This is a genomic window from Aquipseudomonas alcaligenes, assembly GCF_003205495.1.
Lineage (GTDB): Bacteria > Pseudomonadota > Gammaproteobacteria > Pseudomonadales > Pseudomonadaceae > Aquipseudomonas > Aquipseudomonas alcaligenes_B.
In genome coordinates this window covers 54502-107740 of record NZ_QJRX01000006.1, presented here as the reverse complement: position 1 = coordinate 107740, position 53239 = coordinate 54502, and the positions used below count along the sequence as shown (strand labels likewise).

The following is a 53239-nucleotide window of genomic DNA, read 5'->3' as shown; positions in this document are numbered from 1 at the left end:
CCGTGTAGCCCTGGGCGTTGTCCAGTTCGGTGTGCAGGCGGGCGATGGCGGCGCCGTCGTGGGCCGCCTCGGCCCTGGCCAGCTCGGCCTGGATCGCGCGCAGCTGCACGTCGCCATCGAGCACGTAGTCCACCGCCAGGCGCTCGAGGTTGTCCACCTCCTGGCGCATATGGGCGATGCGCCAGTCGGCCGGCAGCTGGCAGTCGCCGGCGTCGGGACCGAGCTCGCCGCGCAGCAGGGCGAACAGGCTGGATTTGCCGGCGCCATTGGCACCGATCAGGCCGACCTTCTGGCCGGCGTGCAGGGTCAGTTCGGCGCCTTCGAGCAGGCGCTGCGGACCACGCTGTAGAGTGAGGTTCTGGAGTCGGATCATAATGGCGGCGCAGTCTACCAGCTTCGCCCTGCCCTCGCCCGGAGCGCCGCATGCCCACCGACCTGTGGAATTTCGCCCTCGCCTGCTATGCCCGCCCCGGCGTGGAAGCGCTGTGCCTGCGCCTGCAGGAAGGCGGCGCGGATGTCTGCCTGCTGCTCTGTGCCCTGTGGCTGGAGCGGCGGCGGGTGGCCTGCGACGGGCAGCGCCTCGATCAGCTGCGCGCCATCGCCGAGCCCTGGCAGCGCCAAGTGGTGCAGCCCTTGCGCGAACTGCGCCGCGGCCTGCAGACGCCGGCGCAGAGCGACCCGCAGCTGGCGCGCCGGCGTGAACAGATCAAGGCGCTGGAGCTGGAGGCCGAGCAGGAACTGCTCAGGCGGCTGGAGGGCGCGAGCCAGAAATGGCAGGCCACGGACGATGCCGTGGCCTGGCTGGAGCAGCTGGTGGACGACCGCGACGCGCGCGAGCTGCTGCGCGCCGCGGCCAACCAGACTTAGGCGGAGGGTGCGGCGCTGCCGTTGCCGGTGCCCGGAGCAGCGGCCGGGGCCGCAGTCGGCGCGGCAGCGCTGGCCGGCGCTGCCGGCTTGGGCGCAGGCTTGGCCACCGGTTTGGCAGCAACCGGCTTCTTCGCCGCCGGCTTGGCTGCGGGTTTCGCCGCCGGCTTCGCGGCAGGCTTGGCCACAGCTTTGACAGCCGGCTTGGCCGCAGCTTTGACCGCCGGTTTCGCGGCAGGCTTCGCAGCAGCCTTGGTCGCGGGTTTGGCAGCGGGCTTGGCCGGCGCCTTGGCAGCGGCAGGCTTGGCCACAGCTTTAGCGGCGGGCTTGGCAGCCGGTTTCGCGGCTGCTTTGGCGGCCGGCTTGCTGGCGGGTTTGGCCGCCACCTTGGCCGCGGGTTTTGCGGCAGGCTTGGCCGCCGGCTTGGCGGTACTGGCGGCCTTCTTCACCGCCGGCTTGGCGGCAGCCTTGGCAGCAGGTTTTGCCGCAGGCTTGGCGGCCGGTTTCGCCGCGACCTTGGCAGCCGGCTTGGCGGCGGCCTTGCTGGCGGGTTTGGCGGCAGGCTTCTTCGCGGCCGGCTTGGCCGCGGGCTTGACCGCACTGCGGCTGTCCAGGGCCTTGGCCGCGGCCTCGCGCACCTTGCCTACGCCCTGGGCCAGCTTCAGGCTCTCCTGGGCATCACGCTTGAGTTGCGCGATATAGCCGCGGGTCTCGGCCTGGCGGGTCTTGAGTCCCTCCAGCAGCTCCTCCAGTTCGGCGACCGCGGCCTTGGCTTTTTCCTGGGCCTTGGCCTTGCCGGCCTTGGCCGCCTCCTGCAGTTTGGCACGGGTGTCATGCAGCTTTTCCTGAGCCTTGCCGCGCTGCTTTTCCAGCTTGGTCAGCAGCTGTTCGGCATCCACCAGCGCTTGCGAGCAGGCCTTCTCCAGATGTTCGAGCAGGCTGTGGGAAAGTTGCTGAAGCAGGTGCAGAGGGGTGCTGACGGACTTCTTATTGTTGGTCGGCATGACGTGCCTCCTAACGGACGTTGGTGCACCCCATACTAGACGCCCGACTCGCCGGTCGCTAGCACCCGCGCCAGCAGCAGGCATAATCGCCGGCAAATTCCGTGGAGAACTCCCCATGTTGCGTCACGCGCTGCTGTTGCTGTGCCTGTTTCCGCCCCTGCTGCCGGCGGCGCCGCAGGACGAGGATCTGGCCTACAGCCTGGGAGTACGGCTGGGTGAACGCTTGCGTACCGAGGTGCCCGATCTGCCCATCGACGAGCTCGTCGCCGGCCTGCGCCAAGCCTATCTCGACCAGCCGCTGCGCCTGCCGGAGCAGCGCATCGACACCCTGCTGGAGAACCACGAGGCGAGCATCGCCAACCTCCGCCAGGAACAGGCACGGCAGGCCGAGGGACGCTTCCTGGCCAGGGAGAAGGCCGTCTTCGGTGTGCGCGAACTGGCCGGAGGCGTGCTGGTGCGCGAGCTGCGCGGCGGAACCGGCGCCAGACCCGAGGCGAACAGCCGGGTGCGGGTGAACTACCGTGGTGAGCTGGCGGACGGCCGCCTGTTCGACCAGAGCGAGGGGCCGCAGTGGTTCCGTCTCGGCGCGCTGATTCCCGGCTGGCAGACCGCCCTGCGGCAGATGCCGACCGGCGCGCGCTGGCGCGTGGTGATTCCGTCCGCCCAGGCTTATGGCGAGGAAGGGGCCGGCGACCTGATTCCGCCAGATGCACCTCTGGTGTTCGAGGTCGAGCTGCTGGAAGTGGCCGACTGAGCGCCCAGCAAAAAGCCGCCCCTGGGGCGGCTTTTCATTGCGCCATCCACCTCAGAGCGGGGTCGCGGTGGCCTGCTGCTGATGGGCGTTGTGCAGCACCTCGATCAGGCAGTCTTCCAGTTCGAAGCGCTCGTGCAGCAGCTGACCGAGTCGCTTCAGCTCGGCGCTGAGCGAGGCGGTGTCACGGCAGTCGCCGTTGTCGCAGCGGTCGTTGAAGGCCAGGGCCACCTCGGTGATGGCCTCGATGCGCGGGTAGATCTGCTTGGCCAGTTCCAGGCCGCGCTGGTCACCGAAGGCCTTGGCCTCGACGGTGAGCTGCTCGTAGACCTCGAAGTGCCCGGCCGACACGTAGTCCACCAGGATTTCGCAGAAGCGCTGGATATCGGCGGCATTGGCCGCCGGGGCCTGCGGCTTGTCGCACAGCGCACCGAAGGCGCCGACCAGCTCATGACGCTCCTGCAGCCAGCGGTCGATCAGCTGGTGTACTCCGCCCCAGCGTTCCTGGGCGTTCTGGCAGCTCTCGAGCATGATGTCCTCACTTCCCTACTGGTGAATGCTGAATACGCCAGCCCCGAGACATTTTATTGTCAGCTCGCGAATTCCCGGGGAACGCCTCGCCGGTTTTATGGCGAGACGTAGGGCCAGAGTATGCCCACTCGACGCGGGCATCAAGTCACCCCGTGCGGGAAATCTGGCACCTCTCATGGCGCGGGCTTGTAGAAGCTCAGGGTCACCTGCCCCAGCTCGACGCCCCACTTGCTCATGCGCGCCCGGTTGAGCATGACACGCTGGTCCATGAGGAACATCCAGTCGTCGAAGTCGACCAGGTACTCCTCGCCGTCCACCTTCAGGCGCAACTGGTAGCGCCAGTGCAGGGCGTTGCCAGCCACCTCGCCGACGGCCTCGCCGACCACGTCGGCGGCCGTGCCGCGCCAGCTGCCGTCGGCCTGGCGACGCAGGGTCCAGACCCGCCGTTCGGTAGTGCCATCGCTGTAGGTGAAGCGTTCGTCGAGGGTCCCGACATCGCCCTGCCAGGTGCCGGTCATGGCCACATGGAAACGCTTGACCACCTCGCCGGAGCGGTTCTGGAACATGCCCCAGGCTTCCAGTTCGCCATTCAGGTAGTCGGACAGTTCGAGGCGCGGCTGTTCGCTGGCGTACTGGCGGATATCCGGGCCGCTGCAGGCGGTGAGCCCGAGCAGCAGCAGGCAGAGCAGGACGAGACGCATGGCATTCCTCCGCGGCACGATCATGAGCGCAGAACTATCGCGCGCGATCGCGGCGACGGCAAACCGGGGGCGTTACAGGCTGTTGCGCCGCAGCAGCTGGAACAGGGCGAACAGGATCATGCCGATGAAAGCCAGCAGGCTCCACTCCGGCACGCTGAGGCCGAACAGGGTCCAGCTCACCTCGGCGCAGTCGGCGGTGCCATGGAACACCAGGCGCACGATCTCCTGCAGCGGCAGGGCCTCCATCATGAATTCCAGGCTCGGCAGGCAGGCCTCCAGCTGGTCGGCCGGCACGCTCTGCAGCCACACCTGGCGCGCCGCAGTGCCGGCGCCGCCGGCGGCAAACAGCAGCGCCAGCCCGGCATAGATGCGCTGGCCGAGACGCTGCGGGCCATGGATGGCGGCGACCAGGCAGACCAGGGCGAAGAGGATCACGAAGACCCGCTGCACGATGCACATCGGGCAGGGGTTGAGGCCGACCGCATGCTCCAAGTAGAGCGCCCCGCCCATCAGGGCCAGGCAGCCGAGGAAGGCCAGCAGGAACAGCGAACGCGGATTGGCCAGCGCCATGGGAACTCCGATGCAGGGCGGGAAAGGCGCCTACGGTAGAGGAAAGCCGAACGGCCTTTCAAGGCACAGGCGGACGCCCCGTCAGCGACAGGGCGCCGCACGTCAGGCCGAGGGTTGCGGCAGCTCGGGCAGGGAGCGCCCCTGCAGGGCCAGCGTTTCCTGCAGCAGCTGGTTGCTGCGCGCGACGTCGCCCTGGCTGGCCAGCAGGCGCGCCAGTTCGGCGCAGGTCTCGGCGCTGCGGGAAAACTCCAGGCTGATCTCGAAATACTCGCGGGCCTTGCCCCACAGGCCGTTGATCAGGCACAGGCGGCCCAGGCTGAGCAGCAGCAGCGGGTCCTGCGGCTGCTGCTTGAGCAACGCTTCGGCAGTCTGCAGCTGGCGCGCCGGATCGCGCCCGCGCAACTGGCCGTAGAGGCGCACCAGGCGGCCGTCATAGCCCTGTTTGAGAGCCTTGCGCAGCACCTCCTCGGCCTCTTCCTGGGCGCCCAGGGCGCGCAGCTGGCCGGCGTAGGCCAGCAGCAGCTCGGGATCCTGGCGCTGCGCTGCGGAGAGCTGCTGCCAGGCGCCGGTGAGCGGCTGCAGGGCCGCCTCGCCCTGGTCCAGGCCCTGCTCGCCGGCGGCCTGCAGGCGGGCGATCCATACCCGGCGCTCCAGCTCGACCAGCGCCTCCCCCTGCAGCACCTTGCCCTTGCGCAGCTCCGGCAGCAACTCCAGCAGCGCCGCCCAGTCGCCCCGCTCGACCAGGGTGCGCTGCAGCTGCTCGAGCACCTGGTGATGCTGTGGGTGACGCTCGCGCATGGCCTGCAGGGTGTTCAGCGCGCCGTCCAGGTCACCCTGCTCGCGCTGCAGCTCGGCATGGGTCAGGGCGATCGCCAGCTCGGCCTGGGGCTGGCGGCGCAGGGCCTGCTCGAGCAGGGCCTCGCTCTGCTCCATGCGCCCCAGCTTGTGGGCGGCACGGGCGGCGCCCAGGTAGTACATCAACGGCTGGCGCTCACCTTCGGCGGCGAGGGAGAGATGGCGCACGGCGCGCTCCCAGCGCCCCTCGATCAGGTCCAGCAGGCCCTTGTCGGCGGCCAGCTGCTGGCGCCGCCCACGCTGGCGGCGCGACCAGGGATTGAGCAGGCCGCCGGACACCAGGCCCAGCCGGATCAGCCCGCGCAGGCCGCGCAGCAGCAGCCAGGCCAGCAGCAGCAGGAGCAGGAAGACCCACAGGCTGGACTCGTAGCGCAGGCCCTTCCAGGCGATCAGCACGTAGCCGCTGTGTTCGGCGATGGCCAGGCCCAGCGCGGTGGCGCCGGCCACCACCAGCAGCAGGAGCAGGACGGCGCGGATCATTGGCCGTCCTCCTCGACCGCCTCGGGCAGCAGCTCGGCGGCCTCGCGGCGCTTGAGGTAGGCCTGCAGGGTGTTCAGCGCATCGTCCAGCGGGGGCACGCCGGCCACCACCGACTGCCCGGCCAGCTCGTCGACGCGCTTGCGCAGGGCCTGCACGGCCTGGTTGTCGCGGTCGAAGTAGGTATCCAGCACCTCGGCAGCGGCGGCCAGGGCCTGGCGGTAGACTTCCGGCTCGCCATTCAGCGCGCCCCACTGAGCCTGCTCGAGGGCCAGCGCCAGGGTCAGGCGCACCTGCGCCAGGCTCTGCCCGGCCAACTGCGGGCGCACGTCCTGGTCGGCGTGCAGGTCGAGGCGCACATAGCGCGACAGCTGCTCCCACAGCGCCTGCCAGCGGCTGCTGTCGCTGACCGTGACGCTGCTCGGCACCTCGGCCGGGACAATGTACTCGGGGGCCAGCAGCTGCAGCCCGGCCACCTGCTCGCGCAGGGCGGCCAGCTGCAGGAACAGGCCGCTGCGGTCGACCTGCGGCAGGCTGCGCAGCGCCTCCAGCACCTTGATCAGTTCGCCACGGGCAGCGAAGGCCTGCGGGTCGTTCTGCGCCCGCAGGATGTCATCGGCGCCCTGCACCAGGGCGATGGCGCTGTCCACGTCCTGCAGCGCGGATAGGCGCAGCATGGCCAGGCGCAGCAGGTGCTCGGCCTCGGCCAGGCGCCAGTCCTCGCGACTCTTGCCGAGCAGCCCGGAGAGGCTCTGCGCCAGACGCTGCTGCTCACCCTGCAGGCTCACCAGCAGGTCGCGCTGGGTGGCCAGCTCGTCCGCCGTGGGCAGGCCGGCCAGGCGCTTGGCAACATGCTCCTCGCTGGCCTGGAGACGCGCCTGGGCCGCCTCGCCGACCTGCTTGAACTGCGCCAGCTGCGCCGCCGCTTGGCCCTGCTGCTGGTACAGCTGCCAGGCGCTCCAGGCGCCGACACCGAGGCCGGCCAGGCCGACCAGCAGCGCCAGCCAGGCCGGACCACGCCCCTTGGCCTTGGCCACGGGCGGTTGCTCGGCGGCGGGTTGCGGGGTCGGTTCGCTGATCTGCGGGGCTGTTTCGCTCACGAGTCCTTTTCCTTCGAGTCAGTGGGCCGGTGCCGGATGGGCGCGCAGGGCCGCCAGAACGGCCGCGGCACTGGCGCCGCGACAATCGATGACCTGCTGGGCGCCGGCCGCGCGGGCCAGTTCGGCCACCCGCGGGCTAGGCACCAGCAAGGGTAGCCGAGCCAGCTCCGTCCAGGCAGCGGCGGCCTGCTGGCGCAGGTTGTCCAGGCCCTGGGCGCTGCTCACCAGCAGGGCGTTGAGGCGCTCCGCCTCGACCAGCCGCTGCAGCGTGCCGACCGGGTAGCGCGGGCACAGGCGCCGGTAGAGTTGCAGATAGTCCACCGCCACGCCGCGCGCACGCAGGGTCTCGGCGATCAGCTCGCGGCCGCCCTCGCCACGCATCAGCAGCACCCGCGGGTTGGCCACGCGCAGAGCCTGGTCGAGCTCGGGCAGGGCCAGCAGGGCCTCGCTGTCGTCGCCCTGGCTCGGGCAGCAGGCGCCCAGGCCATGCGGTCGCAGGTAATCATCGAGTAGCTGCGCGGTGGCGGCACCGACGCTGAACCAGCGCGGCCCCGCCGGCGGCTGCGACCAGTGCCGCTCGAGCAGGGCCAGGCCCAGGCGCGCGGCCGGCTTGCTCACCACTATGACCGCGCAGTAGCGCTGCAGGCCGAGGATGGTGGCGCGCTGCTCGGGCGTCTCGGCCAGCGCCTCGGTCTCCAGCAGTGGCAGGCTGCAACTGAACACCCCGGCCTCGGCCAGGGTGGCGGCCAGGGCCGCGCACTCGGCGGCCGGGCGGGTCAGCAGCAGGCGCCAGCCCGTCACTCGGGGGCGGCCTCGCCGTAGACCGCCTTGAGAATGGCCTCGGCGCCCTGCGCCAGCAGCTGTTCGGCCACCTGCACGCCGAGCGCCTCGGCGTCGCTGCCGCGGCCCTCGGCGCGCAGCAGCAGGCCGCCGTCGGGCTGGCCGACCAGGCCGCGCAGCCACAGCTGCTCGCCTTCGCGCAGGGCATAGCAGGCGATCGGCACCTGGCAGCCGCCGTTCAGGCGCTTGTTCAGCGCGCGCTCGGCGGTGACCCGGGCGGCCGTCTCGGCGTGGTGCAGGGGCGCCAGCAGGGCATGGATCTCGGCATCGGCGCTGCGGCACTCGATGCCCACGGCGCCCTGGCCGCCGGCCGGCAGGCTGTCGTCGACGCTGATCGAGGCGCGGATGCGCGCCTCGAAGCCGAGGCGGATCAGGCCGGCGGCGGCGAGGATGATGGCGTCGTATTCGCCGGCGTCCAGCTTGGCCAGGCGGGTATTCACGTTACCGCGCAGGAAGTGGATCTTCAGGTCCGGCCGGCGCGCCAGCAGCTGGGCCTGGCGGCGCAGGCTGGAGGTGCCGACCACGCTGCCGGGCGGCAGCGCGTCGAGGCTGTCGTAGGTGTTGGAGACGAAGGCGTCGCGCGGGTCTTCGCGCTCGCAGATGCAGAACAGGCCGAGGCCCGCAGGGAAGTCCATCGGCACGTCCTTCATGGAGTGCACGGCGATGTCGGCCTCGTTTTCCAGCAGGGCGGTCTCCAGTTCCTTAACGAACAGGCCCTTGCCGCCGATCTTCGCCAGCGGCGCGTCGAGCAGCTTGTCGCCGCGACTGACCATGGGCACCAGGCTGACCTTGAGCCCGGGATGGGCCTGCTCCAGGCGGGCTTTGACGTACTCGGCCTGCCACAGGGCCAGGGCGCTCTTACGGGTGGCGATGCGGATTTCGCGGGACATGGGCAATTCCAGAAAACGGACTGCCGGGGATGATAACAGGATGGTCGGCGCACGCCCGCAGGCATGATCGCCGCAGGCTGCACCAGGACGTGCTACAGGCTGTGCATCAGCTTGCGCACACCGGCCACGTGGCGACGGCTGACGGTCAGGGCATCCGCCCCCAGGCCCTTGAGATAGAGCTGGAAGTGCCCCAGTGGCGTGCGCTGCAGGCGCTCGATGCGCTCGCGGGCGACCAGGGCATTGCGGTGGATGCGCACGAAACGCTCGCCGAACTCGTCCTCCAGCGCCTTCAAAGGCTCGTCCAGCAGCACCTCGCCGCCTTCGTGGCGCAGGGTCACGTACTTGTGGTCGGCGATGAAGAAGATCACCTGCTCCAGCGGAATCAGCTCGATACCCTTGCGGGTGCGCGCGCTGATATGGCTGCGTGGGCCGGCGCCGTTGCCGCCGGCAGCCGGACGGGTCAGCGCGGCGAGCTGCACGCGGTTGGGCCGCTCGGCCTTCTTCAGGGCGGCGGCCAGGGCCTCCGGGCGCACGGGCTTGACCAGGTAGCCGACGGCGCTGACGTCGAAGGCCTCCAGGGCGAACTCGTCGTGGGCGGTGCAGAAGATCACCGCTGGCGGCGCCTCGCGCTCGCACAGCCGGGCCGCCACCTGCAGGCCGTCGAGGCCGGGCATGCGGATATCCAGCAGGACCACGTCCGGCCGCAGGCTGTCGATCAGCGCCAGCGCTTCTTCGCCATTGCTGGCCGAGGGCTCGAGGACACGATAACCCTCGAGTTCGCCAACCATGCGGGTCAGGCGCTCGCGGGCAAGGGGTTCGTCATCGACGATCAGCACATTCATATTGCTCGGGCTTCCTGCATGAGTCTCGAACAAGGATAGCGTAGACAGGTGAAGTGGCGCCCGTCACGGCGATCCACGCTGAGACTGGCACCGGGGCCGAAAAGTGCCGCCAGGCGCGCGTCGATATTCACCAGGGCCTGGTGGGTCCCGCGCGACGGTTGCTGCTCGGCGACTGCCTGGAAGGGGTTGCTCACGCAGAGCTGGAACACCCCGTCCCGGTAGTCCGCCTCAATCCGTACCAGGCCGCCCTCGATGCGCGGCTGGATGCCGTAGATCAGGGCATTCTCCAGCAGCGGCTGCAAGGTCAGCTGGGGGATCGGCAGATCCGCCGGCACATTCTCCACCTGCCAATCCAACTGTAGCCGGTTGCCGAGCCGATAGTGCTCGATCGACAGATAACGCTTGGCCAGCTCCAGCTCCTCGCCCCAGGACACCAGGGTGCCAGGCCGGGCCAGGCTGGCGCGGAACAGGTCGGAGAGGTCGAGCACCGCCTGCTCGGCCTTGTGCGGGTCGACCGCCACCAGGCTGGCGATGCTGTTCAGGCTGTTGAACAGGAAGTGCGGGCGGATGCGCGCCTGCAGCGACTCGATGCGTGCCTTGAGCTCGGCCTGCTGCTGGCGGCGCCACTGGCTCTGCAGGTAGAAGTAGCGCAGCAGCAGGCCGGACATGATCAGGCTGATCAGCGCATGGCGCAGGTACAGGTTGACCTCGCCGTCGCGCGGCAGCATCCCGCCCAGCTCGTAGAAGTCGGCCACCGCCGTGCAGGCCAGGGTCAGGCCCACCACCAGGGCGCAGCACAGGCTGCCGGCCAGCGCCGCGCGCAGCCGCGCCAGCAGCGGGCGCAGGCGGCACAGCAGGGCGGCGGAGAGCAGCACTATCCACTGCACGAACAGCGAGGTCAGCGCCAGGCGCACCCAGTTGAAGCCCGGCAGCATCGGCTCGGCCAGCACCAGCACCAGCACCAGCAGCTCGGCCAGCAGCACCATGCTGAGCAGGGCCTCGGGCTCGCACAGTTCCGGGAGGAAGAAATCGTCGTCCGGGGCCAGGGTGCGCCCCTTGTTGAACCAGTGGATTTTCATCCGCGCAGTTTCCTCGCGTGCGCCCCCGGGCGGCAAGCCAGAGCGTTCCAGCCGGGCCAAAAGAGGGCCCCAGCTGCCGACGACCGTGGAAAACTGTGACGCGCCCTGCAGATCGGCGCGGCCTCGGTTTTCCCGGCAAGGCTGTTATTATCGGCACACTTTGTCCGATCCGCAGGCCCGCGCCTGCCCTGCCACGAGTCCAGCCATGAGCAGCGATAAAACCAACCAGTCCTGGGGCGGCCGCTTCAGCGAGCCCGTCGACGCCTTCGTCGCCCGCTTCACCGCCTCCGTCGACTTCGACAAGCGCCTGTATCGCCACGACATCATGGGCTCGATCGCCCATGCGACCATGCTGGCCAGGGTCGGCGTGCTCACGGCAGACGAGCGCGACGCCATCGAGGCGGGCCTCAAGCAGATCCAGGCCGAGATCGAGGCCGGCCAGTTCGACTGGCGCGTCGACCTGGAAGACGTACACATGAATATCGAAGCGCGCCTGACCGACCGCATCGGCGTCACCGGCAAGAAACTGCACACCGGCCGCTCGCGCAACGACCAGGTGGCCACCGACATCCGCCTGTGGCTGCGCGACGAGATCGACCTGATCCTCGCCGAGATCACCCGCCTGCAGCAGGGCCTGCTCGGCCTGGCCGAGGCCGAAGCCGACACCATCATGCCCGGCTTCACCCACCTGCAGACCGCCCAGCCGGTGACCTTCGGCCACCACCTGCTGGCCTGGTTCGAGATGCTCAGCCGCGATTACGAGCGCCTGATCGACTGCCGCAAGCGGGTCAACCGCATGCCGCTGGGCTCGGCCGCGCTGGCCGGCACCACCTACCCGATCGCCCGCGAGATCACCGCCGAACTGCTGGGTTTCGACGCCGTTGGCGGCAACTCGCTGGACGGCGTGTCGGATCGCGACTTCGCCATCGAATTCTGCGCCGCCGCATCCCTGGCGATGATGCACCTGTCGCGCTTCTCCGAAGAGCTGGTGCTGTGGACCAGCGCGCAGTTCCAGTTCATCGACCTGCCGGACCGTTTCTGCACCGGCTCCTCGATCATGCCGCAGAAGAAGAACCCCGACGTGCCCGAGCTGGTGCGCGGCAAGAGCGGCCGCGTGTTCGGCGCCCTGACCGGCCTGCTGACCCTGATGAAGGGCCAGCCGCTGGCCTACAACAAGGATAACCAGGAGGACAAGGAGCCGCTGTTCGACGCCGCCGACACCCTGCGCGACTCGCTGCGTGCCTTCGCCGACATGGTCCCGGCGATCAAGCCCAAGCGCGAGATCATGCGCGAGGCGGCCCGCCGCGGCTTCTCCACCGCCACCGACCTGGCCGACTACCTGGTACGCAAAGGCCTGCCCTTCCGCGACTGCCACGAGATCGTCGGGCACGCGGTGAAGTACGGCGTGCAGAGCGGCAAGGACCTGGCCGAGATGAGCCTGGACGAACTGCGCCAGTTCAGCGACCAGATCGGCGACGACGTGTTCGCCGTGCTGACCCTGGAAGGCTCGGTCAACGCCCGTGACCATATCGGCGGTACCGCGCCGAACCAGGTACGCGCCGCCGTGGCCCGCGGCAAGGAACTGCTGGCGACGCGCTGATCGCTCGCCAAGGGAAAAGGACTTCCCATGCTTGAGCTGTTTCTACGTGGCCTGCTGTTCCTCGGCGAGGCCACTCTGGAGCTGATCTTCAGCTACTTCTTCTACAGCGCCGGCTGGCTGCTGTTGCGCCTGCTGACGCTGGGGCGCTATCCGCGCCTGCCACTGCGCCAGATCGATCCGGAGAGCCCACGCGGCAACTGGATCGCGGCCTTCGGCGTCCTCTGCCTGGTTGCCCTGCCGCTGACTGCACTGGTCCTCCACTACGGCTAAACACTTCGAGAGCCTTCACATGAGCCTGCATATCCGCACCGCCACGGCCGATGATGCCGAACTGATCCTGCGCTTCATCACCGACCTGGCCATCTACGAGAAGGCCGAGCACGAGGTGCAGACCGACGTCGCCGGCATTCGCGACAGCCTGTTCGGCGAGGGCTCGACCACCCATGCGCTGATCTGCGAGCAGGATGGCGTGGCGATCGGCTTCGCCGTGTATTTCTTCAGCTACTCGACCTGGCTGGGCAAGCACGGCATCTACCTGGAAGATCTCTACGTCGCGCCGGAATACCGCAAGCTCGGCGCCGGCAAGGCGCTGCTGCAGCATCTGGCGCAACTGGCCGTGGCCAAAGGCTGCGGACGCCTGGAGTGGGCGGTGCTGGACTGGAACACACCGGCCATCGAGTTCTACGAATCCTTCGGCGCCCGCCCCAAGGACGACTGGATTTCCTACCGCCTGACCGGCCAGGCCCTGCTCGACTTCGCCGCCGGCTGAGTACCGTCCGGCGCCCTGCGCTTGGGGCGCCCCAGCGACTCACGTATCGTGCCCAAACGCCCCGCCCCACCAAGGCCGCCCCATGCGCGCATTCCTGGCTCTGCTCCCGCTTTTCCTGGCCACGCTCGCCAATGCCTCGCCCCTGGCCATTCCAGCCAATGCCAGCTGGCACCTGCAACTCAACGGCCCCCTGCAGACGCCCAACCGCCAGGTCTACGACATCGACCTGTACGAAACCTCCAGGCAGACCATCACCAACCTCAAGGGTCAGGGCCGTATCGTCATCTGCTACTTCAGCGCCGGCACCTGGGAAGACTGGCGTAGCGACGCCAAGCTCTATCCCAAGGCCGCCATCGGCAAGCCGCTGCCGGAGTGGCCCGGCGAGCGCTGGCTGGACTATCGCCGCAGCGATGTGCGCACGCTACTGGCCAAGCGCCTTGACCTGGCCCGCAGCAAGGGCTGCGATGGCGTCGACCCGGACAATGTGGACGGCTACAGCAACGACAGCGGCCTCAAGCTGACCCGCGCCCAGCAGATCGACTTCAACCGCTGGCTGGCCAGCGAAGCGCACAGGCGCAACCTCAGCGTCGGCCTGAAGAACGCCGTCGAGCTGCTGCCGCAACTGGCGGCGTACTTCGACTTCGCGGTCAACGAGAGCTGCTACCAGTACGAGGAATGCGGTGGCTACATGCCCATGCGCCGCCAGGGCAAGCCAATCTTCATCGCCGACTACCGCGCCTACAACGCCAAACTGTGCAGCCGCGCCAAGACCTCGGGCTTCCGCCTGCAGTTCTTCAAGCTCGACCTCAAAGGCACCGGCAAGCCCTGTCCCTGAGACTCAGGGTTTGCTGCGCAAATGCGCTATGAACTCGGCCATGCCGGCCTCCTTCTGCGCGGCGATCAGCTGCACATGGGGGTTGTCCTGCAGCTTCTGCAGCAGCGCGCGGGCGGCGGGGAAGTCCTGCAGCAGGTCGAAGCCCAGCACCTTCTGCGCCACCACCGCGGCCAGGTCGATGCTGTAGAGGAAATACAGGTCGGCCAGGCTGAACTGCTCGCCAGCCACATAGGGGGCGAAGCGGCCGTGGCGCTTGAGCGCGGCGATGCCGGCCTGCAGTTCGGCCCGCGCCTTGTCCTTGATCGCCGCCTCCACCGGCGTGCGGAAGAACGCCTCGGCGTAGCAGCTGCGCGCCGGCAGCTCGATGTACAGCTCGATCTCCCGGGCCAGGGCGCGCACCTGGGCGCGGGCGAACGGCTCGGCCGGCAGCAGCGGGCGCCCCTGGCCGAGGTCCTCCAGGTAGTCGAGGATGGCCCCGGTCTCGCTGAGGTAGCCGTGCTCGGTCTGCAGCACCGGCACCTTGCCGCGCGGGCTGATGGCCAGGAACTGCGGCTCCTGGCTGGCGTATGCCTTGACCGTGTCGAAGGCCAGGCCCTTTTCCAGCAGGGCCAGGTGCACCATGTTGTAGTAGTTGCTGACGGCGAATCCGTGAAGTCTGAACATGGGTCGGTACCAGGCAGGGAAAACCCAGTTATAGCCTGCCGGCAGCCGCGGTGAAGCTCCATCAGGCGGCTGAATGCCCCGGCCGCGGCCTGGCCGTGGCACACTGCAGGCCTGCCACCGAGGAGCCGCCATGAGCGAACACGACGACCAGGACGAAGAAGCCTTCGCCGAACAGACCCTGATCCAGGCCATCGAGAACCAGCTGGAGGCGGACAACCCGCCGGCGGCCAAGGCGGTCTACAACAAGCTGACCCTGGTCGGCTACGAACGCGAGGAGATCCTCGAGCTGATGGCCCTGGTCCTGGCCCACGAGATCGACGCCATGCTGCGCGACGACCGCCCCTTCGACGCCGCCTGGTACGAACAGGCCCTGCGCGCCCTGCCGGAGCTGCCGGAGCAGCACTGAGAGCCGGCTACACTGAACAACAGCCTCCCCCCGCCGCGCCCCGCGCGGCGCCACACAACAACAATGCGGAGTCGTCATGGCCTATACCCCCGAGCTGATCGCCGAACTGGAAATCCTCGCCCTATACAACCTGGACAATCACCAGGAGGGGCTCAAGGTACACAACAACGCCTCGTCCCGTGCCCAGGCCGCCATCACCCGCCTGCACGAGAAGGGCCTGGTGACCCAGGCCGATGGCGGCTACCTGACCAGCCTGGGGCTGGACGCCGCCGAGCACGCCCAGGCGCTGCTGACCATCCTCCGCACCGCCCCGGCAAGGGCCTGAACCACCGGGGGCGGCGCGGCCCCCGGAGTTTCCCCTGCAGCCGCGGCCGCTGGCCGCCGATACACTGGCAGGAATGGCTGCCAGGCGCCCCCGGCGCTGGTAGTCTTGCTGCCACCACCGCTACGAGCAGTACATGACGCGCACCCAGGAAATCCGTCCGGACATCAACGACGGCATCGACCGCAAGGTCCTGGCGCAGCTGCGCGCGCGCTTCCTCAAGGTCAACGCCGGACGCCTGGGGCGCGCCACCCAGGCACTGTCGACGCGCCAGCAACTGGTGCTCAAGCTGCTGCCGCTGCTGTTCCATGTGAACCATCCGCTGCTGCCCGGCTACGTCTCGGCCAGCACCCCGGCCGGGCTGTCCGGCTTCGAGCCGGACGACGAACTGCTCGCCGAGGCCCAGCGCCTGACCCGCTCCTTCGCCTACAAGGCGCGCCGCGGCAGCGCCGGCGGCAAGGCGCCGACACCCATCCACGGCCTGTTCCTGATGGGCAGCCTGGGCACCGTAGCGCAGGACGAGCAGAGCGACATGGACCTGTGGGTGTGCCACGACCCGGAACTGCCCGAGCGCGCGCTCGCCGAGCTGCGCCGCAAGTGCGACCACCTGGAGGCCTGGGCCGCCACCCAGGGCGCCGAGGTGCACTGCTTCCTGATCGACCCGGCGCGCTTCACCTCCGGCGACCGCGAGGCGCAGCTGACCTCCGACGACTGCGGTACCACCCAGCACTACCTGCTGCTCGACGAGTTCTACCGCACCGCCATCTGGCTCGGCGGACGCACGCCGCTGTGGTGGCTGGTGCCGGTGTACGAGGAAGCCAACTACCGCGGCTACACCCATGCCCTGCTGAGCAAGCGCTTCGTGCGCGCCGAGGAGGTACTGGACCTCGGCCACCTGGCGCGCATCCCGCCCGGCGAGTTCATCGGCGCCGGCATGTGGCAGCTGTTCAAGGGCATCGACTCGCCCTACAAGTCGGTGCTCAAGCTGCTGCTCACCGAGGTCTACGCCAGCGAGCACCCGCGGGTGGAATGCCTGAGCCTGCGCTTCAAGCAGGCGGTGTATGCCAATCGCCTGGAGCTGGATGAGCTCGACCCCTACATCGTGGTGTACCGCCGCCTGGAGGAATACCTCACCGAGCGCGGCGAGCTGGAACGCCTGGAGCTGATCCGCCGTTGCCTCTACCTCAAGGTCGGCAAGAAGCTCAGCGTGCCGCCGCGGCAGCGCGCCAAGAGCTGGCAGCGCCTGCTGTTCGAGCGCCTCACCGCGGAGTGGCGGTGGAGCCCGCGCGAGCTGGCCCTGCTCGACAGCCGCAGCCAGTGGAAGGTGCGCCAGGTCAGCGCCGAGCGTCGCGCCCTGGTCAATGAGCTGACCTACAGCTACCGCTTCCTCTCGCAGTTCGCACGCAGCGAGCAGACCGCCATGCCGCTCAACAGCCGCGACCTCGGCGTGCTCGGCCGGCGCCTGTACGCCGCCTTCGAGCGCAAGGCCGGCAAGATCGAGTTCATCAACCCCGGCATCGCCCCGGACCTGGCCGAGGACACCCTGACCCTGGTGCAGAGCCCCAGCCCGGAGGCCGCTGACGAGGTGCAGTGGGCGCTCTACCACGGCAGCCTGAATGGCCAGGAGTGGCCCGACTTCGCCCCGCTCAAGCGCGCCCGCCAGCTGATCGAGCTGCTCGCCTGGTGCCACCGCAACGGCGTGATCGACCCCAGCACGCGCCTGTCGCTGCATCCCGGTAGCAGCGACCTGACCGAGTTCGAGCTGTCCAGCCTGCTCGCCAGCCTGCAGCAGACGGTACCGCTGCCGCTGCCGGCGGTGGACGAGGACGCCCTGCTGCACGCCGCCGAGCCGGCCGAAGTGCTGCTGCTTGTCAACGTCGGCGTCGACCCGCTCAAGGCGCACAGCCAGCTCAACGTCCACCTGACCACCGGGCGCACCGACTCGCTGGGCTATTCCGGGGTGCGCGAGAACCTGGTGCTGACCCTCGACCAGGTCAGCCTGAACAGCTGGAACGAGCTGATGGTGGCCCGCTACGACGGCCCGCACGCCCTGCTCGACTGCCTGCGCGACTATCTCAACGCCCTGCCGGCCAGCGGGCGCCGGCCGCGCCTGCAGGTGCGCTGCTTCTGCCGCAACCGTGCGCAGGCCATCGCCCAGCGCGTCGAGGAGCTGTTCCGCGACACCCTGGCCAGCCTCACCGGCGCCGCCGGCAGCCGCTTCCTGCTGCAGGTGCAGCAGCACTACCACGTGCTGGAACTACAACCGGGCCAGGTCAGCCACGCCACCCTGGCCGACCTGCCCAGCCTGGTCGAGCACCTGGGCGAGGAGCAGTCGGCCTACAGCCCGCTGCACCTGGATCGCTTCGCCCTGGAAGGCGAGGACCTGGCACTGATCCTGCCGCTGGGCCGCCCCGAATGCATCCAAGTGTTCTACCGCATCGACGGCGCCCAGGCCGAGCTGACCGTGCTCGACGAGTACAACGCGCTGTGGCGCCAGCGCCTGCCGTTCCGCGACGAGCAGAGCCTGCTGACCCCGCTGCAGCGCTTCCTGCAGTCGGTGCTGTACCGCCGCAACGCCCTGCTGCCGCTGGACAGCCCGCTGCCGCCGGCGGCCCTGGAACTGCTCTACTACGAGGTGCTGCCGGCGCCGCCGCAGCGCGCCCGGAACCTGGAGCGGCGCGCGCCGCCGCAGGCACCGGTGGCCCACTCCTTCTACGACGTGCAGGCGATCATCGAGCCGGCGGAGGGCGGGCGGGTACACGTCACCCTGTACTGCAACCACCGCGAGTTTTCCGAACTGGAGTACGGCGCCGAGCTGTTCGCCGCCGTGGCCCGGCATATCCTGGCCCAGCGCCGCGGCGCGGAACGCTACCCCTGCTACATCACCGACCTCGATCTGTCGCGCATCCTCGGCGAGGGCCAGGCGCAGACCATCCACTACCTGCGCTACAAGGCCGAGCTGGAAACGGCGCTGAACCGGGCCCTGCAGAACGCCTGAGGGCCAGGCGCCGGCTCAGCCGCGCATCGGCGCCTGCGGGTTGTTCAGCGCATAGAGGTAGCAGTCGCTCATGCTGTGGTTGGCGGCGATCCCGGCGTAGCTGGCGGTGAAGGTCACGGCCAGGCCCAGGTGCTGATACAGCAGATCGGCGCTCACCGCCGGCGGCACCTGGGGCACCAGGTCGCTGTCGTTGACCAGGCGGAAGGTCGGCACCCCCAGGGCGTTGTAGGCGGCGGCGAAGTCCGGCGCGGCCAGGCGCGGGCTGGCGAAGTTGTAGTGCTGCAGGGCCTGGTCCGGCCAGCGCTCGCGCAGGTCGAGCAGCGCCAGGCTGGACAGCGCGCTGCCCAGGCTGTGCCCGCAGACCCACAGCGGTCCGCTCGGCTGCAGGCTGTCCAGCGCCGCCAGGGCCAGATCGCGCAACGAACCATAGAGCTTGAGGAAACCGGCATGCACCTGGCCCTGGCCAATGCCCCAGGGCCAGGGCGCCTGCGCCAGATCGAGGTCGTCCAGCCAGTCCTGGGCCGACTCGGTGCCGCGCAGCACCAGGTAGGTCTCGCCCTGGTCGTTGGCGGCGGCGAAGCCGAAGGGCTCCGACTCGTTGAGAAAGCGCAGCTCGCTGAGGATGCTCCAGATCGGCGCGGAGAAGCGCCAGCCACGCAGCTGCGGCGGGCTCCAGTGAAAATCCTGGGGCCGGTGCGGCCGCCCCTGGGCCTGCCACTGGCCGTACTGGGCATAGGCCTGTACTAGCAGATTGGCGCATGTCAGGGCGCGGTCGAGGGAGAAACCCTGGGGGAAGTACAGGGGCAGGCTGGACATGGCGGCCTCCTTGCCGGGGATGGGTCAAAACACTCTAGCCCAGTGACCGGGCACTGCCGCTGGAGTTCCACCGCGGCCGCACAACCATCAATTCCCCTGATAGTTGATACGAAGCAGGACCATTATTCAATCGAATCATCCTGAGTAAAGCTGGCGCCACTCCAGCAACTTCTCGGGAACGGCACCATGAGCAGACTCATTCCCCCGCACGCAGACAGCGGCGCCCTCGCCGGCCTCGGCCTGCTGGTCATCGCCGGAAGTCTGGTCCTGGCCCTGGGCCTGGGCAGCAGCGCCGCCCTGCTGGAAGCGCAGGCCACGCCGGACCCGGTGCAGACCCTGCGCAACCTGCTCGCCGCCATCCGGGTGGGGGGCTGAACATGCAGCTGTCGGCTCCCAGGGCGCTGCTGCTCTCCCTGCTGCTGGCGCTGCTCAACGGGCCGGCGCTGCTCGGCCAGGGCCAGGTCAGCGGTGGCGGCATCGCCCGCACCATCGAATGCAACCAGAACATGGCGCGCAGCCTGGAGCTGTACGAGATGCGCCGGTACAGCGACGCGCCGCCATGCCGCAAGCGCGCGCCGCTGCCCGGGCGCTTCCGGCTGGCGTAGCGGCTCAGCGCTGGTAGGCGCCGGCGGCCTCGGGCTGGTACTCGACGGCCAGCAGGGTGAGCTTGAGCGGCTTGCCGGCCGGGCCCGGCCAGTCGATCTGCTGGCCGACGGAGAGACCGAGCAGGGCACAGCCGACCGGGGCGAGGATCGATACCTTGCCCTCGCCGCCGGCATCCTCGGGGAACACCAGGGTCAGGTGGTAGTCCTTGCCGCTGCCTTCCTCACGACAGTGCACCCGCGAATTCATGGTCACCACCCCGGCCGGCACCTCGTCGTGGCCCACCACCTGGGCGCGCGCCAGCTCCCTCTCCAGCGCCTCGGCGGTCGGGCCGAAGTCCTCCAGGCTGTCGAGCAGACGCTCCAGGCGCTGCAGGTCAAGACGGGTGATGGTGATGGCGGGGGTGCTGCTCATGGTGGCGGGGACTCTCCTTGGGCCAGATAAAGCAAAACCCCGCCCGGAGGCAGGGTTTTGATCGGTTGGTCAGTTCCGGGGAAGCTACCACAAGCCCAGTAATAAGCAAGACCGCCCGGTCAACCGAACGGCGACGGGCGCAGGCGGCGCTGCGCGGCCTGGCAGATCTCCCGGCGCCGGGCGCCATCCGCCTTGCCCCACTCGAGGATCTCGCTCAGGCTGCGGCCACAGCCCAGACACACGTCATGCTCGTCCAGACAGCACTGCCGGCGGCAGGGCGAGGCGACGGCCTCAGAGTTCGTCGAACTCGAGCTCTTCACCGGCCTGCTCGCGGGTCACCCGGGTCAGCAGCTCGCCCAGCGGTTCCTCGCTGGTGTCGCAGATCCACAAGCCCTGCTCCTCGTCGTAGTCGAAGTGGAAGCCGCCGGAACGCGCCGCCACCCACAGCTGGCGCAGCGGCTCCTGGCGGCTGAGGATCACCTGGCTACCGTTCTCGAAGCGCACGGTCAGCACACCACCGCTGTTCTCCAGATCGAGGTCCAGGTCGCTGTCATCGAATATGTCCTCCACGGCCTGCTGGGCGGCATCGACCAGGTCATGGAAACGGGCTTCGCTCAAACTCATCACAACGTCCTCAGGATTGGGAGGCGGAATCTAGCAGACTTTGTCGGTAGGCGCCGGGACTCTGCCCGGTCCAGCGGCGGAACGCGCGCGCCAGCGAGCCGGCCTCGCTGAAGCCGACCAGGAAGGCGATCTCCGCCAGCTCCAGCGCCGGGTCGCGCAGGTAGTGCAGCACCAGCTGCTGGCGGGTCTCGTCGAGCAGCTCGCTGAATGACAGCCCGGCCTCGCGCAGGCGCCGTTGCAGGGTGCGCGCACTGAGCTGCAGGCTGTGCGCCAGCAGCTCGAGGTCGGCGCCCTGCTCCGGCAGCTGGCGCGCCAGCTCGCGGCGGGCGCGGTCGAGCACGCTGTGGCCCTGGTTGAGCTGGCCGAGCAGGCGGTCGGCGTGGGCGTCGAGCAGCTGGCGCAGCTGGGCGTCGGCCTGGCCCAGCGGGGTGCTCAGCAGGCGCTTGGGAAACACCAGGGCGTTGTCGGCCTGACCGAACAGCACCGGGCAGCCGAAGATGCGCCGGTGCTCGCTGGTGTCGGTCGGTGCCGGGTGCTGGAAGCGCACTTCGGTGGGCGAGATCTGCAGACCGGTGATCCAGCGCCCGAAAGTCAGCCAGCCGGCCAGCGTCTCCTCGCTGTGCTGGCGTTGCTGCTGGTGCACCAGCGGCTCCCAGCTGTGCGCCACCTGCGGCTCCAGCCCCTCACGCGGCGGCTCCTCGTCGAGGTCGACGCGGCCCAGGTTGCCCACCAGCGCGGCATAGCGGGCCTGGCGATGCAGGGCATCGGCCAGGGTCGCGCAGCTCATGATCAGGTAGCCGAGCACCCCGTAGTAGCCGGGGCGCATGGCCTCGCCCAGGTGCAGGCCGAGGTTGGCGTCGCCGGTCAGGCGCACGCCCTCGCCGAGCAGCTCCAGGTAGGTGCTGACAGCGATGCGCTGGTCGCGCTGAGCGAGGATCGCCGGGTTCAGCTGCACCTTGGCCAGCAGCTCGGCGCTGGCGAAGCCCTGGCGCTCCAGGTAGTCGAGCAGGCCCTGCAGGTAGGCGACCGAGACCGAACTGGCGGCGGGAACGGGGACTTCCATCGCGACTCCGTGATTTTTTAGCCGCCATGCTAGCCGCAAACCGGCCGGCACGGGCAAGCCGAACGCGCCAGGACGAGGGGCGCAGCCCCCGCCAGGCGTGCATAGGCAAGGGGCCGGGGGGTGGGTATACTCCGGGCCATTCACGATTTTGCAAAGGACTCCACCATGAAGCGCCTGCTGCTGCCCTTCATCGCGCTCGCCGTGTTCACCGCCGCTCTCGCCGGCTGTGGCCAGAAAGGCCCGCTGTACCTGCCCGACGACGACAAGACCGTCAAAGAACGCGACAAAGACGTCTTCCTCTAAGGGGGTTCCATGCAAGCCTTTACCAGCCGCGACGGGCAACTGTTCGCGGAGGGCGTGGCCCTGTCCGCCATTGCCGAACGCTTCGGCACGCCCACCTACGTCTATTCCCGCGCCCACATCGAGGCGCAGTACCGCGCCTATGCCGATGCCCTGGCCGGCATGCCGCACCTGGTGTGCTTCGCGGTCAAGGCCAACTCCAACCTGGGCGTGCTGAACGTCCTGGCGCGCCTCGGCGCCGGCTTCGACATCGTCTCGCGGGGCGAACTGGAGCGCGTCCTGGCCGCCGGCGGCGAGCCGAGCAAGATCGTTTTCTCCGGCGTCGGCAAGACCCGCGACGACATGCGCCGCGCCCTCGAAGTCGGCGTGCACTGCTTCAACGTCGAATCGGTGGATGAACTGGAGCGCCTGCAGCTGGTGGCCGCCGAACTGGGCAAGACCGCCAGCATCTCGCTGCGGGTCAATCCGGACGTGGACGCCGGCACCCACCCCTACATCTCCACCGGCCTGAAAGAGAACAAGTTCGGCATCGACATCGAGCAGGCCCCGGCCGTGTACGCCCGCGCCGCCGAACTGGCGAACCTGCGCATCGTCGGCGTGGACTGCCACATCGGCTCGCAGCTGACCAGCCTGCCGCCCTTCCTCGACGCCCTGGAGCGCCTGCTGGCGCTGGTCGACCAGCTGGCCGCGCAAGGCATCCAGATCCAGCACCTGGACCTCGGTGGCGGCCTCGGCGTGCAGTACCGCGACGAGCAGCCGCCGCTGGCCGGCGACTACATCGCCGCCGTACGCGAGCGCCTCAAGGGTCGCGAGCTGGCCCTGGTGTTCGAGCCGGGCCGTTCCATCGTGGCCAACGCCGGCGTGCTGCTGACCCGCGTGGAATACCTCAAGCACACCGCGCACAAGGACTTCGCCATCGTCGACGCGGCGATGAACGACCTGATCCGCCCGGCCCTGTACCAGGCCTGGATGGACGTCACCCCGGTGCAGCCGCGTGACGGCGAGGCGCGCAACTACGACCTGGTCGGGCCGATCTGCGAGACCGGCGACTTCCTGGCCAAGGGCCGCGAGCTGGTGCTGGCCGAAGGCGACCTGCTGGCCGTGCGCTCGGCCGGCGCCTACGGCTTCGTCATGAGCTCCAACTACAACACCCGCGGCCGCGCCGCCGAGGTGCTGGTGGACGGTGAGCAGGCCTTCGAGGTGCGTCGCCGCGAGACCCTCGCCGAACTCTACGCCGGCGAAAGCCTGCTGCCGCAGTGAGGGCGCGATCATGCTATTGCGCTTCACCAAGATGCACGGCCTCGGCAACGACTTCATGGTCCTCGACCTGATCAGCCAGCACGCGCATATCCAGCCCAAGCACGCCAAGGCCTGGGGCGACCGCCACACCGGCGTCGGTTTCGACCAGCTGTTGCTGGTGGAGGCGCCGACCAATCCGGACGTGGACTTCCGCTATCGCATCTTCAACTCCGACGGCTCGGAAGTGGAGCAGTGTGGCAACGGCGCACGCTGCTTCGCCCGCTTCGTGGTGGACAAGCGCCTGACCGTGAAGAAGCAGATCCGCGTCGAGACCAAGGGCGGCATCATCGAGCTCAACCTGCGTCCGGACGGCCAGGTCACCGTGGACATGGGCGCGCCGCGCCTGGTCCCCGAGCAGATCCCCTTCCAGGCCGACGCCGAGGCGCTCAGCTACGCGGTGGAGGTGGACGGTCAGTCCGTGCAGCTGGCCGCCGTGTCCATGGGCAACCCGCACGCCGTGCTGCGCGTCGACAGCGTCGACAGCGCGCCGGTGCACAGCCTGGGGCCGAAGCTGGAACACCACCCGCGCTTCCCCAAGCGGGTCAATGTCGGCTTCCTGCAGGTCATCGACCGCAAGCAGGCGCGCCTGCGCGTGTGGGAACGCGGCGCCGGCGAGACCCAGGCCTGCGGCACCGGCGCCTGCGCCGCGGCCGTGGCCGCCATCCGCCAGGGCTGGATGGACTCGCCGCTGCAGCTGGAGCTGCCGGGCGGCAAGTTGTCCATCGAGTGGGCAGGGCCCGGCCAGCCGGTTATGATGACCGGACCCGCCGTTCGCGTGTACGAAGGACAGGTTCGTCTATGAGTGACCAGGATCAGCTCGTGAAACTCGACTCCGAGAGCGTCGCCGCCTACCTGCGGCAGCACCCGGAATTCTTCGTCGACCATGAGGAGCTGATCCCCGAGCTGCGCATTCCGCACCAGCCCGGCGAGGCCGTGTCGCTGGTGGAGCGCCAGGTCAAGCTGCTGCGCGAGCGCAACATCGAGATGCGCCATCGCCTGTCGCAGCTGATGGACGTGGCCCGCGACAACGACCGCCTGTTCGACAAGACCCGCCGCCTGGTGCTCGGCCTGCTCGATGCCGGCAGCCTGGAAGAAGTCATCGGCGCGGTGGAAGACAGCCTGCGCCATGAGTTCCAGGTGCCCTTCGTCAGCCTCATCCTGTTCAGCGAAACGCCGCTGGGCGTGGGCCGCTCGGTCAGCTCGGCCGAGGCCCACCAGTCCATCGGCGGCCTGCTCGGCGGCGGCAAGACCACCTGCGGCGTGCTGCGCCCGGCCGAACTGGAATTCCTCTTCGGCGCGGACGAATGCACCCAGGTCGGCTCGGCCGCCGTGGTCAGCCTGACCCACCAGGGCCTGCATGGCGTGCTGGCCATCGGCAGTCCGGACCCGCAGCACTACAAGAGCAGCCTCGGCACCCTGTTCCTCGGCTACGTCGCCGAAGTCCTGGCCCGCGTGCTGCCACGCTTCGCCGCGCCACTGCGCTCGGTGCGCTGAACCCCGGGCCGCGCGCGGCCATCGTCGTCTGCCGGAGTCGCCATGCAGAGCAGCCTCGACGCCTTCCTCGAACACCTGCGCAGCGAGCGCCAGGTGTCCAGCCATACCCTCGATGGCTATCGCCGCGACCTGCTGAAAGTGCTCGCCCTGTGCGAGAAGGGCGCCATCGCCAGCTGGGCCGACCTCGACACCCGCAGCCTGCGCAGCTTCGTCGCCCGCCTGCATGCCCAGGGTCAGTCCAGCCGCTCGCTGGCGCGCCTGCTCTCGGCCGTGCGCGGCTTCTACCAGTACCTCAATCGCGAGGGCCAGTGCCGGCATGACCCGGCGGCCGGCCTCTCCGCGCCCAAGGGCGAGCGCCGCCTGCCGCGTGCCCTGGATGCCGACCGCACGGCGCAGCTGCTGGACGGCGGCGTGGAGGACGACTTCATCGCCCGCCGCGACCAGGCCATGCTCGAGCTGTTCTATTCCTCCGGCCTGCGCCTGTCGGAACTGGTCGGCCTGGATCTCGACGGCCTTGACCTGCCCGCCGGCCTGGTCCGGGTACGCGGCAAGGGCAACAAGGCGCGCGAGCTGCCGGTCGGACGCAAGGCCCGCGAGGCCATGCAGGCCTGGCTACCGCTGCGCGCCCTGAGCAACCCGCAGGATGGTGCGGTGTTCGTCGGCCGCCAGGGCAAGCGCCTGACCCCGCGCGCCATCCAGCTGCGGGTACGCCAGGCCGGCGTGCGCGAGCTGGGCCAGCACCTGCACCCGCACATGCTCAGGCACAGCTTCGCCAGCCACATGCTGGAGTCCAGCCAGGACCTGCGCGCCGTGCAGGAGCTGCTCGGCCATGCCGACATCGCCACCACGCAGATCTACACCCACCTGGACTTCCAGCACCTGGCCAAGGTCTACGACGGCGCCCACCCGCGCGCCAAACGCAAGAGCGAGACCCCATGAGCCTGCGCCTGATCACCTTCGACCTCGACGACACCCTGTGGGACGTGGCCCCGGTGATGCACGGCGCCGAAGCCGCCTTGCGTGACTGGCTGGCTGCCGAGGCGCCGCGCCTGGGGCCGGTGCCGATCGAGCACCTGTGGGCCATTCGCGCACGCCTGTTGGCCGCCGAGCCGATGCTCAAGCATCGCCTCAGCGAGCTGCGCCGGCGCATCCTGTTTCACGCGCTGGAGGAGGCCGGCTATCCCCAGGTGGAAGCGCAGGTGCTGGCCGAACAGGGCTTCCAGGTGTTCCTCGAGGCCCGCCACCGGGTCGAGTTCTTCCCCGACGTGCACCGCACCCTCGAACACCTGGCCGAGCGCTACATCCTCGGCGTGATCACCAACGGCAACGCCGAGGTGGCCCGCCTGGGCCTGGCCGACTACTTCCGCTTCGCCATCAGCGCCGAGCAGATGGGCATCGGCAAGCCTGATCCCAAGCCGTTCCACAGCGCCCTGCAACGCGCCGGGGTCGAGGCGCCGCAGGCCGCGCACATCGGCGACCATCCCGGCGACGACATCGCCGGGGCCAAGGCCGCCGGCCTGCGCGCCATCTGGTTCAACCCGCAAGGCAAGGACTGGCAGGGCGAGGCCACCCCCGATGCGCAGATCCGCCGCCTGGCCGAACTGCCGGCGCTGCTGGCCGGCTGGACCGCCGGGCGTTAGAGCCGCCATGAAAAAGCCCGCCGGATGGCGGGCTTTTTCATGGCGGTGAGCGTCCTCAGATGGGGCGGCTGCCGTACTTGCTATCCGGCTTCTTGGGCGGATCGGCCACCACGTTGGGCTCGATCTCCTGGACCTTGCCACCGCGCGAAAGGAACTCTTCCATGGCACGGGCCAGGGCGTCGCGCTCCTTCTGCTTGGCTTCTACACTGGGCAGTTCCTCGACTTCCTCGGCTGCCTTGGCCTTCTTGCTCGGCTTGCTGCCAGGCTCTACGGCATCGCTGCCGTCGTCCTCGCCATCATCACCGGCATCGGCCGCTTCCAGCTCCTCGCCGTCATCCTCGTCGGCGCCTTCCAGGTCGTCCTGTTCCAGTTCTTCGTCGCTCATGTTCTACCTCATGACTTGCGCAAAGCAGGTTACTTATAGCCCAGTGGCACGCATTGCAAACATGCCACCGGAAAAAATTCTTCGGTCTTCAACGCCATTCGCCCTGCAGGGTCGCCAGTACCCGGCGTGAACCACCATGATCGCGGTGCTCGCCGAGACAGATACCCTGCCAGGTACCGAGCGCCAGGCGCCCCTCGCTGACCGGCAGGCTCAGCTGACAGCCGAGCAGGCTCGACTTGAAGTGCGCCGGCAGATCGTCCGGCCCCTCGTAGTCGTGCTCGTAGCCACCTTCACCCTGGGGCACAAGACGGTTGAAGAAGCGCTCGAAGTCACGCCGTACCGCAGCATCGGCATTCTCGTTGATGGTCAGCGAGGCCGACGTGTGCTGCAGCCACAGGTGCAGCAGACCGATGCGGCACTGGGCCAGTTCCGGCAGCGCCGCCACCAGCTCGTCGGTCACCAGGTGGAATCCGCGCGCCCGCGGGCGCAGTTCGATCAGCCGTTGTTGCCACATCGCAGCCGCCCGCAGCATCCGTTGGGGGCGCATTCTAGCGCGGCCGCAGAAAAAACAAAGGGCGCCGCAGCGCCCTTTGCAACGACTGCCGAGGCGACTATTTGCGGGTGAACTCGGGGTAGGCCTCCATCCCGCACTCGGCGATGTCGACCCCCTCGTATTCGTCCTCCTCGCTGACGCGCAGCCCCATCACCAGCTTGATCAGCCCCCACACCAGCAGGCTGGCTATGAATACCCAGGCGAAGATGCAGGTAACACCGAGCAGCTGCGCGGAAAAGCTGGCATCGGCATTGGTCAGCGGCACCGCCAGCACACCCCAGATACCGCTGGCGCCATGCACCGAGATGGCGCCGACCGGGTCGTCGATGCGCAGCCGGTCCAGCAGCAGGATGCTGAACACCACCAGCACGCCGCCGACCGCACCGATCAGCGCGGCCTGTACGCCGCTCGGCGTCGACGGCTCGGCGGTGATGGCCACCAGGCCGGCCAGGGCGCCATTGAGGATCATGGTCAGGTCGGCCTTGCCGAACAGGATGCGTGCCACCACCAGCGCCGCCAGCAGGCCACCGGCAGCGGCCAGGTTGGTGTTGACGAACACCGCGGCCACCGCGTTGGCGTCGGCGATGGTGCTGATCTTCAGCTGCGAGCCGCCGTTGAAGCCGAACCAGCCGAACCAGAGGATGAAGGTGCCCAGGGTGGCCAGCGGCAGGTTGGCGCCTGGGATGGCGTTGATCTGTCCCTGGCTGCCGTACTTGCCCTTGCGCGGGCCGAGCAGGATGACCCCGGCCAGAGCCGCGGTGGCGCCGGCCAGGTGAACGATGCCGGAGCCGGCGAAGTCCTTGAAGCCGGCCTCCTTGAGGAAGCCGCCGCCCCAGGTCCAGTAGCCTTCCACCGGGTAGATCAGGCCGCACATGAACAGGGCGAAGACCAGGAAGGCCCACAGCTTCATGCGCTCGGCCACGGCACCGGAGACGATCGACATGGCGGTGGCGACGAACACCACCTGGAAGAAGAAGTCGGCGCGCTTGGCGTAGTAGGGCGCACCCTCGCCACCGGCCGCCACCGTGTCCACGGCGTGCTCGGCACCGATCAGGAAGCCGAAGTTGGGCAGCACGCCACCGGCGGCGCCGCCGTACATCAGGTAGTAGCCGAGCAGCAGATAGACCACGCAGGCCAGGGCATAGAGGACGATGTTCTTGGTCAGGATCTCGGTGGTGTTCTTGGCGCGCACCAGGCCCGATTCGAGCATGGCGAAGCCCGCCGCCATCCACATCACCAGGGCGCCACAGATGAGGAAATAGAAGGTATCCAGCGCGTACTGCAGGGGGATCAGGGCCGTACTGTCCATGGGGTACTCCTTTGTACCGGGAACGCATCGCGCCGCCATTGGCGCGGACAGAAAAACGCCCGGCGGACCGGGCGTTCTTTTACAGCTGCGGGGCTTACAGGTTGTAGCCGCGCTCGTTGTGCTCGGAGAGGTCGAGGCCAACGGTCTCGGACTCTTCGCTGACACGCAGGCCCATGACCAGGTCCAGCACCTTGAGGATGACGAAGGTGACGATACCGGTGTAGACCACGGTGACCAGCACGCCGACGATCTGGATCCAGACCTGGGCGCCGATGTCTTCCACGGTACCGAAGCCGCCCAGTACCGGTGCAGCGAACACGCCGGTGAGGATGGCGCCGACGATACCGCCGATGCCGTGTACGCCGAAGGCGTCCAGGGAGTCGTCGTAGCCCAGCTTGCGCTTGAGGCTGGTGGCGCAGAAGAAGCAGATCACGCCGGAAGCCAGACCGATCACCAGGGCGCCCATCGGGCCAGCGGTGCCGGCAGCCGGGGTGATGGCGACCAGGCCGGCGACCACGCCGGAAGCGATGCCCAGGGCGCTCGGCTTACCGTGGGTGATCCACTCGGCGAACATCCAGCCCAGCGCAGCGGCGGCGGTGGCGATCTGGGTCACCAGCATGGCCATGCCGGCGGTGCCGTTGGCGGCGATGGCGGAGCCGGCGTTGAAGCCGAACCAGCCGATCCACAGCATGGCGGCACCGACCAGGGTGTAGCCGAGGTTGTGCGGCGCCATCGGGGTGGTCGGGTAGCCCTTGCGCTTGCCCAGCACCAGGCAGGCCACCAGACCGGCGATACCGGCATTGATGTGCACCACGGTGCCGCCGGCGAAGTCCAGCACGCCCTCGTCCCACAGGAAGGCGCCGTCACCGGACCAGACCATGTGGCACATCGGCGCGTAGACCAGGGTGAACCACACGGCCATGAAGATCAGCATCGCGGAGAACTTCATGCGCTCGGCGAAGGCACCGACGATCAGGGCCGGGGTGATGATGGCGAAGGTCATCTGGAAGACGATGAACACGCTCTCCGGGAATGCGCCGATCAGGCTGTCCGGCGTCAGGCCGCTGAGGAAGGCCTTGTTCAGACCGCCGACGAAGGAGTTGAGGTTGGTGACGCCCTTCTCCATGCCGGTGGTGTCGAAGGCCAGGCTGTAGCCGTAGACCACCCAGAGAATGCTGATCAGGCCGGTGATGGCAAAGCACTGCATCATCACCGAAAGAACGTTCTTGGAGCGCACCATGCCGCTGTAGAACAGCGCCAGGCCCGGGATGGTCATGAACAGCACCAGCGCGGTCGCGGTAAGCATCCAGGCGGTGTCGCCGGAGTTGAGAACAACCTCGTCAGCCATGGCCAGGCCAGGGGTTACGAGGGACAGCAGGGCTCCAAGCCCTGCGATCTTACGCAGAGTCATGTGTTTTTCTCCTGGGGCGTGTGGGGTTCTGAGGCTTAAACTGCGTCGGTGCCGGTTTCGCCGGTACGGATGCGGATGGCCTGTTCCAGATTGACGACGAAGATCTTGCCGTCACCGATCTTGCCGGTGTTGGCCGCCTTGGTGATCGCCTCGATGACCCGGTCCAGCTGGTCGTCGGCGATGGCCACGTCGATCTTCACCTTGGGCAGAAAATCCACCACGTATTCCGCGCCGCGATACAGCTCGGTGTGGCCCTTCTGCCGGCCGAAGCCCTTGACTTCGGTCACGGTGATGCCCTGCACGCCGATCTCCGACAGCGACTCGCGCACGTCGTCCAGCTTGAACGGCTTGATGATGGCAGTGACTAGCTTCATGAAACTCTCTCCCGTATTGGTGGACTCGCCCCAGGAAAACGAACCCGGCTCAAGTCTAAGCGCAGTGTCTGGCTTTTGAAACGCATCGGCCGCCTTAGCCCGATGCCAACCAACCGCATCCACCGAGACACTCCCCCGCCTCGGCCTGCGCACCGGTACTGCATCGGTGCACGCGTCACGGGGTGTTAAGCAGAAAGCTTGCCAGCTATGCCAAAAGGCCACTTTTTCATGCAGTTAGGGCGGACCGCAGAAATCGCCACAACAACGACCGATCAGTCATTGCACAGCATTGGTGCAGAGCCGGCGCGCCCAGTGAGCGAAAATCGTGCACCTGCCCCGTCCGGCCCGGCCGGCGCGCCCCGCGTGCTACACTGCCGCCGTTTGCCACCGGAACGACCCGCCATGCTGCCGCCCAAAGCCATCCTCGACACCCTCGCCAGCCACGCCTCGCGCCTGTTCAGCGGCGACAACCCGCTGCCGCGCGGCGAGATCGAAGCCCAGCTCAAGGCCCTGCTGCAGAGCGCCTTCGGCAAGCTGGACCTGGTCAGCCGCGAAGAATTCGACAGCCAGATGGCCGTACTGGCGCGTACCCGTGCGCGCCTGGAAGCCCTGGAGGCCAAGCTGGCAGAGCTGGAAGCCAGGCAGAACCCACCCGCCGAATAAAGCTCGGCGGGCATGCGATCAAGGAGTGATCCATGTCCCTCGCCATCGTCCACAGCCGTGCCCAGGTCGGCGTCGAAGCGCCGCCCGTCACCGTCGAGGCGCACCTGGCCAACGGCCTGCCGGCCCTGACCCTGGTCGGCCTGCCGGAAACCGCGGTCAAGGAAAGCAAGGACCGCGTGCGCAGTGCGATCCAGAACGCCGGTTTCGATTTCCCGCCACGGCGCATCACCCTCAACCTGGCGCCTGCCGACCTGCCCAAGGACGGCGGCCGCTTCGACCTGGCCATCGCCCTCGGCGTGCTGGCCGCCAGCGAGCAGGTGCCGGCGGCCGGCCTGGGCGAACTGGAATGCCTGGGCGAGCTGGCGCTGTCCGGCGAGCTGCGCCCGGTACAGGGCGTGCTGCCCGCCGCCCTGGCTGCCCGCGCCGCCGGACGCACCCTGGTGGTGCCGCGGGCCAATGCCGAGGAAGCCAGCCTGGCCTCGGGCCTCAAGGTGCTGGCAGTCGACCACCTGCTGCAGATCGCCGCCCACCTCAACGGCCACACGCCCCTCTCGCCCTATCAGGCCAGCGGCCTGCTGCGCCAGGAAGCGGCTTACCCCGACCTGGCCGAAGTACAGGGCCAGCTGGCGGCCAAGCGCGCCCTGCTGATCGCCGCCAGCGGCGGCCACAACCTGCTGCTCAGCGGGCCTCCGGGCACCGGCAAGACCCTGCTGGCCAGCCGCCTGCCCGGTCTGCTGCCGCCGCTGTCCGAGGAGGAGGCGCTGGAAGTGGCGGCCATCCATTCGGTGGCCAGCCATGCGCCGCTGACGGCCTGGCCGCGTCGACCGTTTCGCCAGCCGCATCACAGTGCATCCGGGCCAGCGCTGGTCGGTGGCGGCAGCCGCCCGCAACCCGGCGAGATCAGCCTGGCCCATCACGGCATCCTATTCCTCGACGAACTGCCCGAGTTCGACCGCAAGGTCCTGGAGGTGCTGCGCGAGCCCCTGGAATCGGGCCATATCGTGATCGCCCGGGCCCGCGACAAGGTACGCTTCCCCGCGCGCTTCCAGCTGGTGGCGGCGATGAACCCCTGCCCCTGCGGCTACCTGGGCGACCCCGGCGGCCGCTGCCGCTGCACCCCGGAACAGATCCAGCGCTACCGCGCCAAGCTGTCCGGGCCGCTGCTCGACCGCATCGACCTGCACCTCACCGTGGCGCGCGAAAGCACCAGCCTGCTGGCCAGCAGCCAGGCTGGCGAGAGCAGCGCCCAGGTCGCCGCCCGCGTTAGCCTGGCACGCCAGCGCCAGCTCGCGCGCCAGGGCTGCGCCAATGCCTTCCTCGATCTGCCGGGCCTGCAGCAGCATTGCCGCCTGCCCGAGGCCGACCGGCTGTGGCTGGAGCAGGCCTGCGAACGCCTCAACCTGTCGCTGCGGGCGGCCCATCGCCTGCTCAAGGTGGCGCGTACCCTGGCTGACCTGGAAGGCGCCAGCGAGATCGGCCGCGCGCACCTGGCCGAGGCCCTGCAGTACCGTCCCAGCAGCGGCATCTGATCCACCAGAATTATCAGGAGAAGACCCCTCAGAGAAAAAAGCTATCGATCTGTGTTAGGATGGCTGGCCTTCCGCCCTTGGCGGCCCATCCGATAACAAGGAGAGCTAGCTCAATGGAGGCATCTTCGTCTTCGCTCAACCGGCCGGTATTCTTCGGCTCCGCCCTTCTCATCCTCGCCCTGGTGCTCTACAGCGTGCTGCTGCCGGAGCATGCACAAGAGCAGTTCGCCTGGCTGCAAAGCTGGATCATCGACAAGGCCAGCTGGTTCTACGTCCTCACCGTCGCCCTGATCCTGATCTGCTGCGTGTTCCTCGCCGTCAGCCGCTATGGCGACCTCAAGCTGGGCCCCGACCACAGCCAGCCCGAGTACCGCAACACCACCTGGTTCGCCATGCTGTTCTCCGCCGGCATGGGCATCGGCCTGATGTTCTTCGGCGTGGCCGAACCGCTGATGCACTTCACCGCCCCGCCAGTGGGCGAGGCCGGCACGGCGCAGGCCGCGCGCGAGGCGATGAAACTGACCTTCTTCCACTGGGGCCTGCACGCCTGGGCGATCTACGCCATCGTCGCGCTGATCCTGGCCTTCTTCTGCTTCCGCCACGACCTGCCGCTGACCCTGCGTTCGGCGCTCTACCCGCTGATCGGCGAGCGCATCCACGGCCCCATCGGCCATGCGGTGGACACCTTCGCCATCCTCGGCACCGTGTTCGGCGTGGCCACCTCGCTGGGCTACGGCGTGCTGCAGATCAACAGCGGCTTCCACCACCTGTTCGGCCTGCCGGTCAGCACCCCGGTGCAGATCGGCCTGATCGCCGCCATCTGCGCCCTGGCCACGCTGTCGGTGGCCAGCGGCCTGAACAAGGGCATCCGCATCCTCTCGGAGCTCAACCTGGCGCTGGCCGTGTTCCTGCTGCTGTTCGTCCTGGTGCTGGGACCGACGGTGTTCCTGCTCAAGACCTTCGTGCAGAACAGTGGTGCCTACCTCTCCGAGATCGTCAGCAAGACCTTCAACCTCTACGCCTATGAGCCGACCGACTGGATCGGTGGCTGGACCCTGCTGTACTGGGGCTGGTGGCTGTCCTGGTCGCCCTTCGTCGGCCTGTTCATCGCGCGCATCTCGCGCGGCCGCACCATCCGCGAGTTCATCAGCGGCGTGTTGTTCGTGCCGGCCGGCTTCACCCTGCTGTGGATGACCGTGTTCGGCGACACCGCCATCCACCTGGTGCTCAACCAGGGCCTGGGCAGCCTGGCCGAGACGGTGAATGCCGACAGCTCGCTGGCGCTGTTCGCCTTCCTCGAACAGTTCCCGCTGAGCGACCTGCTGTCGCTGGTCGCGGTGGCCATGGTGGTGGTGTTCTTCGTCACCTCGGCCGACTCCGGCGCCCTGGTGGTGGACATGCTGGCCTCCGGCGGCAGGACCGTCACGCCGCTGTGGCAGCGCCTGTTCTGGTCGATCCTGATCGGCGTGGTGGCCATCGCCCTGCTCCTGGCTGACGGCCTCAAGGCGCTGCAGACGGCCACCATCGCCAGCGCCCTGCCCTTCTCCATCGTCCTGCTGGCGGCCATCTGGGGTCTGCTGCGCGCACTGAAACTGGACGCCACCAAGCGCGGCGTGCGCTTCCAGGCGCTCAACGGTTCACGCCCGCTGGCCCGCCAGCACGGCGGCTGGCAGCGGCGCCTGCGCAACCTGGCGATGTTCCCGCGCCGCGCCCACGTCACCCGCTTCATCGACGAAGTGGTGCAGCCGGCCTGCCAGGCGGTGGCCGAGGAGCTGCGCAAGCAGGGCCTGCCGGCGACGGTTGAAAGCGGTGCCGACGGCCGCGTGCGCCTGGCCGTGGCGCATGGCAGCGAGACCGACTTCAGCTACGAGGTGCGCCCGCGCGCCTTCGCCCAGCCCAGCTTCGCCCTGCGGGACACCGGCGACGACGGCAACGAGGAGCGCAAGTACTTCCGCGCCGAAGTCCACCTGCGCGAGGGCGGCCAGGACTACGACGTGATGGGCTGGGTACGCGAGGCGGTGATCGACGATATCCTCGACCAGTACGAGAAGCACATGCACTACCTGCACCTGGTGCGCTGAAACGAAAAAGCCCGGCACACGCCGGGCTTTCTCAGGGGCCTGCAGGATCAGGCGGCGCTGCGCTGGCCACCTTTGCGGTGCTGACGGCAGGCCTCGCCGAAGGCCTCGAACATCTTCACCGAATCCGGGTTCTGCGCGGCCTGCCACTCCGGGTGCCACTGCACGGCGAACAGGAAGGGCGACAGGCTCGGCGCGTGGAAGGCCTCGATCAGACCGTCCTCGGCACGGGCCAGCGGCTCCAGGCCCTTGCCCAGGGTCTTGATGCCCTGGCCATGCAGCGAGTTGACGCCGATCTCATCACGCCCCAGCACCCGCGCCAGCCAGCTGTTCGGCTCGATGCGCACCTTGTGCGCCTCGGCGTACTGCACCGCCACCGGGTCCTCGGGGTTTTCGCGATGGTCGTTGAAGCCCGGCTCGGCATACACCTTCTGATGAATGTCGCCGCCCAGGGCCACGTTGATTTCCTGCATGCCGCGGCAGATGCCGAAGACCGGCAGGCCACGGGCGATGGCGGCCTTGATCAGCGGCAGGTCGAACAGGTCGCGGTCGCGATCCTGCCCCTTCTCCGGGGTGAGGTTCTCCTGGCCGTAGAGGGTCGGGTCGATGTTCGAACCGGCACCGGTCAGGTACACGCCGTCGGCCATGTCCAGGTATTGCTCGAGGTCATCGGTACCACAGCAGGTGGGCACCAGCACGGGTACGCAGCCGGCGATCTCCACCAGCGGCGTGATGTATTTGTGGGTCATTACCTGGTAGTCGTGGCCCTTGCGCTCCTGGGCGCCCATGGACATCAACACGACGGGTTTGCGTTTGGAAGAAGTGTTCTTGGCACTGTTGTTGTTGGACATACGTCACCTTGGGGCAGATCGATCTGCCGTTGCTGTGCAGGTGGGTCGGGAGATCGACGCGCTACCTGTTTGGCACGGTTCCGTCTGTCGGCGGCGTAGCTGGGCCTCACCTGGAGGCATGGGAATGGGAGGTAACGGACCACCCGCGACGGCCGCATAACAGTCGAACCGCCCGCACAGTCTCTCCAGAGACGTAAAATATGTCAAACATTTCAGGCGGATGGCGTAAAAAGAACATAGCGCCAGCAGGGCTGCAGGCGCCAAAAAACGGCCACTTATCCCGTAAGCCCCTGCTGGGGCGCGGCCTCATGGTCCATTATTTTTTACGCGCCCGGCATGATGCGTTCGACGACCGGCAGACGCATCTGCGCCACCTCGGCCAGCAGGAAGTCACGCAGCCGACGCAGGCGCGCCTGCGCGCGGTGCGTCTTCGGCCACACCAGGTAATAACTGCAGCCGCTGTACACGGCGGTCGGCCAGGGTAAACCCAGACGCCCGGCATTGACGTCCTCGGCGACCAGCAGCAGGTCGCCGATGGACACCCCGTAGCCACGGGCGGCGGCGACGATGCCCAGCTCCAACATGTCGAACAGCTGGCCGCCCTTGAGCGGCACCCGGTCGCTCAGGCCGGTGGCCTGCAGCCACTGGCGCCAGTCGCGGCGATCCGGAGTCGGGTGCAGCTGCTCGGCGGCCTGCAGTCGGGCCAGGTCCCAGGGGCCGTCCTGCACCGCCTCGGCGGCACACACCGGGATCAGCCACTCCTCGAACAGCAGCACGCTGTCCCACTCCTCGGGAAAGTCGCCATTGCCCAGCAGCACGGCGCAGTCGAAGGGCTCGTGGTGGAAGTCGACCTTGTCCACGTCCATCCAGGCACTGGTCAGCTGCACCTCGCTGTCCGGGTTGCCCAGGCGGAACAGCGACAGGCGCGCCAGCAGCCAGCGCATGGTCAGGGTCGAGGGCGCCTTCAGGCGCAGGCAGGCGTCCTCGCTGCGCAGGGTGGCGCAGGCCTTCTCCAGCGCATCGAAACCCTCGCGCACGCCGGGCAGCAGGCCGCGCGCCGTCTCGGTCAGCTGCAAATGGCGGCCACTGCGCTCGAACAGGCGGCAGCCGAAGTGCTCCTCCAGGGTGCGGATATGCCGGCTCACCGCACTCTGGGTGATGGCCAGCTCGGCGGCGGCGCGGGTGAACGAGGCATGCCGAGCGGCCGCCTCGAAGGCACGCAGGGCATAGAGCGGCGGCAGGCGCCGGCTCATGCGCCAATCCCATGAGTATTAGTCATGCCAGGCATCGCTTTTTTCCTTTTGTGCGCGTCGCGTCGACTCCCGAGAATGGCGCCATTCTCCGCCCGCCGGATTTTTCCCGGCAAGCCTTCTCTTGAGCCTGACTCATCATGCCGCAGTCCGTCCGCACCGAACTGGTCGCCCTCTTCCGCCTCGCCGGCCCCTTGATCGCCGCGCAGCTGGCCCATGTGCTGATGGTGTTCACCGACACCCTGATGATGGGCAAGCTGGGCCCCGCCGAGCTGGCCGCCGGCGGCCTGGGCGCGGCCAGCTATTCCTTCGTGTCGATCTTCTGCGTCGGCGTGCTGGCCGCGGTGGGCAACCTGATCGCCATCCGCCATGGTGCCGGCGACAGCGCCGGGGTCACCCGCCTGGCGCAGAACGGCCTGTGGCTGGCCGGCGGCCTGGCCCTGGCCAGTGGCCTGCTGCTGTGGAACCTCGGACCGCTGCTGGCGCGCTTTGGTCAGGAGCCGCACAACATCGAGGGGGCGATGCAGTTTCTCTCCACCCTGGTGTTCGCCCTGCCCGGCTACCTCGGCTTCATGGCCCTGCGCGGCTTCCCGGCAGCGATCGGCCGGCCGGGCCCGGTGATGGCCATCAGCATCGGCGGCGCGGCGGCCAACTTCGCCCTCAACTGGGCGCTGATCCACGGCTGGTTCGGCCTGCCGCCGCTGGGCCTGGCCGGCATCGGCCTGGTCACTGCGCTGGTGGCCAACGCCATGACCCTGCTGCTGTTCCTCCACCTGCTGCGCCACCCGGCCTACGCCGCCTACCCGCTGGCCCGCGGCCTGCTGCGCCCGCGCCTGGCCGAGCTGCGCGAGCTGCTGCGCCTGGGCCTGCCGATCGGCGGCACCTATGCGGTGGAATCCGGCATGTTCGCCTTCGCCGCCCTGTGCATGGGCGCCATCGGCAGCGACGCGCTAGGCGCGCACCAGATCGCCATCATGTCGGTGTACGTGGCCTTCATGGTGCCGGTGGGTATCTCCTACGCCACCACCTTCCGCATCGGCCAGCACTACGGCGCCGGGCGCCTGGCCGATGCCCGCCGCGCCGGACGCCTGGGCATCGGCGGCGGCGCCTGCTGCATGCTGGCCTTCGCCCTGCTGTTCTGGCTGGCGCCGGAATGGGTGGTGGGGCTGTTCCTCGACCGTCACGACCCGCAGTTCGCCGCCGTGGTGGCGCTGGCCGTGAGCCTGCTGGCGGTGGCCGCCTGGTTCGAGCTGTTCGACGGCATCCAGACCATCGCCATGGGCGCGATCCGCGGCCTCAAGGACGGCAAGACCACCCTGCTGGTCGGCATTCTCTGCTACTGGGTGATCGGCATTCCGCTGGCCTGGGCGCTGGCCTTCCCGCTCGGCTGGGGCGCCGAAGGCGTGTGGTGGGGCCTGGCCGGCGGCCTGGCCTGCGCGGCCATCGGCCTGACCCTGGGCTTCGAGTGGCGCATGGCGCGGATGCTGCGGCCGCAGGCGGTACCGGCAGAGGCCTGCCTGTCGTAGCAATCCGGGAAACAGGTGAGTCTGCCCCCGGATTGCATCCGGGCTACCGGCCAGGTCGTGCGGGCTACCTGACCTAGGACGGTAAGCCGCTGAGCAGCGGCTGACGTAGGCCGAACACCAGGAAGCGCGCCAGCTCGGCCAGCGGCAGCGGCTTGCTGATCAGGTAGCCCTGCACCTGGTCGCAGCCGAACTGGCGCAGCAGGGCCAGCTGCTCGGCGTTCTCCACGCCCTCGGCGACCACCTCCAGGTGCAGGTTGTGCGCCAGGTTGATCATCGCCCGCACCAGCTGGCGATTCTCCGCGCGCTCGCCCATGCCGCCGACGAAGCTCTTGTCGATCTTCAGCAGGGTGATCGGCAGGTTGTTCAGGTGCACGAAGGAGGAGAAGCCGGTGCCGAAGTCGTCCAGCGAGAAGCGCACGCCAAGCCGCCCGAGGGCCTGCATGGTCTGCCGCACCTGCTCGCTGCGGCGCATCACCGCCGTCTCGGTCAGCTCGAACTCCAGCCACTGGGCATCCACCCCGCGCTCCTCGATCAGGCGGCCGAGGGTGCTCAGCAGCTGGCTGTCCTGGAACTGGCGGAACGACAGGTTGACCGCCATGTGCAACGCCGGCAGGCCGCGCCCGCGCAGCCACTGCATGTCGCGCAGGGCGCGGGCGATCACCCAGTAGCCGAGCGGCACGATCAGCCCGCTCTCCTCGGCCAGCGGCACGAACTCGTCCGGGCCGAGCAGGCCGCGCTCGGCATGCCGCCAGCGTACCAACGCCTCCAGGCCGAGGATGCGCCCGCTCTGCAGGCACAGCCGTGGCTGATAGTGCAGCTCCAGCTCGTCGCGGCGCAGGGCGCGGCGCAACTCGCTCTCCAGGTCGGCCATGCTGCGCGCGCCGCGGTGGATGCGCTCGTCGTACAGGTGATAGGTACAGCCCTGGGCCGCCTTGGCCTGCTGCATGGCGATATGTGCATGCCACAGCAGCGGGTCGGCACTCTCGCCAGCGCGGGCATGGGCCAGGCCGAGGCTGCAGCCGAGCAGCAGGCTCTCGCCATCCACCCAGTAGGGCTCGGACAATACCTCGGTGATGCGCTCGGCCACGCGCTCGGCACGCCCCGGCTCGCGGCGCAGGTCGAGAAGCAGGGCGAATTCGTCGCTGCCCAGCCGCGCCAGGGTATCGCCGGCCTCCAGCTGGGCCTTGAGACGGGCCACCACCTGGAGGATCAGGCGGTCGCCGGCCTGGTAGCCGAGGGCGTCGTTGACGTGCTTGAAGTTATCCAGATCGAGGTGGCCGAGGGCCAGGCCACGCCCCTGATACTCGGCCAGGCGCGCCGCCAGCAGGGTCTGGAAGCCCTGGCGATTGGCGATGCCGGTCAGCGGATCCTGTTCGGCCAGGCGCTGCAGGGTCGCCTGCAGGCGCCCTCGCTCGCCGGCATAGCGCAGGCAGCGGCGCAGCATGTCGACGCCCAGGTTGTCGCGTACCAGCCAGTCACAGACATCGGCCGGCTCCGTAGCAGGTTCCTCGTCGAGCAGCAGGATGGTCGGCAGCGAACAGCGGCCGGGCGCCGGCTGGCAAGCGGGAGTGGTCAGCAGCAGCCCAGGAGCGCCATCGTCGAACAGGCTGCTGGCCGCCTCCCAGGACGGCGCGGTGATCAGCGGGAAGATGCCGTCCAGGGCCTCGAGTCGCGCGCGCAGCAGGGCAGCCCACTGTGGCTCTTCGGCCAGCAGGACCAGGCGCATGGGTTCGACGTGCGCGGACAAATGACCTCCCCAGGGTCGGATTGACAGACCATTCCTGTCTGCGTGCACCGTTCAACGGCGTTCTCTTGCTGCCCATCCTGTGCAGATTTCTGCGCATCCTGCGGGAAAGGCTTAGCAGCGGCAACGGGGGCCGACTGGCACAAGCGTACATGATCTTTAAAAATAGTGACTTAGCACACAATCTTTAAGCTTTTTATTGGGAACCCGGCCTGCCGGGCGGCGGTCTGCATGCGCCCCGGCGGCGCCCTGCGGCTGCTAGAATGCCGCCTCGTTTTTTCTGACCGAATTCCCCCCATGTCGCGACTCAATCCCCGGCAGCAAGAGGCCGTGAACTACGTCGGCGGCCCGCTGCTGGTGCTGGCCGGCGCCGGCTCCGGCAAGACCAGCGTGATCACCCGCAAGATCGCCTACCTGGTGCAGCAGTGCGGCATCCAGGCCCGCCATATCGTCGCCATGACCTTCACCAACAAGGCCGCGCGCGAGATGAAGGAGCGCGTCGGCACGCTGCTCAAGGGCGCCGAGGCGCGTGGCCTGACCGTGTCGACCTTCCACAACCTGGGCATGAACATCATCCGCAAGGAGTACGCGCGCCTGGGCTACAAGCCCGGCTTCTCGATCTTCGACGACGGCGACATCAAGGCCCTGCTGACCGACATCATGCAGAAGGAATACGCCGGCGATGACGGCGTGGACGAGATCAAGAACCTGATCGACAGCTGGAAGAACGACCTGATCCTGCCCGACGAGGCGCTGGCCAAGGCGCGCGGCCCCAAGGAGCAGACCGCCGCGGTGGTCTACCTGCACTACCAGCGCACGCTCAAGGCGTACAACGCGGTGGACTTCAACGACCTGATCCTGCTGCCGGTGAAGCTGTTCCAGGAGCACGCCGACATCCTCGAGAAGTGGCAGAACCGCATCCGCTACCTGCTGGTGGACGAGTACCAGGACACCAACGCCAGCCAGTACCTGCTGGTCAAGCTCCTGGTCGGCATGCGCCACCAGTTCACCGTGGTCGGCGACGACGACCAGTCGATCTATGCCTGGCGCGGCGCGCGCCCGGAAAACCTGATGCTGCTCAAGGAAGACTACCCGTCGCTCAAGGTGGTGATGCTGGAGCAGAACTACCGGTCCACCAGCCGCATCCTCAAGTGCGCCAACGTGCTGATCGCCAACAACCCGCACGTGTTCGAGAAGCAGCTGTGGTCGGAGATGGGCCACGGCGACGAGATCCGCGTGATCCGCACCCGCAACGAGGACGCCGAGTGCGAGCGGGTGGCCCTGGAGATCCTCACCGAACACCTGCGCACCGACCGCCCGTACAGCGACTTCGCCATCCTCTACCGCGGCAACTACCAGGCCAAGCTGATGGAGCTGAAGCTGCAGCACCATCAGATTCCCTATCGCCTGTCCGGCGGCACCAGCTTCTTCGCCCGCCAGGAGGTGAAGGACCTGATGAGCTACTTCCGCCTGCTGGTCAACCCGGACGACGACAACGCCTACCTGCGGGTGATCAACGTACCGCGCCGCGAGATCGGCTCGACCACCCTGGAGAAGCTCGGCAACTACGCCAGCGAGCGCGGCATCTCGATGTACGCCGCCAGCGACGAGCTGGGCCTGGCCGAGCACCTGGACAGCCGCTACACCGAGCGCCTCGCCCGCTTCAAGCGCTACATGGACAAGATTCGCGAACTCTGTGCCGGTAACGACCCGATCGGCGCCATTCGCAGCATGATCATGGATATCGACTACGAGAACTGGCTGCGCCAGAACGCCTCCAGCGACAAGGTCGCCGAGGCGCGCATGGGCAACGTCTGGTTCCTCGTCGAGGCGCTGAAGAACACCCTCGACAAGGACGAGGACGGCGACATGACCATCGAGGACGCCATCGGCAAGCTGGTGCTGCGCGACATGCTGGAGCGCCAGCAGGAAGAGGAAGAAGGTGCCGAGGGCGTGCAGATGATGACCATGCACGCCTCCAAGGGCCTGGAGTTCCCCTCGGTGTACATCATCGGCTTCGAGGAGGAGATCCTCCCGCACCGCTCCAGCATCGAGGCCGACACCATCGAGGAGGAACGGCGCCTGGCCTACGTCGGCATCACCCGCGCCAAGCGCAACCTGACCCTGACCTTCGCCGCCAAGCGCAAGCAGTACGGCGAGATCATCGACTGCTCGCCGAGCCGCTTCCTCGACGAGCTGCCGCCGGAAGACCTGGTCTGGGAAGGCCAGGAAGACGCCCCGGCCGAGGTCAAGAGCGCGCGCGGCAACGATGCCCTGGCCAACATGCGCGCCCTGCTCAAACGCTGAGGCGCGACAATCGGCCGCAGGCCAGACAGGCACAAAAAAGCCGCCCGCGGGCGGCTTTTTCGTCGAGGCCGGTGTTACAGGCCGGACATCTTCTTGATCGCGCCGAGCAGCTCGTCGTCCGAGCAGGTGGCGCAGGTGCCTTTCGGCGGCATGGCGTTGATGCCGGCGATGGCCGACTTGAGGATGCCATCCAGGCCACCCTTAGCATCGGCGCGCGCCTTCCAGGCCGCGGTATCGCCGGACTTCGGTGCGCCCAGCACGCCGGCATTGTGGCAGGCGCCACAGTGGGCGGCGATCACGTCGTCCGGGGACTTGGCGCCACCGCCGGCGGCCACGGCCACGGCGCCGACGCCCTTGCATTCTTCACCCTGGATGCAGACCTCGCCCACCGGCTTGATGCGCTCGGCGATCTCGTCGTTGGTCGCAGCCTGAGCGCTCACAGCCCACAGGGCCAATACGGCAGCTTGAGCCGCCAGCATCTTCTTGATCAGGTTCACGGTACACCCTCATTGGCTAGACACGCCCGCGGCCACGGTTTCGCGAGCGGGCGCAGTATAACGGTTAGGCCGGCCGGCCGGAACAACCCAACTTGTCGCAGGGGCATTGGACGTGCGGCGCGCGCCGAACGTCCGTGGCCGCCTCAGAAGTTCGCCGGCGTGGTGGCGCTGATCAGCCGCGCCGGCTGGTCGAACGGATTGCGGAAGCGGTGCGGCTTGGTGCTGTCGAAATAGTAACTGTCGCCCGGCTCGAGGATGAACACCTCGGCACCCACGGTCAGCTCCAGGCGCCCGTCCACCAGCATGCCGGCTTCCTCGCCGTCGTGGTTGAGCATTTCCTCGCCGGTGTCGGTACCCGGCGGGTAGGTTTCGTCGAGGAAGGTGATGGCCCGGCTGGGGTGCGCCTTGCCGATCAGCTTCATGGTCACGGCGCCGCTGGAAAGGTCGGTCAGTTCGTCGGCCCGGTACACCACCTGGGTGTGGTTGTCCTGCTCCAGGTCGAGGGAGAAGAACTCCACCAGCGACATCGGGATGCCGCCGAGCACCTTCTTCAGCGAGCTGATCGAGGGGCTCACGCTGTTCTTCTCGATCATCGAGATGGTGCTGTTGGTGACGCCCGCCCGCTTGGCGAGTTCACGCTGGGAAAGGCCTTTGAGTTTGCGAATAGATTGCAGTCGAACACCGACGTCCAATGCGGGGGTCCTCCTTGGGAGCAAGGCAGTTGGGTGGCCGTATGATGCGGCCAGTGTTCAGTATTTACAACACTGCAAACGCAATTGCCCCGCGCCCTGACGGCTAGCCCCCGGAATAGAGCCGCGGCACCCGCTTGAGGTTGCAGAACAGCTGGTACGGAATGCTGCCGCAACCATAGGCCACGGCGCTGGCGGAGACGTTGCGCCCCCACAGCTCGACCCGGCTGCCGAGACCAGCCTGTGGCAGGTCGGTGAGGTCGACGGTGAGCATGTCCATCGACACCCGGCCGATCAGACGAGTCATCTGGCCCTCGACCAGCACCGGCGTGCCGGTGGCGGCATGCCGCGGGTAGCCGTCGGCATAGCCCATGGCGACCACGCCGACGCGGGTCGGCCGCTCGGCGACGAAGCGCGCGCCGTAGCCCACCGGCTCGCCGGCCGGCAGCTCACGCACGCTGATGATCTTCGATTCCAGGGTCATCACCGGCTTCAGCCGCGCCGCCTGGGCCTGGTCCTGCTCGAAGGGCGTAGCGCCGTAGAGCATGATGCCCGGGCGCACCCAGTCGCTGGCGATGCCCGGCCAGCCGAGGATGGCCGGCGAGTTGCGCAGGCTGATCTCGCCCTGCAGCCCGGCGCGGACCTGCTCGAACAGGGCGACCTGCTCCTCGCTGCGCGGGCAGTCCAGTTCGTCGGCGCGGGCGAAATGGCTCATCAGCACGATCTTGTCGACCTTGCCGCTGGCCAGCAGGCGGGCGTGGGCGTCGCGGTATTCGGCCGGGTGCAGGCCGACCCGGTGCATGCCCGAGTCGAGCTTGAGCCACACCTGCAGCGGCCGCCCCAGGCGCGCCCGCTCGATCGCCTCGACCTGCCAGGCGGCGTGCACCACGCACCACAGCTGGTGCTGGTCGATCAGGCTCAGCTCGCTCTCCTCGAAGAAGCCCTCGAGCAGCAGGATCGGCTGGCGGATGCCGGCATAGCGCAGTTCCAGCGCCTCCTCGATGCAGGCCACGGCGAAGCCGTCGGCCTCCGCCTCCAGCGCCTGGGCGCAGCGCACCGCACCGTGGCCGTAGGCGTCGGCCTTGACCACCGCCAGGGCCCTGGCGCCGCTGACCTCGCGGGCGAGGCGGTAGTTGTGACGCAGGGCTTCGAGATCGATCAGGGCACGGGCGGGACGCATGGCGGCTACTTCGTTCGGTTAAAAAAAGCCCGGCGGGGGTGCCGGGCCAAAGGGATGTTCAGGCTTGCGCGGCGACGACCATCATCTCCACCAGCACGCGCGGGTCGTACAGCTTGGCCTCGACACAGGCGCGGGCCGGGGCGGCGCCCTCGGCGACCCAGGCGTCATACACCTGGTTCATGCCGGCATAGTCGGCCATATCCTTGAGGTAGATGGTCACCGAGAGGATCTTGGTCTTGTCGCTGCCGGCCTCGGCCAGGAAGCGGTCGATGTTGGCCAGGGTCTGGCGGGTCTGCTCACGGATATCGCCGTCGTAGTCATCGGCCAGCTGGCCCGCCAGGTAGACGGTGCCGTTGTGGATGACGATTTCGCTGTAGCGCTTCTCAATGCGCAGGCGCTGGATGGACATGCTTGTGGCTCTCCTTGGTGCGGCCATAACGGGAAATATCCAGGCCTTCGGCGCTGATCTGCGGACGCTTGTTCGCCATCAGATCGGCGAGGAAGCGACCGGAGCCGCAGGCCATGGTCCAGCCAAGGGTACCGTGTCCGGTGTTGAGGAACAGGTTGCGGTAGGCGGTGGCGCCGACGATGGGCGTGCCGTCCGGGGTGGCCGGGCGCAGGCCGGTCCAGAACTCGGCGCGGCTGACATCGCCGCCCTGCGGGTAGAGATCGTTGGTGATCATCTCCAAGGTGGCGCGGCGGGCCGGGTTGAGGCTCAGGTCGAAGCCGGCGATCTCGGCCATGCCGCCCACACGGATGCGGTTGTCGAAACGGGTGATGGCGACCTTGTAGGTCTCGTCGAGGATGGTCGAGGTCGGTGCCATCGCGGGGTCGGTGATCGGCACGGTCAGCGAGTAGCCCTTGAGCGGATAGACCGGCGCCTTGATGCCCAGCGGCTTGAGCAGCTGCGGGCTGTAGCTGCCGAGGGCGAGCACGTAGCGGTCGGCGGTCTCCAGCTTGCCGTCGATCCACACACCGTTGATGCGGTCGCCGGCGTGGTCCAGGCGCTGGATGTTCTGCCCGAAACGGAACTCGACGCCCAGGGCCTTGGCCATTTCGGCCAGCTTGCTGGTGAACATCTGGCAGTCGCCGGTCTGGTCGTTGGGCAAGCGCAGGGCGCCGGCCAGCTTGTGCTTGACCCCGGCCAGGGCCGGTTCGACGCGGGCGATGGCGTCGCGGTCGAGCAGCTCGTAGGGCACACCGGAGGCTTCCAGCACGGCGATGTCCTTGGCCGCGGCATCGACCTGGGCCTGGGTGCGGAACAGCTGGGTGGTGCCAAGCTGGCGGCCTTCGTAGGCGATGCCGGTCTCGGCGCGCAACTCGTCGAGGCAGTCGCGGCTGTACTCGGACAGGCGCACCATGCGCTCCTTGTTCACCGCGTAGCGGGCGGCGGTGCAGTTGCGCAACATCTGCGCCATCCACAGGTACTGGTCGATGTCGGCGGTGGCCTTGATCGCCAGCGGCGCGTGCTGCTGCAGCAGCCACTTGATAGCCTTCAGCGGTACGCCCGGGGCGGCCCAGGGCGAGGCGTAGCCCGGCGAAACCTGGCCGGCATTGGCGAAACTGGTTTCCAGGGCCGGGCCGTTCTGCCGATCGACCACCACCACCTCGAATCCGGCACGGGCCAGATAGTAGGCACTGGCGGTACCAATCACGCCGCTGCCGAGTACCAGAACACGCATCTTCGCCTCCTCGCTGCGGGGCGAACCCGCGAGCGTTTGTTATTTTGACCGTAGATGGGCGCAGTATAGGAAGGCGCGAGCAGCGATATTCACTGTTTATCGATCGGCATTTGGCGTTAGTTCTCGGCGCAGAGCGGTTTCACAGGAACACATCCAGGCGATATGGCTATATTTACGCCATACTGCCAGTGAATTATCGCGTTAAGTTATTCCACACGGAGCCCGCCATGCGCACCCAGCACCAGAGCCGCCGCGAACTGGACAAGATCGACCGCAACATCCTGCGCATCCTCCAGGAGGACGGGCGCATCAGCTTCACCGAGCTGGGCGAGCGGGTCGGCCTGTCCACCACGCCCTGCACCGAGCGCGTCCGCCGCCTGGAGCGCGAGGGCATCATCATGGGCTACCACGCCCGGCTCAATCCGCAGCAGCTCAAGGCCAGCCTACTGGTGTTCGTCGAGATCAGCCTGGACTACAAGTCCGGCGACACCTTCGAGGACTTCCGCCGCGCCGTGCTCAAGCTGCCGCATGTGCTGGAGTGCCACCTGGTGTCCGGCGACTTCGACTACCTGGTGAAGGCGCGGATCAACGAGATGGCCAGCTACCGCAAGCTGCTCGGCGACATCCTGCTCAAGCTGCCGCATGTGCGCGAGTCGAAGTCCTACATCGTCATGGAGGAGGTCAAAGAGTCGCTGACCCTGCCGGTGCCGGAGTGACGCAAACGCGGGGATCTCGCGAGCTAGAGCGCGACAAGGCAGAAATGGCCGAGGGCGCGGAGTTTACGAGTTGCAAAAATGAGCAGACTCGCTTCGGGCCGCGCTGAAGCGCGTTAGCCGCAAGCGGCTTGCCGAGGCCATTCGCCGACGCGTAGCAGATACTCACACCAGGCGCTGGCGGGTACTGGCGATCAGCCGGTGCACCTGGCGCTCGACCGTGGGCTCGATCGGCGTTTCCGGCCCCTGGCCGCGCGGGCACGGCAGGTTCGGCGTGGTGCCGAACAGGCGGCAGATCAGCGGGCGCTGGTCATACACGGTGCAGCCCTGCGGGCCGAGGTGCACGCAGTTGTACTCGGCCAGCGCGGCCTCGTGCTCGGCATCGCTCTTGACCGGCAGGCGAGCCAGTTCCTCGGACGAGGCGGTGACCGGGCCGCAGCAGTCATGGCAGCCGGGCACGCAGGCGAAGCGCGGAATCTGCCGGCGCAGCTGGTCGATCTTGCGGTCGGTGCAACTCATTGGCGGGCCTTGTGCTGAATGCCGCTAGTGTATCCGCCCGGCAGTGGCGTCGATGACTGCGAGTGAAAAGAGTTTTTCCTGGGGCGCTCTTGGCGCCTGGCATGGGCCATGCTTAAGCTGCGTAAAATTTTAACAACACATAACTCAGGATTTCGCACATGAACGCCCGCGTTCACCAGCCGCAACGCCCCGCCGTGCACAGCGACCAGCACGCCGCCTCCTACTACGCCGCCACGGCCAACCGCCAGCTGAGCTACCCGACGCTGGCGGGCGAGGAACTGGCCGACGTATGCATCGTCGGGGGCGGCTTCTCCGGCCTCAACACCGCCATCGAACTGGCCCGCAAGGGCTTCTCGGTGGTGCTGCTGGAAGCTCATCTGGTCGGCTGGGGCGCCAGCGGGCGCAACGGCGGCCAGCTGATCCGCGGGGTCGGCCACGGCGTCGAGCAGTTCGAGCCGGTGATCGGCGCCGACGGCGTGCGCCAGCTCAAGCTGATGGGCCTGGAAGCGGTGGAGCTGGTGCGCCGCCGCGTGGAAGAGTTCCAGATCGACTGCGACCTGACCTGGGGCTACTGTGACCTGGCCAACAAGCCGGCGCACCTGGACAGCTTCGCCGAGGACAAGGCCGAGCTGGAAAGCCTCGGCTACCGCCACGAACTGCGCCTGCTGCAACCGCAGCAGATGTACCAGGTCGTCGGCTCCGACCGTTACTGCGGCGGCATGATCGACATGGGCTCCGGCCACCTGCACCCGCTCAACCTGGCCCTCGGCGAGGCAGCCGCAGCGGCCTCGCTGGGCGTGCGCCTGTTCGAACACTCGCCGGTGAGCCGCATCGACTACGGCCCCGAGGTGAAGGTGCACACCGCCCGCGGCAGCGTGCGCGCCAAGACCCTGGTGCTGGCCTGCAATGCCTACCTCAACGGCCTGGACCCTGAGCTGGGTGGCAAGGTACTGCCCGCCGGCAGCTACGTGATCGCCACCGAGCCGCTGGGCGAAGCCCGCGCACGCGCGCTGATCCCGCAGAACATGGCGCTGTGCGACCAGCGCGTGGCGCTGGACTACTATCGCCTGTCAGCCGACAAGCGCCTGCTGTTCGGCGGCGCCTGCCACTATTCCGGCCGCGATCCGGCGGACATCGCCGCCTATATGCGGCCGAAAATGCTGAAAGTCTTCCCGGAGCTGGAGGATGTGCGCATCGACTTCCAGTGGGGCGGCATGATCGGCATCGGCGCCAACCGCCTGCCGCAGATCGGCCGGCTCAAGGACCAGCCCAACGTCTACCACGCCCAGGCCTATGCCGGGCACGGCCTCAACGCCACCCACCTGGCCGGCAAGCTGCTGGCCGAGGCGATTGCCGGCGAACAGGGCGGCGGTTTCGAGCTGTTCGCCAAGGTGCCGCACATGACCTTCCCCGGCGGCAAGCACCTGCGCTCGCCGCTGCTGGCGCTGGGCATGGCCTGGTACCGCCTGAAGGAAGCGGCGGGTCTGGTCTGAAACCATAGAAGGGGCGCGATCCCCCTCTCCCCGGCGGGGAGAGGGGACGTATAGCACTGGTCGCTAGCTCGATGGTGGGTAGCCCGGATGCAATCCGGAAGCGGGCGGCCTGCCTCCCGGATTGCATCCGGGCTACAGGTGGTCGGAACCCGGCTGGCAGACCGCAGAGTCCGCACCTAGCGCAACAACCGCCACCAGGACCGGGTCGCCTCGGCCCGCGCCTGCTCGGCGGTCAGGCCGATGTCCTGCAGCTGCTCGGCATCCAGCTCGAGCAGCGCGCGGCGGGTCGCCAGGTGCCGGCGCAGCAGGCGCCAGCGCCGCCCCAGCTCGCGCAGCGGCAGGCGCTCGCCACAGTCGCGGCGCTCCCGCAGCGCCACATACAGATCTCCGAATTCGCGCATGGTCGGCCCTCCGTCAGGCTGTTCCCTTGGGAGACCATGATGGCGGCGACCATACAGACGATACAGATTCAACAATAATTAATTAACACCATACAGAGCGCTCGACTGCGGGGCTGAATGCTCTATTCTGGCGGCATCTGTATTGCTCGCCCGGCATCAGGGCAAGGCATCTGTCATGACCCTCTACATGAACCTGGCCGAGCTGCTCGGCACCCGCATCGAGCAGGGCCTGTACCGCCCCGGAGAACGCCTGCCCTCGGTGCGCGCCCTCAGCCAGGAGCACGGCGTCAGCCTGAGCACGGTGCAGCAGGCCTACCGCCAGCTGGAGGACGACGGCCTGGTGGAGCCGCGGCCGAAGTCCGGCTACTTCGTGCCGCTGGGCCGGCAGAAACCGGCGCTGCCGATGGTCAGCCGCGCGGCGCAGCGCCCGGTGGAGGTGTCGCAGTGGGACCAGGTGCTGGAGCTAATCGCCACCCCGCCCTATGGCGACATGGTGCAGCTCGGCCGCGGCATCCCCGACATCGCCGCACCGACCCTGCGCCCGCTGCTGCGCAGCCTGTCGCGCCTGAGCCGGCGCCAGGGCCTGCGCGAGCTGAGCTACGGCAGCCTGGAGGGTGATTTCGGCCTGCGCGAGCAGGTGGCGCGGCTGATGCTGGACTCCGGCTGCCAGGTGCCGGCCGAGGACATCGTCATCACCACCGGTTGCCACGAGGCGCTGTCGGCCGCGCTGCGCGCCATCTGCCAGCCCGGCGACATAGTCGCGGTGGACTCGCCGAGCTTCCACGGGGTGATGCAGGCGCTCAAGGGCTTCGGCCTCAAGGCCCTGGAGCTGCCCACCGACCCGCTCACCGGGATCAACCTGGAAGCCCTGGAGATGGCCCTGGAGCAGTGGCCGATCAAGGCCATCCAGCTGACCCCGACCTGCAACAACCCGCTCGGCTACATCATGCCCGAGGCCAACAAGCGCGCCCTGCTGGAACTGGCCCAGCGCTACGACCTGGCGATCATCGAGGACGACATCTACGGCGAGCTGGCCTACCGCTACCCGCGCCCGCGCAGCATCAAGTCGTTCGACGAGGACGGCCGCGTGCTGCTCTGCAGCTCCTTCTCCAAGACCCTGGCGCCGGGCCTGCGCATCGGCTGGATCGCCCCCGGCCGCTACCTGCAGCGGGTGCTGCACATGAAGTACATGGGCACCGGGATGAGCGCCCAGCTGCCGCAGCTGGCGCTGGCCGAGTTCATCGGCGCCGGCCTCTACCAGCCGCACCTGCGGCGCATGCGCAGCCAGTACGCGCGCGGCCGCGAGCTGATGACCGGCTGGGTCAGCCGCTATTTCCCCGCCGGCACCCGGGTCAGCCAGCCGCAGGGTGGCTTCATGCTGTGGGTGGAGATGCCGCAGGGCTTCGACAGCCAGCGCCTCAACCGCCTGCTGGCGCCGCACAGGGTGCAGATCGCGCCGGGCAGCATCTTTTCCGCCGCCGGCAAGTACCGCAACTGCCTGCGCATGAACTTCGCCACGGCCCAGGGCGAGGCCATCGAGCAGGCGGTGCGGCGGGTCGGCGAGACGGTGGCGCAGCTGCTGGCCGAGCCGGCCTGACTACTGCGCCCGGTCCACCAGTTCCACGCGCCGGTTCAGCGCCCTGCCCGCCTCGTCGCGATTGCTCGCCACCGGCGCGGCCATGCCGACGCCAACCGCGGTCAGGCGCTCGCGGGCAATGCCGTGCTGCGTCACCAGCGCCTCGACGATGGACTGCGCGCGGCGCTGCGCCAGCTCGCGGTTGTAGTCCAGCGCGCCCTGGGCGTCGGTATGCCCGACCACCAGCACCTGCAACTGCGCGCGGGCCTGCAGCAGCTTGGCGATCTCTGCCAGCTGGGCCGCCGAGTCGGCGCGCATCTCGGCCTTGTCGGTGTCGAAGTACAGGCCGTACAGGGCCACCCGGCCCTGCTGGTCGAGCCCCTTCTGCAGCTCGCCGGCCTCGACCACCAGCATGCGCTGCTCCATCGCCTTGCGCTCCAGCACATCCAGCTGGATCAGGCTTCGGCCCTTGTTCGGCCCGCCGCCGGACTGGTTGAGCACCACGTAGAGCGCGGCATACAGATCACCTTCCGGCCGCTTGAGACGGGCATACAGATAACGCTGATCCTGGTGATACTCGCGAAAATGCATGTCCAGCGTGATCGCATGGTTGAAGTTGCGCCCGCCGCATTCCTCGCGCGCGCAGGCGAACAGGGTCTCGAAGCCGGCGTCGGCCAGGGCCTGCTGGTAGTTGCGCAAGATCTCCAGCGGCGTGCGCTCGGCCGGCGCGCGGTAGCTCAGGCGGGTCAGCTTGCCTTCCAGCACCTCGGTGGCGTCCAGGTTCTTCTGCAGGCCGCCGTAGGCGGTGGCCGGTGCCTTGAGAAAGCGCCAGTCGGTATAGGCCTGCGTCTGGTAGGCGTAGATTTCCGCGCCCTCGTAGCGCGGGATGGCCGGGTGGTCGGCGCTGCCGGGCAGATCGGCGGCGCCGGCGGCGAACGCCAGCAGAGCCAGAGGCGCGGCGAGGATTCGGCTGTACATGCTGGTCTCCCGGCGGATGGGCCTGGGAGACAACCCTAGTCGCCAGCCAGTGGGCTCGCCAGCGGCGCCTGGAAGGCCGCGCGGCGCCAGGCCAGCCAGACGAACAGCGCGGCACCGGCGGCCATCAGCAGCGGCAGCGCATGGCCGCTCAGCCACTGGCTGGCGGCGCCGGTGGACAACGGCCCGAGCAGGCAGCCGACGCCCCACAGCAGGGCGATATGGGCGTTGGCGCGGACCAGCGCGTCATCGCGGTAGAACTGCCCGACCAGGATCAGCGATAGGGTATAGAGCCCGCCGGCGGAAGCGCCGAACAGCACCAGCAGCGGCCAGATCAGTGGCGTGTGCAGCAGTGCCGGGATGGCCAGGCTGGACAGCAGCAGGACCACACCGCAGACGCGGAACAGGGTGGCGCGCGACACCCGGTCGGCGAGCAGGCCGATGGGTAGCTGCAACAGGGCATCGCCGACCACCACCACGCTGGCCATCAGCAGCGCCGTCTCCTGGGCGAAGCCTTCGCGGATCAGGTAGACCGGCAGCAGGGTCAGGACCATGGCCTCGAAGGCGGCGAACAGCGCCACCGCCCAGGCGATGGCCGGCTGGCCGCGACAGAAACGCAGGAAGCCACGCCCGGAGGCGCTGTGCGCATCCACCCGCGGCGCCCCGCTATGGCCGAGCAGCACCAGGCTGCCGGCCACCAGCAGGCCGACCGAGAGCCAGAAGCCGAGGTCGCTGGTGCTGCCGATGACCGTCAGCGCCAGCGGTCCGGCCAGCTGGCTGAGGGCGAAGCCGGTGCCGTACAGGGCCACCAGGCGGCCGCGCAGGCGCTCCTCGACCAGCTGGTTGATCCAGCTTTCGCCGAGGACGAAGACCACGGTCAGGGAAATGCCGATCAGCAGGCGCAGCAGCAGCCACAGCGGGTAATAGGGCAACAGGGCCAGCAGACCGACCGACAGAGCACTGGCCAGCAGGCACAGGCGCAGGCTGCGCGGTGTACCCAGCCAGCCGGCCAGGCGCCCGGTCAGACGCGCCCCGAGCAGCACGCCGACGGCCGGCATGGCCGCCATCACGCCAATGGCGAAGGGCCCGTAGCCCCAGCTTTCCAGGCGCAGCGAGACCAGCGGCAGGGTCACCCCCAGCGCCAGCCCGACTATGACCACCGCCGCAGTAACGGCGAAGTAGGT

59 protein-coding genes (2 of these 59 running past the window's edge) are annotated in these 53239 nt (G+C 68.4%); 25 read left to right on the top strand and 34 right to left on the bottom strand.

Annotated elements, in window-relative coordinates; all coding sequences use genetic code 11:
* Positions 1 to 373 carry the start of an ATP-binding cassette domain-containing protein gene (locus DMO17_RS12515; RefSeq protein WP_110682821.1) on the bottom strand. 1538 nt of this gene lie to the left of the window's left edge, so the window shows 373 of its 1911 coding nt (coding positions 1-373); its start codon is at positions 371 to 373; its stop codon lies beyond the left edge, outside the window.
* Between the two features lie 50 nt (positions 374 to 423).
* Between DMO17_RS12515 and DMO17_RS12510 the strand changes: the two genes are divergently transcribed.
* A complete protein-coding gene (locus DMO17_RS12510) occupies positions 424 to 867 on the top strand; it encodes a TIGR02444 family protein (RefSeq protein ID WP_110682820.1) in 444 nt (147 codons plus the stop codon).
* Here the strand turns inward: DMO17_RS12510 and DMO17_RS12505 are convergent.
* Positions 864 to 1868, bottom strand: a complete 1005-nt coding sequence (locus DMO17_RS12505; RefSeq protein WP_110682819.1) for an AlgP family protein — start codon at positions 1866 to 1868, stop codon at positions 864 to 866. The genes DMO17_RS12510 and DMO17_RS12505 overlap by 4 nt on opposite strands.
* A 115-nt stretch (positions 1869 to 1983) precedes the next feature.
* Between DMO17_RS12505 and DMO17_RS12500 the strand changes: the two genes are divergently transcribed.
* Positions 1984 to 2622 (top strand): FKBP-type peptidyl-prolyl cis-trans isomerase, encoded by a 639-nt coding sequence (locus DMO17_RS12500; protein WP_110682818.1) that lies wholly within the window; start codon positions 1984 to 1986, stop codon positions 2620 to 2622.
* A gap of 51 nt (positions 2623 to 2673) precedes the next feature.
* On the opposite strand, the gene rsd is transcribed toward DMO17_RS12500, so the two are convergent.
* The 9 genes from rsd to DMO17_RS12455 all read right to left on the bottom strand — a co-directional run bounded on the left by rsd (position 2674) and on the right by DMO17_RS12455 (position 10504).
* Complete coding sequence (gene rsd / locus DMO17_RS12495; RefSeq protein ID WP_110682817.1) at positions 2674 to 3150, bottom strand: sigma D regulator; 477 nt, start codon at positions 3148 to 3150, stop codon at positions 2674 to 2676.
* A gap of 173 nt (positions 3151 to 3323) precedes the next feature.
* A complete protein-coding gene (locus DMO17_RS12490) occupies positions 3324 to 3851 on the bottom strand; it encodes a DUF3833 domain-containing protein (RefSeq protein ID WP_110682816.1) in 528 nt (175 codons plus the stop codon).
* 72 nt (positions 3852 to 3923) lie between these two features.
* Entirely contained in the window at positions 3924 to 4421 is a 498-nt protein-coding gene (locus DMO17_RS12485; RefSeq protein WP_110682815.1) for a disulfide bond formation protein B, read from the bottom strand.
* Positions 4422 to 4523: 102 nt separating this feature from the next.
* Positions 4524 to 5756, bottom strand: coding sequence for a heme biosynthesis HemY N-terminal domain-containing protein (locus DMO17_RS12480; protein WP_110682814.1), 1233 nt, complete (start codon positions 5754 to 5756; stop codon positions 4524 to 4526).
* Entirely contained in the window at positions 5753 to 6853 is a 1101-nt protein-coding gene (locus DMO17_RS12475) for a uroporphyrinogen-III C-methyltransferase (protein WP_258371533.1), read from the bottom strand. The genes DMO17_RS12480 and DMO17_RS12475 overlap by 4 nt, the downstream gene beginning before the upstream one ends.
* 18 nt (positions 6854 to 6871) lie before the next feature.
* Positions 6872 to 7654 carry a uroporphyrinogen-III synthase gene (locus DMO17_RS12470; RefSeq protein WP_110682813.1) on the bottom strand — a complete coding sequence of 261 codons (783 nt, stop codon included), beginning with the start codon at positions 7652 to 7654 and terminating at the stop codon, positions 6872 to 6874.
* The gene (hemC, locus tag DMO17_RS12465; RefSeq protein ID WP_110682812.1) at positions 7651 to 8583 is read right to left on the bottom strand and encodes a hydroxymethylbilane synthase; all 933 of its coding nucleotides are present in this window, start codon (positions 8581 to 8583) and stop codon (positions 7651 to 7653) included. Before hemC ends, DMO17_RS12470 begins: the two co-directional genes overlap by 4 nt.
* Positions 8584 to 8675: 92 nt before the next feature.
* A complete protein-coding gene (locus tag DMO17_RS12460; RefSeq protein WP_110682811.1) occupies positions 8676 to 9425 on the bottom strand; it encodes a LytR/AlgR family response regulator transcription factor in 750 nt (249 codons plus the stop codon).
* Entirely contained in the window at positions 9422 to 10504 is a 1083-nt protein-coding gene (locus DMO17_RS12455) for a sensor histidine kinase (protein ID WP_110682810.1), read from the bottom strand. The genes DMO17_RS12460 and DMO17_RS12455 overlap by 4 nt, the downstream gene beginning before the upstream one ends.
* A 205-nt stretch (positions 10505 to 10709) precedes the next feature.
* On the opposite strand from DMO17_RS12455, the gene argH reads away from it, so the two are divergent.
* The 4 genes from argH to DMO17_RS12435 all read left to right on the top strand — a co-directional run bounded on the left by argH (position 10710) and on the right by DMO17_RS12435 (position 13708).
* Positions 10710 to 12104: an argininosuccinate lyase gene (argH, locus tag DMO17_RS12450; protein WP_110682809.1), complete on the top strand. Its 1395-nt coding sequence runs from the start codon at positions 10710 to 10712 to the stop codon at positions 12102 to 12104.
* A 27-nt stretch (positions 12105 to 12131) separates the two neighbouring features.
* On the top strand, positions 12132 to 12374 hold the full coding sequence (locus tag DMO17_RS12445; protein ID WP_110682808.1) for a hypothetical protein: 243 nt from the start codon (positions 12132 to 12134) through the stop codon (positions 12372 to 12374).
* Positions 12375 to 12393: 19 nt separating this feature from the next.
* A complete protein-coding gene (locus tag DMO17_RS12440; protein WP_110682807.1) occupies positions 12394 to 12873 on the top strand; it encodes a GNAT family N-acetyltransferase in 480 nt (159 codons plus the stop codon).
* An 82-nt stretch (positions 12874 to 12955) separates the two neighbouring features.
* Positions 12956 to 13708, top strand: a complete 753-nt coding sequence (locus DMO17_RS12435; RefSeq protein WP_110682806.1) for an endo alpha-1,4 polygalactosaminidase — start codon at positions 12956 to 12958, stop codon at positions 13706 to 13708.
* Between the two features lie 3 nt (positions 13709 to 13711).
* Here the strand turns inward: DMO17_RS12435 and DMO17_RS12430 are convergent, their stop codons facing one another.
* Entirely contained in the window at positions 13712 to 14371 is a 660-nt protein-coding gene (locus DMO17_RS12430) for a glutathione S-transferase family protein (protein ID WP_110682805.1), read from the bottom strand.
* Positions 14372 to 14501: 130 nt separating this feature from the next.
* Here DMO17_RS12430 and DMO17_RS12425 point away from each other — a divergent pair, with 130 nt between their 5' ends.
* The 3 genes from DMO17_RS12425 (at position 14502) to DMO17_RS12415 (ending at position 18097) form a co-directional block, all read left to right on the top strand.
* Positions 14502 to 14777, top strand: a complete 276-nt coding sequence (locus DMO17_RS12425) for a hypothetical protein (RefSeq protein WP_110682804.1) — start codon at positions 14502 to 14504, stop codon at positions 14775 to 14777.
* A gap of 76 nt (positions 14778 to 14853) precedes the next feature.
* Entirely contained in the window at positions 14854 to 15102 is a 249-nt protein-coding gene (locus DMO17_RS12420; protein ID WP_110682803.1) for a TIGR02647 family protein, read from the top strand.
* Between the two features lie 133 nt (positions 15103 to 15235).
* Entirely contained in the window at positions 15236 to 18097 is a 2862-nt protein-coding gene (locus tag DMO17_RS12415; RefSeq protein WP_110682802.1) for a class I adenylate cyclase, read from the top strand.
* Between the two features lie 15 nt (positions 18098 to 18112).
* Here DMO17_RS12415 and DMO17_RS12410 read toward each other — a convergent pair whose 3' ends face one another.
* Entirely contained in the window at positions 18113 to 18913 is an 801-nt protein-coding gene (locus DMO17_RS12410) for a lipase family protein (protein WP_110682801.1), read from the bottom strand.
* Between the two features lie 186 nt (positions 18914 to 19099).
* Here DMO17_RS12410 and DMO17_RS12405 point away from each other — a divergent pair, with 186 nt between their 5' ends.
* Both DMO17_RS12405 and DMO17_RS12400 read left to right on the top strand, forming a co-directional pair.
* Complete coding sequence (locus DMO17_RS12405) at positions 19100 to 19288, top strand: hypothetical protein (RefSeq protein ID WP_110682800.1); 189 nt, start codon at positions 19100 to 19102, stop codon at positions 19286 to 19288.
* A 2-nt stretch (positions 19289 to 19290) separates the two neighbouring features.
* A complete protein-coding gene (locus DMO17_RS12400; protein ID WP_110682799.1) occupies positions 19291 to 19518 on the top strand; it encodes a hypothetical protein in 228 nt (75 codons plus the stop codon).
* Positions 19519 to 19522: 4 nt separating this feature from the next.
* On the opposite strand, the gene rnk is transcribed toward DMO17_RS12400, so the two are convergent.
* The 4 genes from rnk to DMO17_RS12380 all read right to left on the bottom strand — a co-directional run bounded on the left by rnk (position 19523) and on the right by DMO17_RS12380 (position 21617).
* Entirely contained in the window at positions 19523 to 19930 is a 408-nt protein-coding gene (gene rnk / locus DMO17_RS12395) for a nucleoside diphosphate kinase regulator (RefSeq protein WP_110682798.1), read from the bottom strand.
* 119 nt (positions 19931 to 20049) lie between these two features.
* Entirely contained in the window at positions 20050 to 20250 is a 201-nt protein-coding gene (locus DMO17_RS12390; protein ID WP_110682797.1) for a DUF1289 domain-containing protein, read from the bottom strand.
* Positions 20222 to 20554, bottom strand: coding sequence for an iron donor protein CyaY (cyaY, locus tag DMO17_RS12385; RefSeq protein ID WP_110682796.1), 333 nt, complete (start codon positions 20552 to 20554; stop codon positions 20222 to 20224). Before cyaY ends, DMO17_RS12390 begins: the two co-directional genes overlap by 29 nt.
* Positions 20555 to 20564: 10 nt before the next feature.
* A complete protein-coding gene (locus DMO17_RS12380; RefSeq protein ID WP_110682795.1) occupies positions 20565 to 21617 on the bottom strand; it encodes an AraC family transcriptional regulator in 1053 nt (350 codons plus the stop codon).
* A gap of 165 nt (positions 21618 to 21782) precedes the next feature.
* On the opposite strand from DMO17_RS12380, the gene lptM reads away from it, so the two are divergent.
* The 6 genes from lptM to DMO17_RS12350 are packed head-to-tail and all read left to right on the top strand — an operon-like array spanning position 21783 to position 26350.
* On the top strand, positions 21783 to 21920 hold the full coding sequence (gene lptM / locus DMO17_RS12375) for an LPS translocon maturation chaperone LptM (RefSeq protein ID WP_021700061.1): 138 nt from the start codon (positions 21783 to 21785) through the stop codon (positions 21918 to 21920).
* Positions 21921 to 21929: 9 nt separating this feature from the next.
* The gene (gene lysA, locus DMO17_RS12370; RefSeq protein WP_110682794.1) at positions 21930 to 23177 is read left to right on the top strand and encodes a diaminopimelate decarboxylase; all 1248 of its coding nucleotides are present in this window, start codon (positions 21930 to 21932) and stop codon (positions 23175 to 23177) included.
* Between the two features lie 10 nt (positions 23178 to 23187).
* Positions 23188 to 24018: a diaminopimelate epimerase gene (dapF, locus tag DMO17_RS12365; RefSeq protein ID WP_110682793.1), complete on the top strand. Its 831-nt coding sequence runs from the start codon at positions 23188 to 23190 to the stop codon at positions 24016 to 24018.
* A complete protein-coding gene (locus DMO17_RS12360) occupies positions 24015 to 24710 on the top strand; it encodes a DUF484 family protein (protein WP_110682792.1) in 696 nt (231 codons plus the stop codon). The genes dapF and DMO17_RS12360 overlap by 4 nt, the downstream gene beginning before the upstream one ends.
* A 42-nt stretch (positions 24711 to 24752) precedes the next feature.
* Positions 24753 to 25649, top strand: coding sequence for a tyrosine recombinase XerC (xerC, locus tag DMO17_RS12355; RefSeq protein ID WP_110682791.1), 897 nt, complete (start codon positions 24753 to 24755; stop codon positions 25647 to 25649).
* Positions 25646 to 26350 carry an HAD family hydrolase gene (locus DMO17_RS12350; protein WP_110682790.1) on the top strand — a complete coding sequence of 235 codons (705 nt, stop codon included), beginning with the start codon at positions 25646 to 25648 and terminating at the stop codon, positions 26348 to 26350. The genes xerC and DMO17_RS12350 overlap by 4 nt, the downstream gene beginning before the upstream one ends.
* A gap of 55 nt (positions 26351 to 26405) precedes the next feature.
* Here the strand turns inward: DMO17_RS12350 and sutA are convergent, their stop codons facing one another.
* The 5 genes from sutA to glnK form a co-directional block, all read right to left on the bottom strand.
* Complete coding sequence (sutA, locus tag DMO17_RS12345) at positions 26406 to 26735, bottom strand: transcriptional regulator SutA (protein WP_110682789.1); 330 nt, start codon at positions 26733 to 26735, stop codon at positions 26406 to 26408.
* A gap of 88 nt (positions 26736 to 26823) precedes the next feature.
* A complete protein-coding gene (locus DMO17_RS12340) occupies positions 26824 to 27249 on the bottom strand; it encodes a secondary thiamine-phosphate synthase enzyme YjbQ (protein WP_110682788.1) in 426 nt (141 codons plus the stop codon).
* Between the two features lie 97 nt (positions 27250 to 27346).
* A complete protein-coding gene (locus DMO17_RS12335) occupies positions 27347 to 28597 on the bottom strand; it encodes an ammonium transporter (RefSeq protein ID WP_110682787.1) in 1251 nt (416 codons plus the stop codon).
* A 94-nt stretch (positions 28598 to 28691) separates the two neighbouring features.
* Entirely contained in the window at positions 28692 to 30008 is a 1317-nt protein-coding gene (locus tag DMO17_RS12330) for an ammonium transporter (protein ID WP_021700070.1), read from the bottom strand.
* A gap of 35 nt (positions 30009 to 30043) precedes the next feature.
* Complete coding sequence (glnK, locus tag DMO17_RS12325) at positions 30044 to 30382, bottom strand: P-II family nitrogen regulator (protein WP_021700071.1); 339 nt, start codon at positions 30380 to 30382, stop codon at positions 30044 to 30046.
* A 402-nt stretch (positions 30383 to 30784) separates the two neighbouring features.
* On the opposite strand from glnK, the gene DMO17_RS12320 reads away from it, so the two are divergent.
* From DMO17_RS12320 to DMO17_RS12310, 3 genes are all read left to right on the top strand, one after another.
* Complete coding sequence (locus tag DMO17_RS12320) at positions 30785 to 31045, top strand: accessory factor UbiK family protein (RefSeq protein WP_110682786.1); 261 nt, start codon at positions 30785 to 30787, stop codon at positions 31043 to 31045.
* Between the two features lie 32 nt (positions 31046 to 31077).
* Positions 31078 to 32574 carry a YifB family Mg chelatase-like AAA ATPase gene (locus DMO17_RS12315; protein WP_110682785.1) on the top strand — a complete coding sequence of 499 codons (1497 nt, stop codon included), beginning with the start codon at positions 31078 to 31080 and terminating at the stop codon, positions 32572 to 32574.
* Between the two features lie 113 nt (positions 32575 to 32687).
* A complete protein-coding gene (locus DMO17_RS12310; RefSeq protein ID WP_110682784.1) occupies positions 32688 to 34655 on the top strand; it encodes a BCCT family transporter in 1968 nt (655 codons plus the stop codon).
* 47 nt (positions 34656 to 34702) lie between these two features.
* Here DMO17_RS12310 and DMO17_RS12305 read toward each other — a convergent pair whose 3' ends face one another.
* Complete coding sequence (locus DMO17_RS12305) at positions 34703 to 35503, bottom strand: gamma-glutamyl-gamma-aminobutyrate hydrolase family protein (RefSeq protein ID WP_110682783.1); 801 nt, start codon at positions 35501 to 35503, stop codon at positions 34703 to 34705.
* 323 nt (positions 35504 to 35826) lie between these two features.
* Entirely contained in the window at positions 35827 to 36756 is a 930-nt protein-coding gene (locus DMO17_RS12300) for a LysR substrate-binding domain-containing protein (protein ID WP_110682782.1), read from the bottom strand.
* Between the two features lie 137 nt (positions 36757 to 36893).
* On the opposite strand from DMO17_RS12300, the gene DMO17_RS12295 reads away from it, so the two are divergent.
* The gene (locus DMO17_RS12295; protein ID WP_110682781.1) at positions 36894 to 38279 is read left to right on the top strand and encodes a NorM family multidrug efflux MATE transporter; all 1386 of its coding nucleotides are present in this window, start codon (positions 36894 to 36896) and stop codon (positions 38277 to 38279) included.
* 73 nt (positions 38280 to 38352) lie between these two features.
* On the opposite strand, the gene DMO17_RS12290 is transcribed toward DMO17_RS12295, so the two are convergent.
* Positions 38353 to 40005: a putative bifunctional diguanylate cyclase/phosphodiesterase gene (locus tag DMO17_RS12290; protein ID WP_394335637.1), complete on the bottom strand. Its 1653-nt coding sequence runs from the start codon at positions 40003 to 40005 to the stop codon at positions 38353 to 38355.
* 315 nt (positions 40006 to 40320) lie between these two features.
* Here DMO17_RS12290 and rep point away from each other — a divergent pair, with 315 nt between their 5' ends.
* Positions 40321 to 42330: a DNA helicase Rep gene (rep, locus tag DMO17_RS12285; RefSeq protein ID WP_110682779.1), complete on the top strand. Its 2010-nt coding sequence runs from the start codon at positions 40321 to 40323 to the stop codon at positions 42328 to 42330.
* 74 nt (positions 42331 to 42404) lie between these two features.
* Here the strand turns inward: rep and DMO17_RS12280 are convergent, their stop codons facing one another.
* The 5 genes from DMO17_RS12280 to dadA form a co-directional block, all read right to left on the bottom strand.
* Positions 42405 to 42827 carry a c-type cytochrome gene (locus DMO17_RS12280; RefSeq protein ID WP_110682778.1) on the bottom strand — a complete coding sequence of 141 codons (423 nt, stop codon included), beginning with the start codon at positions 42825 to 42827 and terminating at the stop codon, positions 42405 to 42407.
* A gap of 143 nt (positions 42828 to 42970) precedes the next feature.
* On the bottom strand, positions 42971 to 43519 hold the full coding sequence (locus DMO17_RS12275) for a cupin domain-containing protein (protein WP_110682777.1): 549 nt from the start codon (positions 43517 to 43519) through the stop codon (positions 42971 to 42973).
* A gap of 103 nt (positions 43520 to 43622) precedes the next feature.
* Positions 43623 to 44696 carry an alanine racemase gene (gene alr / locus DMO17_RS12270; RefSeq protein ID WP_110682776.1) on the bottom strand — a complete coding sequence of 358 codons (1074 nt, stop codon included), beginning with the start codon at positions 44694 to 44696 and terminating at the stop codon, positions 43623 to 43625.
* 58 nt (positions 44697 to 44754) lie between these two features.
* Positions 44755 to 45105 (bottom strand): RidA family protein, encoded by a 351-nt coding sequence (locus tag DMO17_RS12265; protein WP_110682775.1) that lies wholly within the window; start codon positions 45103 to 45105, stop codon positions 44755 to 44757.
* Complete coding sequence (gene dadA / locus DMO17_RS12260; protein WP_110682774.1) at positions 45080 to 46378, bottom strand: D-amino acid dehydrogenase; 1299 nt, start codon at positions 46376 to 46378, stop codon at positions 45080 to 45082. Before dadA ends, DMO17_RS12265 begins: the two co-directional genes overlap by 26 nt.
* 227 nt (positions 46379 to 46605) lie before the next feature.
* On the opposite strand from dadA, the gene dadR reads away from it, so the two are divergent.
* Positions 46606 to 47094, top strand: a complete 489-nt coding sequence (gene dadR / locus DMO17_RS12255) for a transcriptional regulator DadR (protein WP_021702033.1) — start codon at positions 46606 to 46608, stop codon at positions 47092 to 47094.
* 162 nt (positions 47095 to 47256) lie between these two features.
* Here dadR and DMO17_RS12250 read toward each other — a convergent pair whose 3' ends face one another.
* Complete coding sequence (locus DMO17_RS12250; protein ID WP_110682773.1) at positions 47257 to 47610, bottom strand: YkgJ family cysteine cluster protein; 354 nt, start codon at positions 47608 to 47610, stop codon at positions 47257 to 47259.
* 158 nt (positions 47611 to 47768) lie between these two features.
* Between DMO17_RS12250 and DMO17_RS12245 the strand changes: the two genes are divergently transcribed.
* The gene (locus DMO17_RS12245; protein WP_110682772.1) at positions 47769 to 49103 is read left to right on the top strand and encodes an NAD(P)/FAD-dependent oxidoreductase; all 1335 of its coding nucleotides are present in this window, start codon (positions 47769 to 47771) and stop codon (positions 49101 to 49103) included.
* Between the two features lie 176 nt (positions 49104 to 49279).
* On the opposite strand, the gene DMO17_RS12240 is transcribed toward DMO17_RS12245, so the two are convergent.
* Positions 49280 to 49504, bottom strand: coding sequence for a DUF1127 domain-containing protein (locus DMO17_RS12240; RefSeq protein ID WP_110682771.1), 225 nt, complete (start codon positions 49502 to 49504; stop codon positions 49280 to 49282).
* 175 nt (positions 49505 to 49679) lie between these two features.
* On the opposite strand from DMO17_RS12240, the gene DMO17_RS12235 reads away from it, so the two are divergent.
* On the top strand, positions 49680 to 51101 hold the full coding sequence (locus tag DMO17_RS12235) for an aminotransferase-like domain-containing protein (protein ID WP_110682770.1): 1422 nt from the start codon (positions 49680 to 49682) through the stop codon (positions 51099 to 51101).
* Here the strand turns inward: DMO17_RS12235 and DMO17_RS12230 are convergent, their stop codons facing one another.
* Positions 51102 to 52058, bottom strand: a complete 957-nt coding sequence (locus DMO17_RS12230; protein WP_110682769.1) for an OmpA family protein — start codon at positions 52056 to 52058, stop codon at positions 51102 to 51104.
* A gap of 35 nt (positions 52059 to 52093) precedes the next feature.
* Positions 52094 to 53239, bottom strand: the 3' portion of a protein-coding gene (locus DMO17_RS12225; RefSeq protein WP_110682768.1) for an MFS transporter. Its footprint extends 12 nt past the window's final position; only the last 1146 of its 1158 coding nucleotides appear in the window; the start codon falls outside the window, past its right edge; it ends in the stop codon at positions 52094 to 52096.

What these genes read in the sequence shown, in the direction of transcription:
- dapF (WP_110682793.1), top strand. Translation starts at nt 23,188, where the DNA reads ATGCTATTGCGCTTCACCAAGATGCACGGCCTCGGCAACGACTTCATG.
- DMO17_RS12505 (WP_110682819.1), bottom strand. Translation starts at nt 1,868, where the DNA reads ATGCCGACCAACAATAAGAAGTCCGTCAGCACCCCTCTGCACCTGCTT.
- DMO17_RS12235 (WP_110682770.1), top strand. Translation starts at nt 49,680, where the DNA reads ATGACCCTCTACATGAACCTGGCCGAGCTGCTCGGCACCCGCATCGAG.
- DMO17_RS12240 (WP_110682771.1), bottom strand. Translation starts at nt 49,504, where the DNA reads ATGCGCGAATTCGGAGATCTGTATGTGGCGCTGCGGGAGCGCCGCGAC.
- sutA (WP_110682789.1), bottom strand. Translation starts at nt 26,735, where the DNA reads ATGAGCGACGAAGAACTGGAACAGGACGACCTGGAAGGCGCCGACGAG.
- rsd (WP_110682817.1), bottom strand. Translation starts at nt 3,150, where the DNA reads ATGCTCGAGAGCTGCCAGAACGCCCAGGAACGCTGGGGCGGAGTACAC.
- DMO17_RS12430 (WP_110682805.1), bottom strand. Translation starts at nt 14,371, where the DNA reads ATGTTCAGACTTCACGGATTCGCCGTCAGCAACTACTACAACATGGTG.
- DMO17_RS12445 (WP_110682808.1), top strand. Translation starts at nt 12,132, where the DNA reads ATGCTTGAGCTGTTTCTACGTGGCCTGCTGTTCCTCGGCGAGGCCACT.
- DMO17_RS12420 (WP_110682803.1), top strand. Translation starts at nt 14,854, where the DNA reads ATGGCCTATACCCCCGAGCTGATCGCCGAACTGGAAATCCTCGCCCTA.
- alr (WP_110682776.1), bottom strand. Translation starts at nt 44,696, where the DNA reads ATGCGTCCCGCCCGTGCCCTGATCGATCTCGAAGCCCTGCGTCACAAC.
- rep (WP_110682779.1), top strand. Translation starts at nt 40,321, where the DNA reads ATGTCGCGACTCAATCCCCGGCAGCAAGAGGCCGTGAACTACGTCGGC.
- DMO17_RS12485 (WP_110682815.1), bottom strand. Translation starts at nt 4,421, where the DNA reads ATGGCGCTGGCCAATCCGCGTTCGCTGTTCCTGCTGGCCTTCCTCGGC.
- DMO17_RS12440 (WP_110682807.1), top strand. Translation starts at nt 12,394, where the DNA reads ATGAGCCTGCATATCCGCACCGCCACGGCCGATGATGCCGAACTGATC.
- DMO17_RS12330 (WP_021700070.1), bottom strand. Translation starts at nt 30,008, where the DNA reads ATGACTCTGCGTAAGATCGCAGGGCTTGGAGCCCTGCTGTCCCTCGTA.
- glnK (WP_021700071.1), bottom strand. Translation starts at nt 30,382, where the DNA reads ATGAAGCTAGTCACTGCCATCATCAAGCCGTTCAAGCTGGACGACGTG.
- DMO17_RS12415 (WP_110682802.1), top strand. Translation starts at nt 15,236, where the DNA reads ATGACGCGCACCCAGGAAATCCGTCCGGACATCAACGACGGCATCGAC.
- DMO17_RS12455 (WP_110682810.1), bottom strand. Translation starts at nt 10,504, where the DNA reads ATGAAAATCCACTGGTTCAACAAGGGGCGCACCCTGGCCCCGGACGAC.
- hemC (WP_110682812.1), bottom strand. Translation starts at nt 8,583, where the DNA reads ATGTCCCGCGAAATCCGCATCGCCACCCGTAAGAGCGCCCTGGCCCTG.
- DMO17_RS12425 (WP_110682804.1), top strand. Translation starts at nt 14,502, where the DNA reads ATGAGCGAACACGACGACCAGGACGAAGAAGCCTTCGCCGAACAGACC.
- DMO17_RS12435 (WP_110682806.1), top strand. Translation starts at nt 12,956, where the DNA reads ATGCGCGCATTCCTGGCTCTGCTCCCGCTTTTCCTGGCCACGCTCGCC.
- DMO17_RS12490 (WP_110682816.1), bottom strand. Translation starts at nt 3,851, where the DNA reads ATGCGTCTCGTCCTGCTCTGCCTGCTGCTGCTCGGGCTCACCGCCTGC.
- dadA (WP_110682774.1), bottom strand. Translation starts at nt 46,378, where the DNA reads ATGCGTGTTCTGGTACTCGGCAGCGGCGTGATTGGTACCGCCAGTGCC.
- DMO17_RS12400 (WP_110682799.1), top strand. Translation starts at nt 19,291, where the DNA reads ATGCAGCTGTCGGCTCCCAGGGCGCTGCTGCTCTCCCTGCTGCTGGCG.
- DMO17_RS12360 (WP_110682792.1), top strand. Translation starts at nt 24,015, where the DNA reads ATGAGTGACCAGGATCAGCTCGTGAAACTCGACTCCGAGAGCGTCGCC.
- DMO17_RS12320 (WP_110682786.1), top strand. Translation starts at nt 30,785, where the DNA reads ATGCTGCCGCCCAAAGCCATCCTCGACACCCTCGCCAGCCACGCCTCG.
- lptM (WP_021700061.1), top strand. Translation starts at nt 21,783, where the DNA reads ATGAAGCGCCTGCTGCTGCCCTTCATCGCGCTCGCCGTGTTCACCGCC.
- DMO17_RS12290 (WP_394335637.1), bottom strand. Translation starts at nt 40,005, where the DNA reads ATGCGCCTGGTCCTGCTGGCCGAAGAGCCACAGTGGGCTGCCCTGCTG.
- DMO17_RS12230 (WP_110682769.1), bottom strand. Translation starts at nt 52,058, where the DNA reads ATGTACAGCCGAATCCTCGCCGCGCCTCTGGCTCTGCTGGCGTTCGCC.
- DMO17_RS12480 (WP_110682814.1), bottom strand. Translation starts at nt 5,756, where the DNA reads ATGATCCGCGCCGTCCTGCTCCTGCTGCTGGTGGTGGCCGGCGCCACC.
- DMO17_RS12300 (WP_110682782.1), bottom strand. Translation starts at nt 36,756, where the DNA reads ATGAGCCGGCGCCTGCCGCCGCTCTATGCCCTGCGTGCCTTCGAGGCG.
- DMO17_RS12245 (WP_110682772.1), top strand. Translation starts at nt 47,769, where the DNA reads ATGAACGCCCGCGTTCACCAGCCGCAACGCCCCGCCGTGCACAGCGAC.
- DMO17_RS12315 (WP_110682785.1), top strand. Translation starts at nt 31,078, where the DNA reads ATGTCCCTCGCCATCGTCCACAGCCGTGCCCAGGTCGGCGTCGAAGCG.
- lysA (WP_110682794.1), top strand. Translation starts at nt 21,930, where the DNA reads ATGCAAGCCTTTACCAGCCGCGACGGGCAACTGTTCGCGGAGGGCGTG.
- DMO17_RS12250 (WP_110682773.1), bottom strand. Translation starts at nt 47,610, where the DNA reads ATGAGTTGCACCGACCGCAAGATCGACCAGCTGCGCCGGCAGATTCCG.
- DMO17_RS12510 (WP_110682820.1), top strand. Translation starts at nt 424, where the DNA reads ATGCCCACCGACCTGTGGAATTTCGCCCTCGCCTGCTATGCCCGCCCC.
- DMO17_RS12335 (WP_110682787.1), bottom strand. Translation starts at nt 28,597, where the DNA reads ATGGACAGTACGGCCCTGATCCCCCTGCAGTACGCGCTGGATACCTTC.
- DMO17_RS12500 (WP_110682818.1), top strand. Translation starts at nt 1,984, where the DNA reads ATGTTGCGTCACGCGCTGCTGTTGCTGTGCCTGTTTCCGCCCCTGCTG.
- DMO17_RS12405 (WP_110682800.1), top strand. Translation starts at nt 19,100, where the DNA reads ATGAGCAGACTCATTCCCCCGCACGCAGACAGCGGCGCCCTCGCCGGC.
- DMO17_RS12460 (WP_110682811.1), bottom strand. Translation starts at nt 9,425, where the DNA reads ATGAATGTGCTGATCGTCGATGACGAACCCCTTGCCCGCGAGCGCCTG.
- DMO17_RS12410 (WP_110682801.1), bottom strand. Translation starts at nt 18,913, where the DNA reads ATGTCCAGCCTGCCCCTGTACTTCCCCCAGGGTTTCTCCCTCGACCGC.
- DMO17_RS12380 (WP_110682795.1), bottom strand. Translation starts at nt 21,617, where the DNA reads ATGGAAGTCCCCGTTCCCGCCGCCAGTTCGGTCTCGGTCGCCTACCTG.
- xerC (WP_110682791.1), top strand. Translation starts at nt 24,753, where the DNA reads ATGCAGAGCAGCCTCGACGCCTTCCTCGAACACCTGCGCAGCGAGCGC.
- cyaY (WP_110682796.1), bottom strand. Translation starts at nt 20,554, where the DNA reads ATGAGTTTGAGCGAAGCCCGTTTCCATGACCTGGTCGATGCCGCCCAG.
- DMO17_RS12305 (WP_110682783.1), bottom strand. Translation starts at nt 35,503, where the DNA reads ATGTCCAACAACAACAGTGCCAAGAACACTTCTTCCAAACGCAAACCC.
- DMO17_RS12265 (WP_110682775.1), bottom strand. Translation starts at nt 45,105, where the DNA reads ATGTCCATCCAGCGCCTGCGCATTGAGAAGCGCTACAGCGAAATCGTC.
- rnk (WP_110682798.1), bottom strand. Translation starts at nt 19,930, where the DNA reads ATGAGCAGCACCCCCGCCATCACCATCACCCGTCTTGACCTGCAGCGC.
- dadR (WP_021702033.1), top strand. Translation starts at nt 46,606, where the DNA reads ATGCGCACCCAGCACCAGAGCCGCCGCGAACTGGACAAGATCGACCGC.
- DMO17_RS12310 (WP_110682784.1), top strand. Translation starts at nt 32,688, where the DNA reads ATGGAGGCATCTTCGTCTTCGCTCAACCGGCCGGTATTCTTCGGCTCC.
- DMO17_RS12295 (WP_110682781.1), top strand. Translation starts at nt 36,894, where the DNA reads ATGCCGCAGTCCGTCCGCACCGAACTGGTCGCCCTCTTCCGCCTCGCC.
- DMO17_RS12340 (WP_110682788.1), bottom strand. Translation starts at nt 27,249, where the DNA reads ATGTGGCAACAACGGCTGATCGAACTGCGCCCGCGGGCGCGCGGATTC.
- DMO17_RS12350 (WP_110682790.1), top strand. Translation starts at nt 25,646, where the DNA reads ATGAGCCTGCGCCTGATCACCTTCGACCTCGACGACACCCTGTGGGAC.
- argH (WP_110682809.1), top strand. Translation starts at nt 10,710, where the DNA reads ATGAGCAGCGATAAAACCAACCAGTCCTGGGGCGGCCGCTTCAGCGAG.